This window comes from Pseudomonas sp. VS40 (assembly GCF_018587885.1).
GTDB classification, from domain to species: domain Bacteria; phylum Pseudomonadota; class Gammaproteobacteria; order Pseudomonadales; family Pseudomonadaceae; genus Aquipseudomonas; species Aquipseudomonas pergaminensis.
In genome coordinates this window covers 1-55,542 of the sequence record NZ_JAGYWD010000003.1, presented here as the reverse complement: position 1 = coordinate 55,542, position 55,542 = coordinate 1, and the positions used below count along the sequence as shown (strand labels likewise).

Below are 55,542 nucleotides of genomic sequence, written 5' to 3'. Positions count from 1 at the left end.
TGGATCGGGCTGTTTTTCTTCGTCTATGTGCTGTGAGAAGCCTTACCACGGTGCGTGAGACACCAGCTGGCCGCTGAAAAAGCCCCAGGCGATCAGCGCCACGGTGATCACGGCCAGTACGACACGCACGGTCAAGGCAGTGACGAGGCGATTGGAGTTGCCCTCGTCCTTGACCAGAAAGAACAAGCCACTGAACAGGCTCACAACGGTCGCGATCAGCATCAGGGCAATAGCGGCTTTGAGCATGGTCTGGCTCCAACGGGATGGGCGGGCAATGAAAACAAGTATAGCCAGCGCCATAAAATGCTTTCGGCCAGGAATCGCACCGACATTGGTGGTGTTGGTGCTGCTGCCGTTGATGGTCGGCCTGGGGTTCTGGCAGTTGTCTCGCGGCCATGAAAAACAGCTGCTGGTGGACAGCTACGCCGAGCGGCGCGGGGCAGATCCGATCAGCAGCGCGCAACTTAGCGACATGGCGGACCCGGCCTTCCGCCGCGTTCGTCTGCGCGGCCAGTTCGACGCCGAACACAGTGTATTCCTCGACAACCGCATGCGCGACGGCAAGGCCGGCGTAGAGCTGCTGCAACCCTTCCACGACCAAGCCAGTGGCCTGTGGCTGTTGCTCAATCGCGGTTGGTTGCCCTGGCCGGACCGGCGCACGCCACCCGTTTTCAGCACGCCTGAGCAACCCTTGAACCTGGATGCCTGGGTGTATGTCGCCCCCGGCGAAACCTTCCAATTGCACGCCGACCCGGCGGGTGCGCAATGGCCGCGCTTGCTGACAGCGCTGCACCCTGCCGCGTTGTGGGCAGAGCTGGGGCGCGGCGGCTTTGCCTACGAGCTGCGGGCCGAAGCCGGCCCTGGCACCTATGAAACCACTTGGCCGATCGTGGCCATGGGGCCGGAAAAACACTTGGCGTATGCCGTGCAGTGGTTCGCCATGTCGCTGGCCCTGCTGGCGCTTTATCTCTACCTCGGATGGCACAACAAAAAGGAGAAGCCCCATGGGAGCGGCCATGAATCCACTCAACATGTCTGAGGTGCCTGACCGGCGCAAAGGCCGTTGGCAACTGATTCTGATCCTGATGATGGTGATCGGCCCGATGGCGCTGGCCACCTTCATGTACAAGCTGCAGTTCTGGGTGCCGGAAAGCCGCAGTTACCACGGTGAGATGATCGGCAACGGCCAGACCCGCGCCGACATTGGCGTGCAGGCCGATGAGCAACGTTGGCAACTGCTGGTGACCGCGCCCGCCGCCTGTGCTGCCGATTGCCAGCAACTGGTGTACCTCGCGCGGCAATTGCAGATCGGCCTGGGGCGCGATGCCTCCCGCGCCAGCCATGCCTTGGCCAGTGCGCAGCCGCTGGGCAGCGACTATGACGCCAAGCTCAAGGTCGAATACCCGCAACTGCAACGCTTCCCGCTGGACCTGTCGACCTTCAGCAAAAACGCCGGAGCACCGGGCGATGCACAGCTTTGGATCGTCGACCCCCACGGCAACCTGGTGCTGCGCTACGACGCCAAGGTCAAGGGCAAGGACTTGCTCAACGACCTGCGCCACCTGCTGAAACTGTCCAACATCGGATAAGGGCATCGTCATGGCCAAACCTGGATTTCGCCTCGCGTTGTTTGCCACCTTGCTGGCGTTGATCGTCGTGCTGCTTGGCGCCTATACGCGCCTGACCCACGCCGGCCTCGGCTGCCCGGACTGGCCCGGCTGCTACGGCTTTATCAGTGTGCCCAAGACTGAAGCCCAGTTGGCCCATGCCGAACTGCACTTCCCCGATACGCCGGTGGAGGCGGATAAAGGTTGGGCGGAAATGACGCATCGCTACTTCGCCGGCACCTTGGGCTTGCTGATCGTGCTGCTGGCCGCGCGTTCGTGGAGCCATCGGCGCGATCCTGGCCAGCCGGTGAAGTTGCCGCTGTTCGTGCTGGCGGTAGTGTTCGCCCAGGCGGCGTTTGGCATGTGGACGGTAACGCTGAAGCTGTGGCCGCAGGTGGTCACGGGACATTTATTGGGCGGATTTGCGACCTTGAGCCTGCTGTTCCTGCTGACACTGCGGCTATCCGGCGTATTACCCGCGTTGATCGTGCCCAAGCGCCTGCAGTATTGGGCGACGGCGGGACTGGTGCTGGTGATCGGGCAGATTGCGTTGGGTGGCTGGGTCAGTTCGAACTATGCGGCGGTGGCCTGTATCGATTTGCCGACCTGCCATGGCGAGTGGTGGCCGGCAGCGGATTTCGCCAATGGTTTTCATCTCACCCAGCACATCGGGCCCAACTACCTGGGCGGGCAACTGGACAGCGAGGCACGCACCGCCATCCACCTGACCCACCGCATCGGCGCCGTCATCGTCAGCGTGGTGTTGCTCGGCCTGGCCTGGCAATTGCGCGTGGTGGGCATGACGCGTTTGGCGGGCTTATTGCTGGTCGCCCTGGCCGCGCAAATCTGCCTGGGCCTGAGCAATGTGGCTTTCGGGCTGCCGCTGGCGGTGGCTGTAGGCCATAACGCCGGGGGCGCCGCGTTGTTGCTCAGTCTGGTGTTGGTCAATTACCACGCGCGCACCAGCCTGGTCCGGGTGCGCAATCAACTGCCGTTCGGCTGGCGGTTTATCCCGCGCAAACAGGTATCGGGCCTCATTACCCTTAAAGGAGAGATGCCATGGCGACCTTGATCGGCGCACACCACCGCCAGGCGATCTGGCGTGACTACCTGGAGCTGACCAAGCCGAAGGTGGTGGTGCTGATGCTCATCACCTCGCTGGTTGGCATGTTCCTGGCGACTCGCGCCGGCGTGCCGTGGACAGTGCTGGTGTTTGGCAACCTGGGGATTGCCCTGTGTGCGGGCGGCGCGGCGGCGGTCAACCATGTGGTGGATCGGCGCATCGACGCGGTGATGGCGCGCACCCACAAGCGGCCATTGGCCGAGGGGCGGGTGTCGCCGCTGGCGGCGTTGGCGTTTGCACTGTTTCTGGCTGTTGCAGGATTGGCGCTGTTGCTGGCGTTCACCAACCCGCTGGCGGCGTGGCTGACGCTGGCTTCGCTGCTCGGTTATGCAGTGATCTACACCGGCTTTCTCAAGCGTGCGACGCCACAGAATATCGTTATCGGAGGCCTGGCCGGCGCGGCGCCGCCACTGTTGGGTTGGGTCGCCGTCACCGGGCATGTCAGCGCCGAACCCCTGCTGCTGGTGCTGATCATCTTCGCCTGGACGCCGCCGCACTTCTGGGCCCTGGCCATCCATCGCAAGGAGGAATACGCCAAGGCCGATATTCCGATGCTGCCGGTCACCCATGGCGAGCACTACACCAAGGTGCATATCCTGCTCTACACCTTCGCCCTGCTGGCAGTGAGCCTGATGCCCTATGTGATCCATATGAGCGGCGTGCTGTACCTTGCCTGTGCACTGGTATTGGGCGGGCGCTTTCTGCAATGGGCCTGGGTGTTGTACCGTGGCGGTCGGCCGCACGCGGCGATCAACACCTTCAAGTACTCTATCTGGTACTTGCTGCTGCTGTTTATCGCCCTGCTCGTAGACCACTACTTACTGTTGAACCTATGACTCGAACTCAAAAAACTGTCTTCATCCTGGTGGCCCTGGTGGCATTGATCATGGGCCTGACCGTCAACAAAGTGCTCTCGGGCAAGGGCCAGGGCGACCCCACTGCCTTGATCGACGCCGGCATCATCCTGCTGCCGCAAAGCCGCCAGCTGCCGCCAGTGAGCATGACCAACCAGGAAGGCCAGCCGGTGGTGGTCAATGAGTTGAAAGGCAAGTGGAGCCTGCTGTTTTTCGGCTACACCTTCTGCCCGGACATCTGCCCGACTACCCTCGCCCAACTGCGCCAGATCAAGAGCGAGCTGCCCAAGGACGCGGTGGATAAGCTGCAGGTGATCCTGGTCAGCGTCGACCCGAACCGCGATACGCCGACCCAGCTCAAGCAGTACCTGGGCTACTTCGACCCGCAGTTCCAGGGCCTGACCGGCGCGAACGTGGAGGATGTGCAGAAGGTTTCGAATGCCGTCAGCATTCCGTTCATACCGGCCGACACCAGCAAACCGAACTACACCGTTGACCACAGCGGTAACCTAGCGCTGATCGGTCCGGACGGGACGCAGCGTGGGTTTATTCGTGCGCCGTTGAATAACCAGAAGCTCGTAGCGCAACTGCCGGTGCTGTTGCAGCGTAAATAAGCCGGACGCCAGCCCGGCCAGCACCACAAAACAAATGTGGGAGCTGGCTTGCCTGCGAAAGCGGTGTGCCAGTCAACATCTCCGTCGACTGATACACCGCATTCGCGAGCAAGCCCGCTCCCACATTTTTTGATCTCCAGTTTTGGGAGATCGAGTCAGGTCAGAACGCCGGCTTGATCGCGCCTTTGTACTTCTCTTCGATGAATTTTTTCACTTCAGGCGTGTGCAGGGCGGCAACCAGCTTCTTCACGGCGTCCGAGTCCTTGTTGTCTTCGCGGGTCACCAGAATGTTCACGTAAGGCGAGTCGCTGCCTTCGATGACCAGTGCGTCCTTGGACGGGTCCAGCTTGGCTTCCAGCGCATAGTTGGTGTTGATCAGCGCCAGGTCGACTTGGGTCAGCACGCGCGGCAGGGTGGCGGCTTCCAGTTCACGGAACTTCAGGTTTTTGCTGTTACCGGTGATGTCCTTGATGGTCGACAGGATGTTGGTCGGGTCCTTCAGGGTGATCAGGCCGTTCTTGGCCAGCAGCAACAACGCGCGGCCGCCGTTGGTGGCGTCGTTCGGGATCACGACATTAGCGCCGCTTGGCAGCTCGTCCAGCTTCTTGTACTTGCTGGAGTAGGCGCCCAGGGGTTCCAGGTGCACAGCGCCGACGCTCACCAGGTGAGTGCCCTTGGCCTTGTTGAATTCATCCAGGTACGGCTGGTGCTGGAAGAAGTTGGCGTCCAGGCGCTTTTCAGCGACTTGAACGTTTGGCTGCACGTAATCGGTGAAGACTTTGACCTGCAGGTCTACACCTTCTTTGGCGAGGGCAGGTTTCACGAATTCGAGGATTTCCGCGTGGGGGACCGGCGAAGCGGCGACCGTAATGGTCTCGGCGTGGGCGGAAAACGCGGCAACGGCGGCGAAAGCAACCAGTAGTTTTTTCATCCAACAAGCTCCTTGTTCGGGCATCGGCCGGCGGGGGCCGGCCATGGCCGTTATTTTCGAGAAAAGTGCACCACCAGCTTGTCGCCGACGGTTTGCAGAATTTGCACCAGGACCAGCAGCATCACCACGGTCACGACCATCACATCGGTCTGGAAGCGCTGGTAACCGAAGCGGATGGCCAGGTCACCCAGGCCACCGGCACCCACCACACCCGCCATCGCCGTGTAGGACACCAGTGTAATCGCCGTCACTGTAATCGCCGCGAAAATGCCGGGGCGGGCTTCGGGCAGCAAGGCATTGATAATGATCTGGCGCGTGCTGGCGCCCATGGACTGGGTGGCTTCGATGATGCCACGGTCCACTTCACGCAGGGCGGTTTCCACCAGGCGCGCGAAGAACGGCGTCGCGCCCACGACCAACGGCGGAATTGCACCCGCCACACCCAGCGAGGTACCCGTGAGCAGCACGGTGAACGGGATCATCACGATCAGCAGGATGATGAACGGCAGCGAACGCAGGATATTCACGATCAGCGACAGCAGTGCGTACAGGCCCTTCTGTTCGAACAGTTGGCGCGGGCTGGTCAGGAACAGCAGCACGCCCAGCGGCAGGCCCAGTACGACGGTGAAGAACAGCGAACCGAACAGCATGGTCATGGTGTCGCCGGTGGCCAGCCAGATTTCGGACCAGTCGATATTAGCGAAGAAACTCAACAGGGCTTCCATTAGCGCAGGACCTCCATGTGAACGTCAGCGGCAGTGAAGCGCGCAAAGGCGGCGTCCATGTCACCGCCGGTGACGGCGAGGGTCAGTTGCCCGTAGGGGATATCTTTGATGCGGTCGATACGACCGGCGAGGATGCTGTAGTCCACACCGGTTTCGCGGGCGACGGTGCCCAGCAGTGGCGCGTAGGTCGCTTCACCCTGGAACGTCAGGCGCACGATGCGGCCGGGTACATGGGCGAAGTCATCGCGCTGCTCGCCTTCGTCGACCTGCTCGGCTTCTTGCACGAAGCGCTTGGTGGTCGGGTGCTTGGGGTGCAGGAACACGTCGGCCACCGAGCCTTGCTCGACGATCACGCCGGCGTCCATCACGGCCACCTGGTCGCACACGCGGCGGATCACGTCCATTTCATGGGTGATCAGCACGATGGTCAGCTTCAGCTCGCGGTTGATTTCGGCCAGCAGTTGCAGCACCGAAGCGGTGGTCTGCGGGTCGAGGGCGCTGGTGGCTTCGTCGCACAGCAGGATCTTTGGCTTGGTCGCCAGGGCGCGGGCAATCCCGACGCGTTGCTTCTGGCCACCGGACAACTGCGCCGGGTACTTCTTGGCGTGGTCCGACAGGCCGACACGGGCGAGCAGTTCAGCCACGCGCAGGTCGATTTCCTTGCGCGACAGTTCGCCGGCCAGGGTCAGCGGCAACGCGACGTTGTCGGCGACGGTCTTGGACGCCAGCAGGTTGAAGTGCTGGAAGATCATTCCGACCTGCTGGCGGAAACGGCGCAGGCCGTTGGCGTCCAGGGCGGTGACTTCTTCGCCATCCACCGTGATCTTGCCGCCACTCGGTTCCTCGAGGCGGTTGATCAGGCGCAGCAGGGTGCTTTTACCCGCACCGGAGTGGCCGATCAGGCCAAACACCTGGCCGTTTTCGACACTCAAGCTGGTGGAGTGCAGCGCGGGAATATCCTTACCGGCGACGCGGTAGGTTTTATGGACGTTTTGAAACTCGATCACGTAGCGAACCTTGTGGGGCGCATGGAAAAGGGATCAGCGGTTAGCCGGGCGCGCATTTTAGCCTGTCCGTATAGTGTTTCTTAGCATTTATTTCGCATTCAACCAGCGATTTGGCAATAACGCGATCAAAGGTCATAAAAAAGGAACGGCCCAAAACCCCATCAGTCACTACTTAAGCAACTCGATTTCCCAGGTGCCGTGCCTGGGGTTTTGCTCAAACGAGCCGGGGATCGCTCTGGCCACTTTGAATAAGGAGTTTTGTCTGATGAGTACCAAGAAGCCAGCCACCCCGCCGAAGAGTGAACTCGCGGGCACCGATACCCTGGACCGTGGCAACACCAACGCCAAGCTACAGGCCCTGGAGACATTCCGTTCCGATGCGACCGGCCAGGCCCTGCGTACCAACCAAGGCGTGAAGATTTCCGACAACCAGAACACCTTGAAAGTCGGTTCCCGTGGCCCATCGCTGCTGGAAGACTTCATCATGCGTGAAAAAATCACGCACTTTGACCATGAGCGCATCCCAGAGCGCATCGTGCATGCCCGTGGCACCGGCGCCCATGGTTATTTCCAGACGTATGAAAACCATTCGGCGCTGACCAAGGCTGGGTTCCTGCGTGACCCAGGGCATAAAACCCCGGTATTCACGCGCTTTTCCACCGTGCAGGGCCCGCGTGGCTCAGGGGATACGGTGCGTGATGTGCGCGGTTTTGCGGTTAAGTTTTTCACCGAAGAAGGCAACTTCGACCTGGTGGGCAACAACATGCCGGTGTTTTTCATTCAGGACGCGATCAAGTTTCCTGACTTCGTGCACGCCGTAAAGCCTGAACCACACAATGAAATTCCTACCGGCGGATCGGCGCACGATACGTTCTGGGACTTCGTTTCGCTGCAGCCTGAATCCGCTCACATGGTGATCTGGGCAATGTCTGACCGCGCCATTCCAAAAAGCCTGCGCAGCATGCAGGGCTTTGGCGTGCACACCTTCCGCCTGGTGAATGCCGAGGGCAAATCCAACTTCGTCAAATTCCACTGGCGCCCTACGGCGGGTACTTGCTCGCTGGTGTGGGACGAGGCGCAGAAGCTGGCCGGTAAAGATACCGACTACCACCGTCGCGATCTCTGGGAAGCCATTGAGATGGGCGACTACCCCGAGTGGGAATTGGGTGTGCAGGTTATCCCCGAGGATAAGGAGCATGCGTTCGACTTCGACATTCTCGACCCCACCAAGCTGATTCCGGAAGAGCTGGTGCCGATCACCCCGCTGGGCAAGATGGTGCTGAACCGCAACCCGGATAACTTCTTTGCAGAAGTCGAGCAGGTCGCGTTTTGCCCGGGCCATATCGTGCCGGGTATCGACTTCTCCAATGACCCGCTGCTGCAAGGTCGGTTGTTTTCCTACACCGATACACAGATCAGCCGACTGGGCGGCCCGAACTTTCACCAGTTGCCGATCAACCAGCCCGTGACGCCGCTGCACAACAACCAGCGTGATGCCATGCACCGCAGCACCATCGATAAAGGTCGTGCGTCCTACGAGCCGAATTCGATTGATGGCGGCTGGCCTAAAGAAACTCCGCCGGCGGCACAGGATGGTGGCTTCGAGACGTATCCGGAGCGCATCGATGCCCACAAGATCCGTGAGCGCAGCGAGTCGTTCGGCGATCACTTCTCCCAGGCGCGCCTGTTCTTCCGCAGCATGAGCAAGCACGAGCAAGAGCACATCATCGCGGCGTATAGCTTTGAGTTGGGCAAGGTAGAGCGTGAGTTCATTCGCGCGCGCCAAGTCAACGAGATCCTGGCGAATATCGACCTGGAACTGGCCAAGCGCGTGGCCCAGAACCTGGGGCTGCCAGCACCGACCCAAGGCACCGTGCCGGAGCGTCAAACCAAGCCGGAGCGCTCGCCAGCGTTGAGCCAGGCGAACCTGCTGCCGGGCGATATCAAGACCCGCAAGGTGGCGATCCTGGCAGCCAATGGCGTGGACGGCGTGGCGATTGCCGCGCTGAAAAAGGCACTCGAGGCAGAAGGTGCGCACGCCAAGCTGCTGGGGCCAACTTCGGCGCCGGTGAAGACGGCCGATGGCAAGAGCCTGCCAGTGGATGCGTCGATGGAAGGTATGCCGTCCATTGCGTTTGATGCGGTGTTCGTCCCTGGCGGGAAGGACTCGGTGAAAGCCCTGAGCGGTGATGGGGTGGCGTTGCACTTCCTGTTGGAGGCGTACAAGCACCTCAAGGCGATTACAGTCGCCAGTGACGCGAAGCCGTTGTTGGACCTGCTGAAACTTGAGGTGGATGCGGGGCTGATCGTGGGATCGGATGCCAAGGCGTTCAAGGCGTTTTTTGCCGCGATCGGCCAGCATCGGGTCTGGGATCGCGAGCCTAAGGCCAAGGCGATTCCGGCTTAAGCTATTGGTTGTCGGTTAGATCGCTATCGCCGGCAAGCCGGCTCCTACAGGTTGATGGGTAGGAGCCGGCTTGCCGGCGATGCTTTTTTAGTCCGCCTTGCGCGGAATCAGCACGACCTGTGCCGGAATGTTCTTCAGAATCTGCCGGTGAATCTTCAGGTCATATCCCGAATCGATACGCTTCACCCGTTTGGTCAGTAACGTGGCCAGCCACGGGTAATCCTCTGTGCGCGGCGCCTGGATGCTCACGTCGCACTGGTAATTCACCACGTCGGTGGCAATTGCGTCCAGCTGGTGGCGCAGTTCTTCGATGTTGGTGAGGTTCAGCGCCACTGTGGTGCTGGGCGCTGCCGGGTCGATGACTTTGGCTGCGGGCTTGGCTTCGGCGGCTTTCAGGGCGGCCTCGGCTTTATCCAGCTCGGCTTTGCGGGCATGCGTGATGGCGCTGTTTACGCCGCCGGTGAGTGCGGGCGCCTTGGGCATCAGGGCGCGGGCACGGCTCAGGGCGGTGGCGGCGGCGTTTACGTCACCTTTTTGCAACACGATCTGGCTGCGCTGCAGATAGGCTTCGGCCAATTGACGCTGGTAGGTCTCGAGCGCCGGGTCGTTGGGCGATTGAGCCTGTAGCGCGGCCAGTTGGTCTTCGGCGGTAGCCAACTCGCTGCTGGCCAGGTTTTGCTCCAGCTGCGCGATGGCCGCAGCGCGTGCGTCCGGGGCCTCGGGGGCGGCGGGCGGTGTGCTTTGACAGGCGCCCAGCAGCAGGGAAAATGCGGCAAGGAGCAGATAACGGGAGGTGAACAGCTTCATTCCTGCGACTCTCTATTTGCGCAAAAAGCGAGCAAGTCTACACCCCTCGACGGGGCAGGACAAAACTCAGCAGAAACAGGGCGGCGGCCGTGACCACAATCGATGGGCCGGCCGGGGTGTCCTTGAACCAGGACAACGCCAAGCCCCCGCACACTGCAAGCATCCCCAACAGGCTTGCGCCGATCGCCATTTGCTCCGGTGAGCGGGCATGGCGCTGGGCAGCGGCTGCAGGAATGATCAACAGCGACGTGATCAACAATACGCCCACTATCTTCATCGCGACAGCAATCACCACGGCGATCAGCAACATCAGGGCCATGCGCAGGCTCGGCACGGGCAAGCCTTCGACCGTGGCCAGCTCTTCGTGCACGGTAATCGCCAGCAATGGGCGCCACAGCGCGACCAGCAACACCAATACGGCCGCGCTGCCGCCGAGAATCCATGCAAGGTCGGTGGGGCTAATCGCCAGCAGATCGCCGAACAGGTAGGCCATCAGGTCGATGCGCACTTCATGCATGAAGCTCAGCACCACCAGGCCCAGGGACAGGGTGCTCGGCGCCAGGATACCCAGCAAGGTGTCGGAGGCCAGTGGCTGGCGCTGTTGCAGGGTCACCAGCAGCACCGCCAGCAACAGGCAGCCCACGGTCACGGCGATGGTCGGGCTGACATCCAGCAAGAAGCCCATGGCCACGCCCAGCAGCGCAGCGTGCGACAGCGTGTCGCCGAAATAAGCCATGCGTCGCCAGACCACGAACGAGCCTAGTGGGCCCGCCACCAACGCCAAAGCCAAGCCTGCCAGCAGGGCGTAGAGCAGAAAATCAGCCATGCTTGCAGCTATCTCCATGAACGTGGGTGTGAGGCGCGGTGGGATCGTCGACCACGGCGCCATGCAAATCGTGGGCGTGGTCGTGATGGTGGTGGTAGATCGCCAGGCTCTGGGCGTTCTTGCCGAATAGCTCGACGAACGCCGGGTCGCCGCTGACCTGCTCCGGGTGGCCGGAGCAGCACACGTGACGGTTGAGGCACACCACTTGGTCGGTGGTGCTCATCACCAGGTGCAAATCGTGGGACACCATCAACACGCCGCAACCATGGCGGTCGCGCAGGCGGGTGATCAGGCTGTACAGCTCGGCCTGGCCGGCGACGTCGACGCCTTGCACGGGTTCATCCAGCACCAGCAGTTCCGGCTCGCGCAACAGGGCGCGGGCCAGTAGCACGCGCTGCATTTCGCCGCCGGAGATGCTTTGCACCGGGCTGTCGATCACCTGTTCGGCGCCGACTTCCTTGAGCGCAGCCTGGGCGCGGGCGCGGTCCACGCCCGGCACCAGGCGCAGGAAGCGCAACACAGAGAGAGGCAATGTCGGGTCGACGTGCAGCTTCTGCGGCATATAGCCGACGCGCAGCTTGGGTTTGCGCCATACGCTGCCGGTATCGGGCTTGAGCAGGCCGAGTACGGCGCGAACCAGCGTGGTCTTGCCGGCGCCATTGGGGCCGATCAAGGTGACGATCTGCCCAGGCTCCACGCTCAGCGCGATGTTATCCAGCACGTTTTGCCCGGCGAACGTGACCCCGACCTGCTCCAGGCGGATTAACGCGTTGCTCATCAAGCCCCCTGGCAGCCCGAGCACAGGCCGACCACTTCGACCGTTTGCCCTTCGACCCGGAAGCCGACATCGGCAGAGCTTTTGATGATGGCGTCGCTGATGCTTTTTTGTTCAAGCTCGATGGCGGCGTGGCACTCGCGGCAGATCAGGAACTGGCCCTGGTGCGCGTGTTCCGGGTGGCTGCAGCCGACGAAGGCGTTCAACGAGGCGATGCGGTGCACCAGGCCGTTTTCCAGCAGGAAGTCGAGTGCGCGGTACACGGTCGGCGGTGCTGCGCGACGGCCGTCTTGCTCACTGAGCACGCCGAGGATGTCGTAGGCGCCCAGCGGCTTGTGGCTCTGCCACACCAGTTCCAGCACGCGGCGACGCAAGGCGGTCAGGCGCAACCCCTTCTGTGTGCACAGGGTGTCGGCCTCCGACAGCGCGGTATGCACGCAGTGAGAGTGGTCGTGGGGACGGCTGGCAAGCGGTGTTTTAGGCATGAGCGGCGACAGATATTTGATAGAGACGTTATTATGTTACCCGTTCCTACGCCATTGAGTGGTCATCGTGTCCCGACTTTTTCCCGTTTTTGTCGTATTTGTCACCAGTTTGTTCATTACTGGCGCCGCTCAGGCCGAGGTCAAGGTGCTGACCAGCATCAAGCCATTGCAGTTGATTGCCGCTGCTGTGCAGGACGGTGTGGCGGTTCCCGAGGTGTTGTTGCCCCCCGGTGCGTCGCCCCATAACTATGCGTTGCGACCATCCGACGTACGGCGCGTGCAGTCGGTGGACCTGCTGTACTGGATCGGCCCGGATATGGAGAGTTTCCTGCCGCGCGTGTTGAAAGGTCGTACGGCCGCGACAGTGGCAGTGCAGGATCTGCCAGGCATGAAGCTGCGTCGTTTTGCCGAAGATAGCCACTCACACGCCGATGAAGCCGACGAACACGACCACGATCACCGCCCGGGCAGCCTGGATGCGCACTTGTGGTTGTCGACGGTGAATGCTCGGGTGATTGCTGCGCGCATGGCGGCTGACCTGGCTGCCGCCGATCCGGCCAATGCCGCGCGGTACCAGAGCAACGCTAAGGCCTTCGAAGAGCGCCTTGATGCGCTGGACGCTCGCCTGAAAGCCCGCTTGGCGCCGATCGATGGCAAGCCTTACTTCGTGTTCCACGAAGCTTTCGATTACTTCGAAGACGCTTACGGCCTCAAGCACACTGGTGTGTTCAGCGTTGCCGCCGAGGTACAACCCGGCGCCCAGCACGTGGCTGCGATGCGTACGCGTTTGCAGGAAGTCGGCAAGACGTGTGTGTTCAGTGAGCCGCCGTTGCGCCCGCGCCTGGCTGAAACGCTGGTCGCCGGCTTGCCGGTAAAGCTGGCGGAGTTGGATGCGTTGGGCGGTTACACGCCGGCTACCGCTCAGGGTTATGAGCAGGTGTTGGAGAAGCTTGGTAACGACCTGGCCGGGTGCCTGGAGTCGTTGTAACAGATGGCGCCTATCTAATGTGGGAGCTGGCTTGCCTGCGATTGCGGTGGGCCTGCGACGACATTGCTGGCTGACCTGACGCTATCGCAGGCAAGCCAGCTCCCACAATGACCGAGTTGGGCTTTAGAGGGCGAACGGCAGCTGGATCGTGACCTGCTGGCGTTGTGCCAAGCGATGCTCGAACTCCGCCGGGTCATGGATCAACACATCCTGGCCGGCAAACGATTCGGCCGCGATCAGGCGTGACAGCCAGAACCGCACACAGGCTACGCGCAACATCGTCGGCCACAGTTCTGCCTCTTTCGCCGTAAACGGACGCAGCCCTGCGTACGCACCCAGCAATGCCCGAGCGCGTTGCCCATCAATCATGCCATCAGCGTCCGAGCACCAGTCATTCAGGGCGATCGCCACGTCGTACAGCATCGGGCCGGAACAGGCGTTGTAGAAGTCGATCAGACCAGTGAGGTGCGTGCCTTCAAACATCGCGTTATCGCGGAACAGGTCAGCGTGCACGTTGGCGCGCGGCAGGGCGAGGATCTGGGCCTTATGCGCTTCGATCTCTGCCAGGGCGTCTTGCAACAGGCGCTGCTGAGCTTCGTTCAAGTGCGAAATAAGCTGCGCGCCTTCGCTGAGCATCCAGTCCAGCCCGCGATCGGTCTTGCGTTCCAGCACCTTTTCGCCTTGCGTCGCCAGGTGCAGGTGGCCAAGCAGGTCGCCTACTTGGGCACAGTGCTGGGCGTTGGCGTCCTTGATGTGCTTGCCGGCCAGGCGCGGTTGCAGCAGCGCTGGTTTGCCTTTCAGTTCGCGCAGGGCCACGCCGTCTGTTGTACGCAGGGCGTAAGGCACGGGCAGGTCGGCGTCGTGGAGCACATCGAGCAGTTCGATGAAAAACGGCATCTCCGCGACTGGGCCGCGCTCAACCAGGGTCAGGACGAACTCGCCCTGCTCCAGGCTGATAAAGAAATTGGTGTTTTCGCTACCGGCGGCAATCCCCTGGAAGTCGATCAGGCGGCCGAGCCCGTAAGGGGCGAGAAAGGTTTCCAGCTCGGGCCGAGCCAGGGGGGTGAACACAGACATGGTTAAAACTGCCAGTACGGGCGCCGCGGTGCGCGGCGCCAATTGAAGTTAAGAAATCATTTCCATTCGAAGATCTTCCATGACGGGATCAGCATATCCGGCTGGTCAGAGCGGATGAAGTTTGCATCGGTTCCGTCCGCGCGCACCAGGAAATACGGGGGCGCCCCCTTCGGGGTAACCTTGATTGCGTACAGGAAACCGTTCTGGCGGTACTCCTGGATGGTCTTGTCGCCTTCCGTGCGAATGGTCACTTCCGGATCGCCTCCGGGGGCGTCGTCTGCCGCCATGGCAGCCATCGGAGCGAGTGCAATCAAGCCAGTCAGCAGCAGGCGATTGAATGTACGCATGATAACCTTGTCCCTTTGTCGTCATTGGTCCGGCTATTCTAGCGCCTGACCCGCCGAAAAGGTTGATTCTGCTCATGAGCCAAGCACCCCTCGTCCTGGTGGACGGTTCTTCTTATCTGTACCGCGCGTTCCATGCGCTGCCACCGCTGACCACCTCCAAAGGCCTGCCCACCGGCGCGGTCAAGGGCGTGTTGAACATGCTCAAAAGCCTGCGCAAGCAATACCCGGACAGTCCGTTCGCGGTGGTGTTCGATGCCAAGGGTGGGACCTTTCGCGATGACATGTACGCCGAATACAAGGCCAATCGCCCAAGCATGCCCGATGACATGCGCCTGCAGATCGAACCCCTGCACCAGAGCGTGATCGCCCTGGGCTTCCCGCTGTTGTGCGTCGAAGGCGTCGAGGCCGATGACGTGATCGGCACCCTGGCCCGCAGCAGTGCGGCCGCTGACCGCCCGGTGGTTATTTCCACCGGGGACAAGGACATGGCACAGCTGGTCGACGGGCACATTACCTTGGTCAACACCATGACCGGTAGCGCGATGGACATCGAGGGCGTGAAGGAGAAATTCGGTGTCGCTCCCGAGCAGATCATCGACTACCTGGCATTGATGGGCGATTCGTCCGACAACATCCCAGGCGTCCCGGGCATCGGTCCGAAGACCGCTTCAGGTTTGCTGGTTGGCGTGAACGGTGGCCTCAAAGAGCTGTATGAGCAATTGGATATCGTGCCGACCCTGCCTATCCGGGGTGCGAAGACGCTGCCGGCCAAGCTGGAAGAGCATCGTGAGATGGCATTCCTGTCCTATCAATTGGCGACGATCAAGGTCGATGTGCCGCTGGACGTGGGCCTGGATGACCTGCACCTGATCGAACCGGACCGTGAAAAACTGCTGGAGCTGTACACGCTGCTGGAGTTCAAGAGCTGGTTTGATGAGATCCAGCGCGATGCCAAGCGAGTGGAGCTCAAGGCAGCTCCTGCGGTTGAAGACGTTGTTGAAGTGGTGGCACCCGCCGAGGCGACTTACACCACCATCCTCGACCAGGCGACGTTCGACATCTGGCTGAAGAAACTCAACGACGCGAAGCTGTTCGCCTTCGACACCGAAACCACCGGGATCGACGCCCAGCGCGCGCAGCTGGTAGGTGTTTCCTTCGCGGTGCAGCCCCATGAAGCCGCGTACATTCCGCTGACCCACTCCTACATCGGCGTGCCGGAGCAGTTGGACCGCGATACCGTGCTGCTGGCCCTGAAGCCACTGCTGGAAGACCCGACCAAGCTCAAAGTCGGCCAGCACGCCAAGTTCGACATGAACATCCTGGCCAACTGCGCCATCGGCGGCGACCCGGCTCATGGCATTACCGTGCGCGGCATCGCCTTTGACACCATGCTTGAATCCTACGTGTTGAACGCCACCGCAACGCGGCATGACATGGACAGCCTAGCCAAGAAGTACTTGGACTACGACACCGTTGCCTTCCAGGACATCGCTGGCAAGGGAGCCAAGCAGCTCACCTTCGATCAGATTGCCCTGGAGCAGGCTGGCCCTTATGCGGCGGAAGACGCCGATGTGACCTTGCGCCTGCACCAGGCGCTGTTTGCGCAACTGGCGGCCATCCCGAGCCTGGCAGGTGTACTCACGGATATCGAGATGCCGCTGGTGCCGGTGTTGGCGCGTATCGAGCGCCAGGGCGCGCTGGTCGACAAGGACTTGCTGGGCGTCCAGAGCATCGAGCTGGGCAACAAGATGGTCGAGCTCGAGCGCCAGGCGTTTGAGATCGCCGGCGAAGAGTTCAACCTGGGTTCGCCCAAGCAACTTGGCGCAATCCTGTACGAAAAACTCGGCCTGCCAGTGCTTAAAAAAACCGGCAAGGGCCAGGCTTCGACCGCCGAAGAAGTTCTGGCCAAGCTGGCCGAAGATGATTACCCGCTGCCCAAGGTGCTGATGCAGTACCGCAGCATGAGCAAGCTCAAAAGCACTTACACCGACCGGCTGCCGGAACAGATCAACCCGCGCACCGGGCGTATCCACACCTCGTATCACCAGGCGGTGGCGGCGACCGGGCGGTTGTCTTCCAGTGATCCGAACCTGCAGAACATCCCGGTACGTACCGCCGAAGGGCGGCGGATTCGCCAGGCGTTCATTGCGCCAAAGGGCTACAAATTGCTGGCGGCGGACTATTCGCAGATTGAGCTGCGGATCATGGCCCACCTGTCGAAAGACGAGGGGTTGATGAATGCCTTCCGTCACAACCTCGACGTACACACGGCCACGGCGGCCGAGGTGTTCAAGGTTGAATTGGGCGAGGTCACCTCCGACCAGCGTCGCAGCGCCAAGGCGATCAACTTCGGTTTGATCTATGGCATGGGCGCGCAGAAGCTGGGCAAGGACATTGGCGTCGATACCAAGACGGCCAAGGCGTACATTGATGTGTATTTCGCCCGTTATCCCGGTGTTCGCGAGTACATGGAACGCACCCGGGCCCAGGCGTCCGACCAAGGCTACGTCGAGACTTTCTTCGGTCGTCGCCTCTACTTGCCGGATATCCACTCCAACAAGCCACAGGAACGCGCGGCCGCTGAGCGCACTGCGATCAACGCGCCGATGCAGGGCACGGCGGCAGATATCATCAAGAAAGCCATGGTGTTGGTGGATAACTGGCTGACCGACTCAGGCCTGGATGCCAAGGTGATCCTGCAGGTACACGATGAATTGGTGCTGGAAGTGCGTGAAGACCTCGTCGCGCAAGTCAGCGAGAAAATTCGCGAGCACATGAGTGCGGCTGCCCAGTTGGACGTACCGCTGCTGGTGGAAGTGGGTGTAGGCGATAACTGGGACGAAGCACACTGATGACGGGGCTCCTGCCACCACCTTGCGTGGTGGCAGAGTGCTTTAGTCCAGAAGTCTTCGTCGGTTATTTCCAATAGTTTTTTGAACCTGCCGGAACTTAACCTGTGAACTGCTACTCAGAGTTACTGAATGGGTGGTGAAGCCCTTCAATGCTCCTATGTTGTGTTAAGTGTTGGCAGATATCTGGACCCCGCCCTAGCGGTCCGGAACTTGAACCCCGAACTTCCCCTCCCCATACGAAGTCCGGGGTTTTTTTTGCCTGCAGAAAAGTTACTCCGCGATTTCTGCGCCCTTGTCTGCCAGCTCCATCCAGCCGGCCAATACGGTGTAAGCCTCTTCCAAGCCCAGGCGTTTAGGCGCCGAGAACAGCTGAATGGTGATCGTATCGCCCCAGCCCTTACGGATTTCCGACTGCACTTTGAGCAGAGTGTTCTTGGCGGCGCCGTAGGTCAGCTTGTCGGCCTTGGTCAGCAGGATATGCATCGGCATGCCGCTGGCGACAGCCCAATCGAGCATCAACAGGTCGAAGTCGGTCATCGGATGGCGGATGTCCATCATCAGAATCAAACCCTTCAAACTCTCTCGGCCGCCCAGGTAAGCCTCCAGGTGACGCTGCCAGTGCAGCTTCAGCGGGATGGGTACTTTTGCGTAACCGTAGCCCGGCAGGTCGACCAGACGCCGATCATCGTCTAGCTTGAAGAAATTGAGGAGTTGCGTACGGCCCGGGGTTTTCGAGGTGCGTGCCAGGCTGGCGTGAGTCAGGGTGTTCAACGCGCTGGACTTGCCGGCGTTGGAGCGACCGGCAAAGGCGACTTCAAAGCCTTCGTCATCGGGGCATTGGTCAACTTTGGCGGCGCTGAGCATGAACGTGGACTGTTGGCACAGGCCGAGGATGGGATTCTTGAGTTGCATGAGTTTTCCGATGTGGGCGGTGCCGAGAAAGGGTGCGGCAAGCGGTGTCGTTTCCGTTTCAGTAGCGCCAGTATATAATGCCGCAGATTTTGTGTGTGCTTTGTCCCAGCGAAGGATGAAGTTCACGGGAGCGATAGACCTTTATTGCGCATTAGAACGCAAAACGCTCTCAAACCCTGAAATGGTCGACGTATGACCAAGTGGTTGCTCGCTATCGGTGTCCTGCTCCCGCTTTACGGCGCTCAGGCTACACAGGATCCGGAAGCGGTGTACAACCGAGTTTGCGTGGCTTGCCTGCCGGCCAGTTGCCCAACGCCCCCGTACGGGGTGACGAGGCAGCCTGGGCGCCAAGACTGGCGCAAGGCATGGACACGCTGGTGCAACACGTGACCCAGGGTTTCAAGGCAATGCCGACGCGTGGTTTGTGCATGGACTGCAGTACTGAGGATTACCAGGCCGTCATTGAGTTGATGGTGAGTAAACCCGGTAGATAACTCTTAAACCCCTTAGCCGTAGTTGGATTAGCTGATGAACAAACTGATCGTGAGTCTGCTGTTGACCTTGGGCATCACAGGCGTTGCCGTCGCTGCAGAGGGCCCCCTGAAAGGTGATGCCACTGCCGGTCAAGCGAAAGCCGCCGTATGTGGTGCCTGCCATGGACCGGATGGTAACAGCCCGGCGCCGAACTTCCCCAAACTGGCCGGCCAGGGTGAACGTTACCTGACCAAGCAACTGCACGACATCAAGGATGGCAAGCGCACGGTCCTGGAAATGACCGGCTTGCTGACCAACCTCAGCGATCAGGACTTGGCAGACCTCGCGGCGTATTTTGCCAGCCAGAAAGGCAGTGTGGGAGCTGCTGATCCGAAACTGGTGGCCCGTGGTGAGAAACTATTCCGCGGCGGCGACCTGGAAAAAGGCCTGCCAGCCTGCACCGGCTGCCATTCGCCCAATGGCGCGGGCATCGCCGCCGCCGGCTTCCCGCATCTGAGTGGCCAGCATGCGACCTACATCGCCAAACAGTTGACCGATTTCCGCAAGGAAGAGGCGGGACGCGCCAACGATGGCGACGCGGCGATCATGCGCACCATCGCCCGCAAGCTGAGTGATGAAGACATTGCGGCGGTCTCCAGCTACATCCAGGGCCTGCACTGAGGTGCAGGCAACGTTAACACTCGATTAATCCCGTGATGCAAGCATAAAAAGGGTGGCCCAGGCCGCCCTTTTTTGTGGCCGGTGCCGTTACACTAACGAACTCATGCCCGCGTAGACCTGTCACAACAAAGGTCGCGTGAGGCGACTTTATTTGTCCAGGAGTAAAGCATGCGTAATCTGATCCTCAGCGCCGCTCTCGTCACTGCCAGCCTCTTCGGCATGACCGCACAAGCCGCCGACGTGCCGCTTGAAGCCGGTAAAACCTACGTTGAATTGGCTAACCCGGTTCCGGTCTCGGAGCCAGGCAAGATCGAAGTGGTGGAGCTGTTCTGGTATGGCTGCCCGCATTGCTACGCTTTTGAGCCGACCATCAACCCATGGGTCGAGAAACTGCCTAAAGACGTGAACTTCAAACGTATCCCCGCCATGTTCGGCGGCCCATGGGATGCTCACGGCCAACTGTTCCTGACCCTGGAAGCCATGGGTGTGGAGCATAAGGTTCACAACGCGGTATTCGACGCGATCCAGAAACAAGGCAAGCGCCTCACCAAACCAGACGAAATGGCTGACTTCGTGGCCACCCAAGGTGTCGACAAGGACAAGTTCCTGGCGACCTTCAACTCCTTCGCCATCCAGGGCCAGATCAAGCAGGCCAAGGAGCTGGCGCAGAAGTACGGCGTGCAAGGTGTACCGACCATGATCGTCAACGGCAAATACCGTTTCGACCTGGGCACCTCCGGTGGTCCTGAGCAAACCCTCAATGTTGCCGACCAGCTGATCGCCAAAGAGCGCGCAGCCAAGTAAGGGGCCCGTCATGCGCCGCTGGGGTACCGAACGTGTGGTTGGCTTGCATGATCCGCAGGTCAACGAACATCACCTGGAAACCACGGGCCTGCCGGCAGACAGCCGCCTGCGCCTGCTGAGCTTCAATATCCAGGTGGGCATCAGTACCGAGAAGTACCGGCACTACCTCACCCGTGGCTGGCAGCACTTGCTGCCCCACAACGGGCGTGCCGGCAACTTGCAAAAAATCGGCAACCTGTTGAACGACTTCGATCTGGTTGCCCTGCAGGAAGCCGACGGCGGCAGCATGCGCTCCGGTTACATCAACCAGGTGGAGCACCTGGCCCAGCTCGGGGCTTTCCCCTACTGGTACCAGCAGCTCAATCGCAACCTCGGGCGCCTGGCACAGCACAGCAATGGCGTGCTCAGCCGCTTGAAGCCCTCCGCTATTGAAGATCACCCGCTGCCGGGCCCCAAGGGCCGGGGGGCGATCCTTGTACGCTTTGGCGAAGGCCCAGAGGCCTTGGTTGTGGTGATGATGCACCTGGCGTTGGGGGCTCGCACCCGCACCATGCAGTTGGCCTACATCCGCGAGCTCATTGGCAATTACAAACACCAGGTGCTGATGGGGGACATGAACACCCACGCCAGCGACCTGCTGCAGAATTCTCCGTTGCGCGACCTCGGGCTCCTGGCTCCGCAAGCCGAAGCCACGTTCCCCAGTTGGCGCCCGCAACGCTGTCTTGACCATATCCTGCTCAGCCCTACCCTCACACTCGAGAGCGTGCAGGTGCTGGCGCAGCCCATCTCCGATCACCTGCCGGTCGCGGTAGAGATTCGTCTGCCGGGTTCGCTCACGGCTGATGCATTACCCGCGTTGAGCCCCGGCCCTCGCGGACCCCTTGCATGAGCGACGACGCCCAGCGCTGGAAAGAGAAATACCTCAAAAGCATCGAGCAACAAGATAAGCTCGAACGCCGTTGGGCTGCCCGCCTCGACCTGCTGCGCCGTGGGCTGGTGCGCAGCACGCTGGCTGCTGAGGGCACCGACCGCGCGGTGGACCAGTGCATGAAGGAAATGCGCGACGTTGTCCGTACCGATGATATGGATGCCGCTCTTGCCGCCTTGCTGCCGCGCCTGGAAAAAGCCGTGCTGGATTCGGAGCAGCGCCGCGAAACCCGGGTCGACCAGATCAGTACTGCGTTGACCTCCCTGGTCAGCCAACTGCAAAAACTGCCATTACCTCGTGAAGTGGCCCGGCCGCTGAAGACGTTCGCCAAGCAGCTGGACGGCCGTGTCAGCCAGGCACGTGAGATCCCCTTGCTGCTCAGCGAATTGAGCAGCCTGCAGGGCCAGGCGCTGAACAATCTGGAGCCGGACGGTGAAGTCGCGCGGCCTGGGCCTGGGCTTCTGCAGCGACTGTTCGGTTCCAAAGAGGTCGAGAACGAGGCCGTGGCAAGCGATCCAGCACCCGGCCCGGCACCCCGACCCGCAGCGGCCAAGCCTGTTGCCGAATCTGAATCGCCCGAGCCTGAGCAGTCGGAGGAACTGACGCAAGCCTTGCGCGCCTTTGAGCCACAGCCTCAAGCAATGCTCGCCCCTGCAGTAGAGCCGGCCGCACCTGCCAAGGTTGTCGAAGCCGTCAGCGAAACGTTTGTCTACGAGGCCCCGGTTCAAACTGCTCCCGTTGAACTGCCCGCAGCGCGTGTAGAGCCCGAACCCCAGGCCGAAGCAGTTGCACCGGAAAGCGCCCTCGCCGCCTTCATCGAAACGCCTGACGTTCAGGTCGACACCCCGGACGAGACCGTCATCGGCAGCCTGTCGCTGCCGCCGGTGCTGGAGGCCGAGGAGCCCGATCCTAACGAGTTGCAAGCGGACGGCACGTATTCCTTACCGGATTCGCCGGAGCCGTCCTACAGCTCCGTGGCCAAACACATTGAAGACACCCTGCTCGGGCTTCTGGAGGAATTGTCGCTGCCCGAGCGCCACCGGCCCCAGGCCGAAGCCATGCGCGAGCGCCTGGCCCACGGCTTGAACTGGTACGAACTGCTACCGATCCTCGACGACTTGGCTGTGTTAATGCTGGCAATTACCGACAGCGGTCAGCATGAGTTCGAGGCTTACCTCAAGCAGCTCAACGAGCGCCTCGAAGCGTTCCAAGGGCATTTGCAGGTTGCCAGCGACGGCCATGCCGATAGCCGCTCCGCCGCCCGGGAGCTGGATACACAGATCCGCGAACAGGTCGATGGCCTGCAAAGCAGCGTGCAGGAGGCCGCCGACCTGGACAGCCTCAAGCACGTATTGGAAAGCCACCTCGAAGGCCTGCTCGGCACCATGGATGAGCACCAGCAGCAGCGTGACCTGCGCGAGCAGGAAACCGCGGCGCGCCTGAGAGGCTTGGCTGAGCGGGTCGCCAACATGGAGCAGGAAGCCCAGGGCTATCGCGAGCACCTGGAGGTACAACGCCAGAAAGCCTTGATCGATCCGCTCACCGGCCTGCCCAACCGCGCCGCGTGGAGTGAGCGTCTGGATCAGGAGGTCAACGACTGGCATCAACGTGGCAACAGCCTGTCGCTCGCGATGCTGGACTTGGACCACTTCAAGCGCATCAACGACGGCTACGGCCACCTGGCTGGCGACAAAGTACTGAAAATCATCGCTAGCGTGCTGCGTAAACGCCTGCGCCCTAGCGACTTTATCGCGCGTTTCGGCGGTGAGGAGTTTGTCCTGCTGATGCCGGACTCATCCCTGGCGGACGCCCTGGCTGCGGGCGAGGTGTTACGTGCAGCGATTGAAGCCTGCCCGTTTCACTTCAAGGGTGAGCCGGTGACGATCACCGTGTCCATGGGCGTGGCGCAGTTCCAGCCGGGAGAGCGCAGCGACCTGGCACTCAAGCGCGCTGATGCAGCCTTGTATCGGGCCAAGGCCGCCGGGCGGAACCAAGTGCAGGCCGCCTAAAAGATGTTCCATTTTGTAATTTGACGGTTGGGTCACAAACGGTACGTTACACTGTTGCATTATCGTCTTTAGCGTAACGTCTTCCGCCATGAAATCCTTGTACATCGCCTTTGTGTTTCTTCTTCTCGCGGGCTGCGCCAGCGGCCCTCGCCTGGACACCACCCACCCCTCGGTGAACTACGACAACCGCGTGCAGTTCATTGTCGTGCATTACACCTCCACCAACCTTGAACGCTCCCTGGCATTGCTCACCCACGGCCAGGTCAGCAGCCATTACCTGATCGGCGACGATGCGTCGGGCACCCTCTACAAGCTGGTGGATGAGAGCAAGCGCGCCTGGCATGCCGGCGAAAGCGAGTGGATGGGCCGCACCTGGCTCAACTCCAGCTCCATTGGTATCGAGATCGTGAACCCTGGCTACAAAGACACGCCGACAGGCCGCCTGTGGTATCCGTACTCCGAGGCGCAGGTGCAGTCCCTGGTGGTGTTGCTCAAGGACATCATCAAACGCAACGGCATCGACCCCAAGAACATCATTGGCCACAGTGACATTGCGCCGCTGCGTAAGCTCGACCCGGGCCCTCTGTTCCCCTGGAAGCGCCTGGCAGATGAGGGCCTGGGTGTCTGGCCGGATGCCCAGGCCGTGGCGCGTTTCCAGGTGCAGTACGCCACGGAGCTGCCGAGTATCACCTGGTTCCAGGAAGAATTGGCTCATCTGGGCTATCAGACACCCCAGACCGGCGAGCTGGATGTGGCCACGCGTCATGTGATCGCGGCGTTCCAGATGCATTTCCGGCCGTCGCTGTTTGATGGCACGCCGGATGCGGAAAGTGCCGCGATCCTGCGCGCGTTGAACCGCCGCTAGAGCGGCAACGCCATATAGAACTGAGTGCCCTGCCCCGGCCGCGAATACACGCCCATGCGGCCGCCGTGCAGTTGCACGATTTCCTTGCACAGCGCCAGGCCCAGGCCGGCGCCGCCTTTCTTGCGGCCCACCTGGACGAAGGGTTCGAAGATCCGGCCCTGCTGCCCATAGGCGATGCCTTCGCCGTTATCCTCGACGCTGATGATCACCCGCTCGCCATGGCGTCGCGCCTGCAGGCGAATCTGCCCGCCTGCAGTGGTGTGGCGCAGAGCGTTGCCCAGCAGGTTGTCCAACACGCGCTCAAGCTGTGCCTGGTCCGCGTACAACCGAGGCAGGTCGGATTGGGCTTCTACCAGCAGTTCGATGTCTTGCGCCTTGGCCGGCTCGGCGAAACGCACACGGGCGTGTTCCAGCAGGTCGGTCACATCGCACGGCCCTAGGGTGAGTTTCTGCAGGCCGTTCTGGTAGCGGGAGAAGTTGAGCAGGTCGTTGATCAGCTGCATCAAGCGCTGCATTTCTTCGTTGACCGTGTCCAGCAGGTCCGCTTCACGGGACTCTGCCGGAAACTTCGCGCGTTCTCGGAACAGTCCGAACGCCATGTGCATGCCGGTCACCGGCGTGCGCAGCTCATGGGAGGCGCGCAGGACGAACTCGCTGCGCACCCGTTCGAAGGCGCGTTGTTCGGTGACGTCATGCAGCACCATCACCGCGCCGAGGATGTGTCCTTGGGTATGGCTGACAGGCGTCAGGCTGTAGGTCAGCAGGCGCAACTCGCCCTCGACCTCCACTTCCAGATCGTCCGGCGCCCGTTCCAGGTTGCCGCCGCGCAATACCAGTTGCAGCTGCTCGTCCAGTTCCGGGCGCACCAGTGCTTCGCCAAGACCTTGGCCCAGGCGCGCCTCGTCCCAGCCCAACTGGCGCTGGGCCACCGGGTTGAGGTGTTCCAGGCGGCCTTCGCGGTCAATCATCAGGAGGCCATCGTCGATGCTGTCGAGCACCGCCTGCAGACGCTGTTGACCGGCCAGCAGCTCATCGACGTTGGTCGCCTGATGCTGGCGCAACGCCTCGGCCATGATGCCGAAACGTCGGGTCAACTGGTTCATTTCCGCCGCAGACGAGATCGGCAGCGTCACTTCGAAATCACCTTGCCCGATCTTGTCCGCGGCCTTGGCCAGCGCTTCGATAGGCCCGCCAAAGCGTCGGGCAATGCCATGTGCCGTCACAAACCCGATGATCAGGACCGCAAGCCCCACCAACCCCAGCAACCCGGCGATCAGCAGCGCGCGCTCACGAGATTTGTGCTCGCTGTTGCTGATATTTTCCAGCGCCTGTTTGTGTTCGTTGATGAGGCCATTGCGCAGCGTATTGAAGGTGTCGGTAAGTTTTTCCTTAGTGCCGGGAGGGGGCGTCGGTTGCTGGGACTCGTCGAAGGCTTCCAGCAATTGCTGATACTGGCCGCGGGCCTCGCTGAAGCCCGTCCCGTGCCGGTCGCGCTGTTCATGGGCGATGCCCTGATCCAGCAGGTCGAAATAGTGCTGCTTGGAGGCTTGAAGTGCCTCGGGGTCGGGGCGCTCCTCCAGCATCATGATCAACTGATCACCCAGGCTTTGGCGCAGCTTGAGGCCCAGGTCCAGGGTGATGAAGTTGCTGCGAATCAGGGACTCCTGGGTCTTGGCCATTTGCATGACGCTCACCAGGCCCAGGATCAAGCCCAACAGGGCAACGGTGATCAGCGCTGAGATGCTCAGGAATAACCGAGTGCGCAGCTTCATCGCTAACTTCATAGGGTACAGCTCACAGGTTGTACTGTTTGCGTTTGCGGTACAGGGTCGACGCGTCGATACCCAGGGTGCGAGCCGCCTGGTCCAAGGTGTCGCTGGTGGCGAGCACGGCGCCGATGTGGGCTTTCTCCAGCTCGTCCAGGCTCAATGCCGCACCGATACGCGGGGCATTGTTGGTTGGCTGTTCGGCCATCCCCAGGTGGCTGATTTCCACCTTCTCCTGTGGGCAGATGATACTGGCACGCTCCACGACGTTACGCAGTTCACGGATATTCCCCGGCCAGCGGTAGTTGAGCAGTGCTTCGCGCGCTTCATCGCTGAAACCCCGTGCCGGTCGGGCATATTCCTTGACGAAACGTGCCAGGAACCGATCGGCCAGGGTCAGAATGTCTTCACTGCGCTCGCGCAGTGGCGGCAGATGCAAGGTGATCACGTTGAGGCGGTACAGCAGATCCTCCCGGAAGCGGCCGTCACGCACCATGTCTTCCAGGTTCAGGTTAGTGGCGGCGAGGATGCGTACATCGGCACGGCGGGTAACCGGGTCGCCCACACGCTCGTATTCCTTGTCCTGGATAAAACGCAGCAATTTTGGTTGCAACGTGAGTGGAAAATCGCCGATTTCATCGAGAAACAACGTGCCGCCATCCGCTTGGTTGACGCGACCCAACGTGCTCTCGCTGGCACCGGTAAAGGCACCACGGCTATGGCCGAACAATTCGCTTTCCATCAGCTCTGCCGTCAGCGACGGGCAGTTGATGGTCACGCAGGATTTCTTCGAGCGTTTACTCCAACCGTGAATGGCGCGGGCCAGCTCACCTTTACCGGTACCGGATTCACCCAGGATCAGAATGTTGGCGTCGGTGCCGGCCACTTGGCGCGCGGTCTCCAGCACTACCATCATCGAAGGGCTGTGAGAGTCGAGGCCGTCTTTCGGCTGGCGTACTTCGCCTTCGAGGGCTTCCAGGCGCGCGGAGAGTTGGCGCACTTCCAGTTGCTTGGCAGTGGCGAGCCGCAATTGATCGGGGCTGCAGGGCTTTACCAGATAGTCGGCGGCACCGGCCTGGATTGCATCCACTGCGGTATCGACTGCCGAATGCGCGGTGACAATCACCACGCGCATCCACGGCGCTTGGATGCGCATCTGGGCCAGCACGTCCAGGCCATTGTCTTCGCCCAGGCGCAGGTCGAGGAAGCACAGGTCGAACACCTGGCGCTGCATCAGGGTATCGGCCTGGGCAGCGCTGTTGGCGGTGGCTACGGTGTAGCCTTCATCTTCCAGGCAATAACGGAAGGTGCGGAGGATCGCGGATTCGTCATCCACTAAAAGAATGCGGCCTTGAAGTTCCTTGGCTGATTCCATCTGTCCCGCGCTCCTTAAACTATGAATGATGGTGTTTAGTCCCGGAATAATCGGGCAAGTTGCATGGTTTATTCTGATCGATAAATAGCATCGTCGTGCAGGTATCTGCACCGCTTCCTACAAAGCCCCGCCTGATGGCGTTTTCATGCCGTCTTGCCACTTCGGCAACGCACTCTGCGTGTTCTATCCCTTGATCCGACCGCTGGCCATCGTGCATTTCGCACGGCCCGCGAGGGGGCATCGTGCAGGATGCTGGGCGTGTGTCGGATTAATAATATTTAACTTATTGATTTTATTGAGTTTTATTTTGTAAAAAAGCTGGCATGCGCTCTGCAATAGCTCTCCCAACGAATAATCAAAATGCGGGAGAACAACAGCATGACTCGCCAAAGCCTCAGCCAATTGCGTGTGTCGCCACTGCGCTTGCAACAAGGTCTGTTTGCCAGCCTGGCCTTGATGGTCACGCTGATTGGCGGCCAACAGTTGCAACATTGGCAGCAGAGTCAGCAGCAGATTCCCCAGTTCGAACGTCCAGCCATGACTCAAACCCATTTCCGTTCCGTTGGCAGCGTAGCTGCCGACGTAACAGCCCCGCAATTGCGGATGGTTGACCAGGAATCTTCCCTGAGTGAACTGCCATCCCAGGAGCGTTGGGTGTTCTAGGCACCATAAGGCCGCTCCTGTTGAGTGGCCGCACGGCACTACCGCTGTTACCTCTTAAAGAAGCATAAGGAGAATCACCATGTTGAGTTGGGCAATCACATTTCTGATCATCGCCATTGTGGCTGCAGTCCTGGGCTTCGGTGGTATCGCGGGCACCGCCACGGGTATCGCAAAAATTCTGTTTGTGGTCTTCCTGGTGATGTTCATCGCTTCCTTCTTCTTTGGTCGTCGCGGCCGAGGCTGAACATGACCACTTTGTCCTTCAAAGCCATTACTGCCGCCCTGCTTCTGGGCGGCAGCGGCTTGGCAATGGCCGCCAATGACGGCCAGTCCCGAGCCAACGAATTGCTCAGCGCGGACCCGCAATACCGCGAGACCTGGCGAGGCGTGGTGAAGAAAGAAGAGCGTCTGCCGGAATGGGTCATGAACCTGTCAGGCACCGCCGAGCAAATGAATGCCGTGGAAGAAGATGGCGACAAGTACTTGGTCGGGCCGCTCTGCGAAACCGCAGACACCTGCTTGAACAAGCGCCTGATTGTTGCCTTCAGCCTCGACAAGGAAGACGCCTACGCCATGTTGGTGGAAGTCCCGGCCGGTCTGCCGGCGGACAAGTCCCCGACGCGGCACGCCGATTACCGTTTTATCGGTAAGCCGGATGAGGGCATGCAGAAGCTGCTGATGGAGCAGCTGAAGAAAGATCCTAATTGGTACTAGGTTCCGTCTGACGACATTGTCGTCTACGGGGCCAGCGTCCATAGAAAGAAGCCCCTCGCTTCTTTCTGTCTGCGCCACCCGAAAAGGGCGGCGCATGACCAAGGGGCCGGGTTGCTCTGATCAATTGCGATCGGCGTGACCTACGGGTACAGGGAGTGCCTGCGCAAGGGCCGGGTCAGGCGAAAAGCTGCGACGCAGGTTCACAAGCCGATGGCTTGCTGAACCTGCGGCGGGCTTATCAGGCTCGCTCAGCTTCCTATGCTCTCCATAGCCGCAAATTTCCTTCCTGCTGTTTCCCAACCATTACTTCGTGTGTCGGGCTGACCATCTATCGATAAAATTTGGCCTGGTCCATAGGACATTTCCGACGCTAAACGACGGTATTCCCAGGCATTTCTGCCAAGGCTCCAAAGACGTCCTGATTCTCTGAGCGAGCCGGGTTTGGCAGGTTCACGGCATGTTTGCCGGACAAAATGTCACATTTGAACTGACCGTTCGGACAGTTATTATTAAAAAAAGCCATGCCGATTCGGCATAGGGTAGGCGTTTACGGCATTAGACGTCGCTCCCTTGCATGGGAATAGTTGCGCCTTTTTTCGCCTGCCAGTAAGCCATTTCGGCCACGCTGCGGTGACCTTCCATGGAGGCAGATGCACACACTTTTTCGCTTTCGAGCGTTGCGGCTGGCGCATTTGCCTTAAGTTCACTTGAAGTAAGGGTAATGACATGAAGAAGGCAAAGCTAAGCCTCGCCTGGCAGATCCTCATCGGTTTGGTGCTGGGGATCGCAATCGGTGCAGTGCTCAACCATTTCAGTGCTGAAAAAGCCTGGTGGATCAGCAATGTGTTGCAGCCAGCGGGCGATATCTTTATCCGCCTGATCAAGATGATCGTGATCCCGATTGTGATCTCCTCGCTGATCGTCGGCATTGCCGGTGTCGGTGACGCGAAGAAACTCGGGCGTATCGGCGTCAAAACCATCCTTTACTTCGAAATCGTCACTACGATCGCCATCGTGGTCGGCCTGTTGCTCGCCAACCTGTTCCACCCGGGCGCTGGCATCGACATGAGTACCCTGGGTACCGTCGACATCTCCAAGTACACCGCCACTGCCGCCGAAGTGCAGCATGAGCATGCGTTCATCGAGACCATCCTCAACCTGATCCCATCGAACATCTTCGCCGCCGTCGCCCGTGGCGAAATGCTGCCGATCATCTTCTTCTCCGTGCTATTCGGCCTCGGCTTGTCGAGCCTCAAGCCTGAGCTGCGCGAGCCGCTGGTGACCATGTTCCAGGGCGTGTCCGAGAGCATGTTCAAAGTCACGCACATGATCATGAAATACGCCCCGATCGGCGTATTTGCACTGATCGCCGTGACCGTCGCCAACTTCGGCTTCGCCTCCTTGCTGCCGTTGGCCAAGCTGGTGATTCTGGTTTACGTCGCCATCCTGTTCTTCGCCTTTGTGATCCTCGGCCTGATCGCCCGCCTGTTCGGCTTCTCGGTAATCAAGCTGATGCGCATCTTCAAGGATGAGCTGGTGCTGGCCTACTCCACCGCCAGCTCCGAAACCGTGCTGCCGCGCGTGATCGAGAAGATGGAAGCCTACGGCGCGCCGAAGGCGATCTGCAGCTTCGTGGTGCCAACCGGTTACTCGTTCAACCTCGACGGTTCGACCCTGTACCAGAGCATTGCCGCGATCTTCATTGCGCAGCTGTACGGCATCGACCTGTCGATCGGCCAGCAACTGATGCTGGTGCTGACGTTGATGGTCACCTCCAAAGGCATTGCCGGCGTACCGGGCGTGTCCTTTGTGGTGCTGCTGGCCACCCTGGGCAGCGTGGGTATTCCGCTGGAAGGCCTGGCGTTTATCGCCGGTGTCGATCGCATCATGGACATGGCGCGTACCGCCCTGAACGTGATCGGCAACGCCCTGGCCGTGCTGGTGATCTCCCGTTGGGAAGGCATGTACGACGACGCCAAGGGCGAGCGTTACTGGAACTCGCTGCCGCACTGGCGCAGCAAGGAAGCCTCGCCGGCCGCCCAGGCCACCCGCAGCTGATAGCCTGACGGCTCGAAGACAAACCCCGGAAAATTCCGGGGTTTGTCGTTTCTGCCAGCCCCGCTATCATTCGCTGCATTCTTCAAGGGGTTTAACTGATGCTCAATGGCCTGTGGCTTGGCTTCTTTGTCGTGGCAATGGTGTCGGCACTGGCGCAATGGCTGGTCGGCGGTAACGCCGGAATATTCGCGGCAATGGTCGAAAGCATTTTCGCCATGGCCAAATTGTCGGTGGAGGTCATGGTGCTGCTTTTCGGCACCCTGACGCTGTGGCTGGGCTTTTTGCGCATTGCTGAAAAAGCCGGGATCGTCGATTGGCTGGCCAAGGCCCTCGGCCCACTGTTTCGCCGCCTGATGCCGGAAGTCCCTGCCGGCCACCCGGCCATCGGTTTGATCACCCTGAACTTCGCCGCCAACGGCCTGGGCCTGGATAACGCCGCCACGCCCATCGGTTTGAAAGCGATGAAGGCGCTGCAAGAACTCAACCCTATCCCCAACACGGCGAGTAACGCGCAGATCCTGTTCCTGGTGCTCAACGCGTCTTCGCTGACGCTGTTGCCGGTGACGATCTTCATGTACCGCGCCCAGCAAGGCGCGGCGGACCCGACGCTGGTGTTCCTGCCGATCCTGCTGGCGACCAGCGCCTCGACCCTGGTCGGCCTGCTCTCGGTGGCGATCATGCAGCGTCTGCGGCTGTGGGACCCGGTGGTGCTGGCCTACCTGATTCCGGGCGCACTGGTGCTTGGCGGCTTCATGGCTCTGCTGGCGACCTTTTCCGCCACGGCACTGGCCGGGCTGTCGTCGATCCTCGGCAACCTCACGCTGTTCGGCCTGATCATGTTGTTCCTTGTGATCGGTGCACTGCGCAAGGTCAAGGTGTACGAGGCGTTTGTCGAAGGCGCCAAGGAAGGCTTCGACGTGGCCAAGAACCTGCTGCCATATCTGGTGGCAATGTTGTGTGCCGTAGGTGTGTTACGTGCCTCGGGTGCGCTGGACTTTGGTCTCGAAGGCATTCGTCATGTGGTCGCCTGGACGGGCATGGACACGCGCTTCGTCGATGCCTTGCCGACCGCGATGGTCAAGCCCTTCTCTGGCAGTGCCGCGCGGGCGATGTTGATCGAGACCATGCAGACCCAGGGTGTGGACAGCTTCCCGGCACTGGTCGCGGCGACGATCCAGGGCAGTACCGAGACCACCTTCTATGTGTTGGCGGTGTATTTCGGTTCGGTGGGGATCCAGCGGGCCAGGCATGCGGTGGGGTGTGCGTTGCTGGCGGAGTTGGCCGGTGTCGTTGCTGCTATTGCGGTGTGCTACTGGTTCTTTGGGTAAGGCTTGAATCGCTATCGCCGGCAAGCCAGCTCCCACATTTGACTGTGTTCACAAATCAAAATGTGGGAGCGGGCTTGCCCGCGAAGACGCCCTCAGCGTTTCGCAGCACCATTGCCTTGCTGCACAACCCAATCCACCACCTGCTTGTTCAGTTGATCCCCTGCCTGCCCAAACCCGGCAACCACCGCTGGCACCTTGGTGTCGCTCACCGGCTGCCGCACCTCAAACCGTCGGCTGGCAACAATTCGCTGGTCACTGCCGCGCACCAGGCGCGCATCCAGGCGAATCACCACCTCTACCGCACTGCCGTGGTATTCACTCTGGAACGCCTGCAATTGCCCGCCCAATTCAAAGTCAGACTGCAAGTTGGTGTCGTCGGTGCTCAGCAGCGTCACCCGGCCATCGCGCTGGAAACCATCCATGAAGCGGTTGCGCAGCAGCACGGGCGACGGGTCGCTCCAGCGCGAGTTGGCATAGCTGCTGATCAGGTCGCCATTGGGCACCACGGCAATACGCGGGCTGTCGAGAAACTCGCTGGTCTGCGGCTTGTTCACACGCAGTGACCAACTCACCGGCGCAGCCTGGCTAGTGGCCTGGGCCGAGGCCAGGCGATACACGTCCGAAGGGTCGGCCTTGGGCAGGATCGAGCACGCGCTCACCAGCGCCAATGCGACAGGGGCGATCATTTGGTACGCACGCTTCATGGCGTGAACTCCTTGTTCTTGTCGCTGCCCAGCAGGTAACCGCTGGGGTTGGCTTCCAGGCGGCGGGAGATGGCGCGCAGCGAGCCCAGGGTTTCGCGCAGTTCGCGCACGGCCGGCGCCAGTTCGTTGAGGCCTTGCATGCCGCTGTTCACCGAGTCCTTGTTGTCTGTCAGCAAGGTGTTGATGGTCGCGGTGCTTTGTTCAAGGGACTTCATCGCCTGTTCGGCACTGCCGAAGGCCTGCTTGCCCTGCTCGTTGAGCAGGCCGTTGGCGTTGCGCATCAGCACGGTGGTCTGCTCCAGGGCGGCGCTCGCTTGCTTGCTCACCTGCATCAGTTGCTGCATCACCACCTTGATATCACCGCGTTGGTCGGCGATGGCGCCGGTGGTTTGTTGCAGGTTGTCCAGGGTGTTGCTCAGGCGCTCGACGTTCTCGCGGGAGAACATGTGGTTGGCGTTGTGCAGCAGCAGGTTGATGCTGGTCATCAGGTCGTTGCTGTTGTTCAGCAGCCGGGCGATGGGCGATGGCGAGGCGATGATTTCCGGCAGGTTGCCGTCCTTGCCCTTGAGTTCGGGACTTTGCGGTGTGCCGCCACTGAGCTGGATGATCGAGGTGCCGGTGATGCCGGTCAGGGCCAGTTTGGCCTGGGTGTCCTCCTTGATCGGCGTCTGCCCGGCGAGGCGGATGCGCGCCAGCACGCGGCGCGGATCGTTGGGGTCCAGGCGCAGGCTGATCACGTCGCCCACCTTGATCCCGCTGTACTGCACCGAACTGCCCTGCGACAGGCCGCTGACCGCCTCGTTGAAGATCACTTCGTAATCCTGGAAGGCGGTGTCGACGCTGGATTTGGCCAGCCACAGGCCAAACAGCATCGCGCCGACCACCACGATCACGCTGAACAGACCGATCATCACATGATGGGCTCGGGTTTCCATGTCATACCTCGTTGAGCGGTTGAGCGGCATCCAATGCCGCGCGGCCCCGGGGGCCGTGGAAATATTCGTGAATCCAGGCGTCGTTGGTTTCAGAGACAATGTCGATGGCGTCGGCCACCAGCACTTTCTTCTGCGCCAGCACCGCCACGCGGTCGGTGATGGTGTAAAGCGTGTCCAGGTCGTGGGTGACCAGAAACACACTCAGGCCCAGCGCGTCACGCAGGGTCAGGATCAGTTGGTCGAACTGTGCCGCGCCGATCGGGTCGAGGCCGGCTGTGGGCTCGTCGAGGAACAGGATGTCCGGGTCCAGGGCCAAAGCGCGGGCCAGGGCAGCGCGCTTGATCATGCCGCCGGACAGTGACGCCGGGTACTTGTCGGCCGCCGATAGCGGCAGCCCGGCCAGCGCCAGTTTGACCGCTGCCAGGTGCTCCGCGTCGGCGCGGCTGAGGCCCGCATGTTCGATCAGCGGCAGGGCCACATTCTCGGTGACCGTCAGCGAGGAAAACAGCGCGCCCTTCTGGAACAGCACGCCGAAACGCCGTTCGACCAGCGAGCGTTCATGTTCCGGCAGGCTCGGCAGGTTTTTGCCGAACACCCGCACTTCGCCTTCGCTGGGCCGGCGCAGGCCGACGATGCTGCGCAACAGCACCGACTTGCCGCTGCCGGAGCCGCCGACCACGGCGAGGATCTCGCCCTTGTACAAGTCCAGGTCGAGGTTCTCGTGCACGCTCTGGCTGCCAAAGCGATTGCACAGGCCACGCACCTCAATGACCGCCTCAGTGGGCGCACGGTGTAGACGACTCACCAGCCCATCTCCATAAAGAACAGCGCAGCGACCGCATCCAGCACGATCACCACAAAGATCGATTGCACCACGCTGGAGGTGGTGTGGGCGCCCACCGACTCGGCACTGCCGCTGACCTTGAAGCCTTCCAGGCAGCCAATGGCCGCAATCAGGAACGCGAAGATCGGCGCTTTCACCATGCCCACCAGGAAGTGCTGCACGCCAATGTCCGATTGCAGCAGCGAGAGGAACATCGCCGGCGAAATATCCAGCGCCACCGCGCAGACCACGCCGCCGCCGACAATCCCCGACAGCATCGCCAGGAAGGTCAGCATCGGCAGCGCCACCAGCAGCGCCAGCACGCGCGGCAATACCAGCAATTCCATCGGGTCCAGGCCCAGAGTGCGGATCGCGTCGATTTCTTCGTTGGCCTTCATCGAGCCGATTTGGGCGGTAAAGGCACTGGCGGTGCGACCGGCGATCAGGATTGCCGTCAGCAACACGCCGAATTCCCGCAGGAAAGAAAACGCCACCAGGTCGACGGTGAAAATAGTTGCGCCAAAACTCTTGAGCACGGTGGCGCCGAGGAATGCCACCACGGCACCCACCAGAAAGGTCAGCAGGGCCACGATGGGCGCGGCGTCGAGGCCGACCTGTTCCAGGTGCGCGACCATGGGCGTGATGCGCCAGCGCTTGGGGCGCAAAATGCCACGGGCGAAGGTTTCGAGAATCAGGCCAATAAAGCCCAGCAGTTTCTTGCTGTCCTGCCAGACGGTGTCCACCGCTCGGCCAATGCGCGCCAACACCTGAATGCCGGCGGCTTCTTCCGGTGCTTTGTCCGGTACGCAAAAGTCATTCAGGGAGCGGTAGACGGTCTTGAGCAGTGCGCGGTCGGCGGCAGACAAGCTGCAGTCAGTCTGCTCGGCAGATTGCTCGATGCGGGTCGGCCCCAGCAGCTCCACCAGCAGCGAGGCGCCCGCAGTATCGAGGGCGCCGAGGCCGTTGAGGTCGATGCGCGCGCCGGCGTCGTATTGGCCGTCGAGCTTGTCCGACAGCTTCTTCAGGCCGGCATAGTGCGCAAGCGTCCAGTCCCCCGTAATCCTCAGCTGTGGCGGGGTGGTGGACGTATCGAGGTGGGCTGCGCCGGCCGTCGTACTGGTGGTCATAAGCTCCGAGCTTGTTTGGCTATCCACAATTCCTACGTAATAGCACGAACCTACCTACTTTGGGTTGTCCGTTTGTGCTGCGTCCGTCACTTTGAAGCGCAGCACACCGATCACCTGCCCGTCTTCGGTCAACACCCTGACCTGCCAGCGGCCCACAGCGTCGCCGGGGAAGTTCTGCTTGTGAGTCCAGGCGCGATAGCCCTCTTTGCGCCCGCCGTGAATATCGAGGGCGATGCGGTCGACCTCTTTGCCGTTGAATTGCCACACATGGTAGATCCGCTCATCCAGCCCGCGCGGTGCGTTGATGGCGGTGTAGGCGTACAGCCCGCCGCTGCGCAGTTGGGCGGCGGTGACTTCCTTGAGGTCGTCGCCCGGAGTGCGGTCTTGCAGTTGGGTGCTGATCGCCACTTCGGTCATCCACAGGGTGGCCGGCGGCACCCAGCTGCGCAGGAACCAGCCGGCGCAGCCAATCGCGGCCGTAACCCCCAGCAGCATCGCCCAGCCCTTGAGGCTGCGCAGCGGCAGGCTCACGGCCAGGCTTGGGATCGACAACGCCATGGCCACGCCGAGGGCCAGCTTGTAACTCTCGGCGGTGGTCAGGTGCAGGATGATCGGCAGCGCGGTGAGCAGTGCCGCGAACAGGGTCAGCGTGTGCAGCGCCAGGAACAGCGAACGCTTGGGCGCCAGCCACTTGTAATACAGCGGGTCGGTGATCGACACCAGCGCTGCCGCGCCGAGCAGCCCGGTGAACACCGATTGGCCGCTGTTCCAGGCGGTGGTGACAAAGAAGAACGGCAGTACAAAGAACAGACTTTCCTGATGGATCATCTGGGTCGCGTAGCGCAGCAGCGGTTCGGGGATTTCGCGCTTGAAGACCTTGGTGAACAGCTGGGTAAAGCTGTTCTCCAGCATCAACCACAGCCAGCTCACCAGCATGATCACCGCGATCCAACTGGCCATGCCCTGCTGGCGGTCCACCAGGATGAAGCTGCCCACACCCGAGATGAAGCCGCCGAGTGCAATCACCCCTGGGTAACGCTTCATCAGTTCGAGGATGCGGGTGATCAAGCGGGTCAGGTTTTGCATTCGGCGGTTCGCAGTCTTTGTAGGAGAAAATCCCAGACAGAATAACGTCTTAGCCTGGCGTCCGGTGCCTCATTACGCGATCCGTTTGCGATAACCCCGCACGCCAATCAACACAATGGCGATCAGGCCGAGCAGGCCGGCGCCCATCCAACTCAGCGCGTCGTAGCTGAGCAACGGTTTTTCGATGCGCCAGTAGCCTGGCTGTTGGAACACTTGGCGCATGGCCTGGTTGGTCTGGTCCAGGCTGACGGCCTTGATGCGTTTGACCGGGTCGCTGAAATGGCCGTTGTTGTAGTCTCCCGAAGCACTCCAGTAGTAGTCGGCCAGCGCGCTGTTGCCCTGCACGGCCCAGGCCTGACGGGCGATGGCGGCCTGCTGCAAGCGGGTGAACACCGCCGGGTCGAGGCCGTCCTTGAGCAGTTGTGCCTTGAGGTCCTGGAGGACCTGTTCGGCTTCGGGGAGGCTTTCGCGCTCAAGGTCGGCATTCAGGCTGAGAAAGCCGACGCCGCCGAGCACTTCGCGCTCGCTCCAGGGGCCGTAGGACAAACCGTGCTTGAGGCGCAGTTGGCGGTACAGCGCCCAGTCGAGGTAATCCTTGAGCAGGTCGTAGGTTTCGTCATGCCCGTCGTCCAGCACCGGCTCGGGGAACAACCAGTGCAACTTGGCGCTGTCGCCAACCCAGCCGTGGATGAGTTCGCGATGGGCGGCGGCGGCATGCTGGATTTCCGGCAGCGCCAGGTGTTCGCTGGGCTCGATCGGTTCGAGCTGGCCGTAGGTACGTTCCAGATAGGCAGGCAGCAGTTTGTCGAGGTCGCCGACGATGATCAGGGTCATGTTGTTGGGCGCGTACCAGTGTTTGCGCAGGTTTTCCAACTGTTCGCGGGTCAGGTGGTCGACCTCGGCACGTTCGGCGCATTTGAGGCCCAACTCGACGGCCAGTTGATTGCTGGCGGTGTGGCCCAGGTCCTGGCGGTCCAGCAGGCGTTGCAGGTGTGAGTAGTGGCCGCCGTCTTCGCGTTCGACCACGCGCTTGGCGGCATTGATATTAGCGTCGGTCAGTTCGGTGCGGGTGATGATCGCCAGCAGCAGGTCGAGCACCTTGCGCTGGTTCTGCGCGGGCGCCTCGATCACGAAGGTGGTGTCCGCGTTGCTGGTGTAGGCGTTCCACTCACCGCCCAGGGCTTGCATGCGGTCTTCCAGCTCACCTTCGCCGCCACCGTCGATGCCGCTGAACAGCAAGTGTTCAAGCAGGTGTGGCAACTCCTTGTCTTCGCAATGGAAGTCATCCAGGCCCACGCCCACCACCAGGCGTATCGCCACGTGCCCGCGCTCGGTGCCCGGTTTAAGCAGCAATTGCATGCCATTGGGCAAGGTATAACCCTCGACTTGCAGGCGGTCAAAGGCGAAGACGTGGGCAGAACCCATGAGCAGGCAAGCGAACAACAGGCGACGCATAACAAGCTTCCTGGCGAGTGAGGTCAGTTTTAACTGACTTCACGGGCCATCGTACGTTCAGGGCGAATGTGTGATGTCGGCAATATCTTCGGCCGAGAGCGCGCCGGTGTCGGACGTTTCCAACACCACATAGGCACTGCTGCAAAACAACGAATTCAAGCGCTTCATGTCGGCGATCAGCTCCAGGTGCAGGGAGCTGGTCTCCAGGCTCTGCACGATTTTACGCTGCAGCCGGCTGACGTGGGCGTGTGCCAGGCGGCGTTCCTGGGCGCGGAAGCGGCGCTTCTCGCGCAGCAATTGGCGCGCGCTTTCCGGGTCGGCGCTGAGGAACACCGACAGCCCAAGGCGCAGGTTGGCGATCAATTGGCTGTGCAGGCCCGTAAGTTCTTCCAGACCGACTTCCGAGAACTGGCGACGCTGGGAGGTTTTCTGCTGCTGGACTTTGCGCAGCATGCGTTCGATCAGGTCGCCAGCCAGCTTGAGGTTGATCGACAGCTCGATGATTTCGGCCCAGCGCCGGCTGTCTTGCTCGCTGAGGTCTTCGCGCGGCATTTGCGCCAGGTAGAGTTTGATCGCGCTGTAGAGCGACTCGACGTCGTCGCTGAGGCTGCGCATTTCCTGGGTGATGGCCGTCTGTTTGCCGCGCAGTACTTCCTGCATCGCGGTGAGCATGTTGTCGATCAGGTCGCCCAGGCGCAGGGTTTCCCGCGCGGCGTTGGCCAGTGCCAGGCTCGGCGTGGTGAGCGCGGCCACGTCCAGGTGGCGGGGTTTGGCCTTGCCGTTGGATTCTTCGCGCTCGGGCAGCAGCCAGGCGCACAGCCGCGCCATCGGCCCAATGGTGGGCAGCAGGATCAGGCACCGGGTGACGTTGTAAAGCAGGTGGAAAGTGATGACCATGCCTTGGGCGCTGTAGTCCAGCCCGTCCATCCACAGCACCAGCGGGTCGAGTACCGGGATGATCAGCAGCAGGCCGATCAACTTGTACAGCAAGCTGCCCAGCGCGACCTGGCGACCGGCGGCGTTCTGCATGCTGGTGCTGAGGAAGGCCAGCACGCCGCTGCCGATATTGGCACCGATCACCAGGCCGATGGCCACGTGCAAGCCGATCACGCCGGCGCCGGCCAGGGTGGCGGTGAGTAGGACGGCGGCCAAACTGGAGTAGGAAATCATCGCGAACAAGGCGCCGACCAGGGCGTCGAGCAGGATGTCGCCGGTCAATGAAGCGAACAGAACCTTGACGCCCTGGGCGTGGGTGATGGGCCCCGCGGCTTCGACGATGAGTTGCAGTGCGAGGATGATCAGCCCAAGGCCGATCCCGACCCGGCCCAACTGCCCTGCCCGCGTCTGTTTGCGCGACAGGAAGAAAATCACCCCGAGAAAGATCAGCAGCGGCGACAGCCACGACAGGTCAAACGTCAGTACCCGCGCCATCAGCGCAGTACCCACGTCTGCACCGAGCATGGTTGCCAGGGCGGGCATCAGCCCCATCAGGCCCTGGCCGACAAAGGACGTCACCAGCATCGCCGTGGCGTTGCTGCTCTGCACCATGGCGGTCACCAGGATACCGGCGATAAACGCCAGCCAGCGCTTGGACATGTTCTGCCCGATGACTTGGCGCAAGTTCGAGCCGTAGACCCGCAGGATGCCGGTACGGACGATGTGCGTGCCCCAGATAAGCAGGGTCACGGCGGAAAGCAGATTGAGCAAGGTCAGCATGCTCGGCCCCCCGTGTGGGTGCGCTCCAACAGGAGCAAAGGAAAGTTGCCGCGTGCCGTTCTACGTCTTGTAGTTAAGCTGTAGTTGGCGAATGGGCTCTGCGCCAGCATCGCATAGCTAAAGTGGGGATTGAAACAAAACTGTCATGAAATCAGCTTTTTGCGGATAAAAAAAAGGGGCTTATAAAAGCCCCTTTATGTCTGGCTCGGGTTTATTGACCCGGAATGTCTTTGCGCAGTTTCACAGGATCCTGCTGTTTTTTCTTTTTCGCGATGGCGGTGCGCATCTTGATGTTCACCGCTTCCACTGCCAGCGAGAACGCCATGGCGAAGTAGACGTAGCCTTTTGGCACGTGCACATCGAAGGATTCGGCGATCAGCACGGTACCCACTACCAGCAGGAACGACAGTGCCAGCATCTTCAGCGACGGGTGCTTGTCGATGAATTCGCTGATGGTGCCCGCCGCCAGCATCATCACCAGTACGGCCACGACAATCGCTGCGACCATCACCGGTACGTGCGAGACCATGCCCACCGCGGTGATCACCGAGTCCAGGGAGAACACGATGTCGATGATCGCGATCTGGATGATGGTGTAGATGAACTTGCCACCGGCGCCCTTCGGCTCGTCGTGGGTTTCGTCTTCACCTTCCAGCGCGTGGTACATCTCCTGGGAGCTTTTCCACAGCAGGAACAGGCCACCGAAGAACAGGATCAGGTCGCGACCGGAAATACCCTGGCCGAAGACCACGAACAGGTCGGCGGTCAGTTGCATCACCCAGGTGATCGACAGCAGCAACAGGATGCGCGTGACCATGGCCAAGGCCAGGCCGAAGATCCGGGTGCGCGCCTGCATATGCTTGGGCATGCGGCTGACCAGGATCGAAATCATGATGATGTTATCGATGCCCAGGACGATCTCGAGGGCCGTCAGGGTGAAGAAGGCAATCCAGATTTCCGGATTGGTCAGCCATTCCATGTGTATTCCTTTGAGCAAATGTTAAACCGCGCAAGCTGCAGCGCCGCGCGGTGAGTGAGTCGGTACGATTATAGAGTGCTGAACAGCGGAAAAATCCCCATCAGCAATGCGGCGAACATTATGCACAGGCACACCAGCACTGCCCACTTAAGGGTGAAGCGCTGGTGATCACCAAATTCGATACCGGCCAGTGCCACCAACAGGTAGGTCGACGGTACCAGTGGGCTGAGCAAGTGCACAGGCTGGCCAACGATAGAGGCGCGGGCCATTTCCACGGCGGTGATGCCGTAGTGGCTGGCGGCTTCGGCGAGGACGGGCAGCACGCCGTAGTAGAACGCGTCGTTGGACATGAAGAAAGTGAACGGCATGCTCACCAGTGCGGTGATCACGGCCAGGTACGGGCCCATGGCCTCCGGGATCACTGCCAGCAGGCTCTTGGACATGGCGTCGACCATGCCGGTACCGGACAGGATGCCGGTGAAGATACCCGCAGCGAAGATCAACCCGACGACCGCCAAGACGCTGCCGGCGTGGGCGGCGACGCGGTCTTTCTGCTGTTGCAGGCACGGGTAGTTGACGATCATCGCGATACTGAACGCCACCATGAACAGCACCGGCAGCGGCAACAGACCGGCGATCAGTGTGCACATCAGCGCCAGGGTCAGCGCGCCGTTGAACCAGATCAGCTTCGGACGACGAGCGTCAGGGTATTGCGACACGCTGATCTCGCTGTGGTCGATTTCATCGCCTTGCAGGTGCAGTTCACCCAGGCGCGCACGTTCGCGTTTGCCGTACATGTAGGCAATCACCAGGATCGCCACCACGCCGGCGGCCATCGCCGGGATCATCGGTACGAAAATATCCGAGGGGTCGACATGCAGCGCACTGGCGGCACGGGCAGTCGGGCCACCCCAGGGGGTCATGTTCATCACGCCACCGGCGAGGATGATCAGGCCCGCCATGATCCGCGGGCTCATGCCGATGCGCTTGTACAACGGCAGCATGGCGGCCACGCAGATCATGTAGGTGGTGGCGCCGTCACCGTCGAGGGACACGACCAGGGCCAGTACGGCGGTACCGACGGAAACCTTCAGTGGGTCGCCCTTGACCATCTTGAGGATCTTGCGCACGGCCGGGTCGAACAGGCCGGAATCAATCATCAGGGCAAAGTAGAGAATGGCGAACATCAACATCACGCCGGTCGGCGCGAGTTTGGTGATGCCTTCGAGCATCATCGGGCCGATCTTCGGTGCAAAACCGCCGAACAGCGCGAACAGGATCGGCACGATGATCAGAGCGATCAGCGCAGAAAGGCGCTTGGTCATGATCAGGAACATGAACGTGATGACCATGGCAAAGCCAAGGAAAGTCAGCATAGGAATACTCCAGGCGTAGCGCGGCTAGGGAATGGCGGACCGGGTTGGGGTCAGCGCAAAACGAACGGCACGAGGCGTACGGGTGGAGTTGGGGCGAACAGGCGGGTAGGAGCGGACATCGGGAATCACCATTGTTGTTGTTAACAGCCGGTCTATTGCCGGCAGTGGTGGCGATCCTAGACGGGTAAGCTTTCAGCCAGCTTTCGCTGCGCAAACAGCTGATGGAGGGTAGATACACAGTCTTCAGATTTGCACAGACCCCATGTGGGAGCTGGCTTGCCTGCGATTGCGTCGGCACATTCACCGTCACAGTTGTCTGGCCCACCGCAATTGCTGGCAAGCCAGCTCCCACATTTGAATGGTGTTTGCCGTGAAGCCTTCAGGGGAGCTCCAGGCCGCCAGCCGCTTTATGCAACGTCCGCAAATGCTCGCCCACCAGCTTCAGGTTGGCTTCACAGGCGGCAATTTCGGCGGAACGGGACGGCTCCAGCAGCGCCCTCACCTCTTTGTCCAGTTCGCCGGTAAGCGATTGCAGTTGCTTCTGGCGCTCGGCGCTTTCCGATTCCAGGCGTGTGGCCTCCGAAGGTTGCGGCAGGCCATAGCCGCCACTGCCCAGCAGTTCCGCCGGGCGGCTGAGGAAGCCGCTGTTGGCGAGGATTTGTTGCAGCGTGGCGTTGGCTTTCTCCATGCCACCGTTTTTCAGCTCGCGGGCGCCGAGGTAGCGTTGTTTGACTTCGTCCTGGGCCAGCATCAACTGTTTGCGAAAGCTTGCCTGCTCCAGCAGCAACAATGCGGCACTGGTGCGCAGGTCGGCCTGGCCGAACCACTGGCGGCGTTCCTCGGCACTCAGAGACAACCAGTCTTCGACCTGGGTCTGTTTGATCGGCAGGTGCTTGCGCAGCACATCGAACATCGCCTGGTAGCGTTCGCGGAAGGAGTCGAAGTGATACCCCAGGCGCAGCGCCCTGCGTTTGTCATCCAGCACGCTGGTATCGGCCAAGCCGCGGGCGCTCAGGACTTCAAGCAAACCGTTGGGGGTGATGTTGTCCAGGCCGGTCAGTTGCGGGTTGGCGCTGCCGCTGCGTAGCAGTTTCAGGCTCTCCACCGCGCAGTTGTTGGAGATGAAGAAATAGTTGCCGTCATAGCTCCAATGCATCTCGGCGGCATGTTCGACGGTGTCGTTGATTTCCTGGCGGGTCAGTTTCAGCGGTACAGAGGCCAGCCCACGCAGTTCGGTCTTGGTGTATTCGTCGATCACTTGCGCCAGCGGCAATACAAACAAGCGCGATGGGTACTTGCCGACCAGGCCATCCCAGCTCGACAGCTGTACGTCACCGACAAACGCGCGGTAGGACAAGACCAGATGCTGGTCCAGGTCCAGCCGGCAATCCGGCCCACGCGGGCGGCCCGGCGCACAGATCACCAGTCGCAACATGCTGTGGCCCCAGCGGCTGACCAGGTTCTGGTTGGCTTCGGCCAGCAGGTAGTCGATTTCGTAGACGCGTTCAGGGTCCACATGACCCAGCGGCGTCTTGGCGAAATCATTACCGGCGTTCAGGAAGGCGTAGGTGCTGGCGCAGGTGTCCTGCTCCGGCGGGGCCCAGCCAAAGTGTGCCTGGTAATAGCGGAACAATGCCGGGCGTCGGCAGGCGTAGCTTGGGTCTAACAGGAAGTACTCCATATTGACCGCCACGAACTCCAGCGGGCTGGTGGTTTCGTAGATGTCCGGGCTGCGCGCAACTTGATGGTTGTGCTGCTCACGCTCGCCGCGACGGCCGACGTACTGCGGCCAGCCGGCAAGGTCCAGCAGGCGTGGGTCATCGCTGAGGGTAAAGCGTCGGCCATTCTGGCCGCGGCATTGATCAGGCAGGCCGATTAGGCCGGTGAGGTTGTTCTGCCGGCTGCAACGATTGATCAGCGCGCGGTCTTCCTTGGACCACAGGCGCGCACGGTCATAGATGTGGGTCAGTTCATGCAGCACCGTGGCGAGCATTTCGCGGCGCACGGTGCCATGGGGGCGATTGGTTTTCTGGGTGGCGGCGCTGCCGTCGGTCAGGCTGGCCAGCAGATTGCGGTTGAGGTCCAGCTCGGACACCAGGGAGGCTTGCCCGTAGGCGTTCTCGGGCATCTTGTCGGTCCAGCCGACATCGATGCGCCGGTCCAATTGTTCGATGAAGCGCGGCGGTAAAGAGTGCATGGCTTCGTCGAGCAACGCCTGGCTGGCCTGCTGTTCAGCCGGACTCAGACCCTCGGTCTTGAGCCGTAGTTGCAGGCTGGCCTGGGCTGCGCTGGCACACAGCAGCACAGTCCCGGCCAGGAGCCAGGCGGCAATGCGCCTCACAGTGCGAGGATGGCTTCGGCGAGGGTCTGGTCACTGGCGTCGCGGGCTTCCGGCAGACGTGTACGCAGGGTGTCGAAGGCCGCTTCCAAGTGCGCGCCACGGATTTCACCGTTGGTTGCGACGAAACTGGCGGCGTCGTCGTGGGCTTCGCGTACCACTTTGGAGTCGCGGATCGAGGTGGTGGTGTCCGAGGTGAAATCAATGGTGCGGCCAGAGGCGCGAACAATGATGTTACTGGTGGCCACCAGGGTATGCGCCTGGGCAACGTCGGCCAATAACAGCAGGCCAAGGGTGGCGGCGATCAGCGGGCTACGCATGGGATAACTCCAATACAAATAAGGAATACAAAGATGATTATTGGACGAGAATTGCTTGCGCCAGTTCAAGGTCGCTGGCGTTAAGTTTTGGCTGGCTGCGGCGCAGATAATCCAGCGCTGACTCCAGCCGTGCCCCCCGCCATTGGCCGTCAGTGGCGATAAACGCGGCAGCGTCATCCTGGGCGGCCATTATCACTTTTCTGTCGAAGGGCGCGGAGGTCACTTTGCTGGTGGCGTACGCGCTCACGACGGTGCTCTGGGTGGTGAGGTCAAAGGCAGAAGCCAATGGTGACCAGCCGCAGGAAAACAATACAGGGACTACTAGAAGGCGGTATGAAAAAGCCATGGGACTCGACAACTGAAAACGAGCGCCAAGGCTAGCGTAATGCCCGGGCGAGAGCCAGCGCCCAGGCATCACGGCTATCTTCAGATGGCCAGGATGGCCTGGGCCAGTTGCGCGTCAGTCGCAGTGTTCAGTTGCGGCGCTTGCTGGCGGATCTGTGCCAGGGCGCTTTCCAGTTTCACACCACGGATGGCGCCTTCACTGGCGACAAAACTGGCTGCGTCGTCACGCGCGGCGCGCACAACCTTGTTGTCGCGCAGGGACGAGGTGGCATCGGAGCTGGCGTCGGAGGTGGCTTTCAGCGCGCCGACGATAGAGTCGGTGGTGACGATGAAACTGGTCGCATTGGCGTTGGCTGCCAGGACCAACAGGGCGGCAGCACTCAGCAGGCGAAGTCGGGACATGGGGTGACTCCTGTAGATGAACGGATAAGGTGGCGCAGGGCAGCCATTGGGGATCAGACGCCTGTACCAGGCGCCTCGCCACGTGGTGACTGGATATTAAGCTGCCGTTTATCCGTTCGGGAAGCGCCATGACTGCCTAGTCACGCCAGAACGGTTTGGATATTTCAGCCATGCGATCGCCATGACTGATGCCCAGGTCGGACAGTTCCCGCGTATCAAGCTTCGACAATTGGCGTCGTTCATAGGCCTGGCGCAGCCATTTGGCCAGCGTGGCGGCAGTGCGTTGCAGAAGCCGCTTATATAAGACAGAAGGTGTGTCCATGGAGAGTCCCTTTCATGAGGTCTTGGAACGCCATGTTGGGTTAGGCAGTGGAACCGATACAGATACACCAGAGTTAAATTGTACTGCTCAACTGTAGTATTTTTTAAACTGTACCGGTCTCCAGAAAGCGCTTCTGTTTTCGCACTGAGGACTTGAATCCCAGAAACAACAAAGCCCGCCTCCGGTTACCCGGGGCGGGCTGTGTTTTGACAAATCAGGTTGCTGGCAGTGGACCCGTCAGGTCAGGGCCAGCGAGCGCTAAATCAGCGCCAGAACGGCTTGCTCAGCTCTTCGTAGCGTTGAGCTTCGCTAATGCCTGCATCAGCCAGCAGACGCGAATCCAGGCGAGCCAGTTGGTGGCGGCTGGAGATGCGGCGCTGCCACAACATCAGGTTGGCGATAACGCGCAGAGGCAGGGAGGCCTGGGTGTTTACAGCTTTTTCTTCGAAAAACAGTTCGGAACTGAGTGTACGTTCCATGATGACATCCTTCCGCTTGTGGCGGGATTAGGTAGTGGTTTAACTGATGCCAATGATCCTCTTCCGGCGCAAGACTCTCTAGATACAGTTCACCTGTATTGTGAGGGGCCAGTTAACTGTTTATAGGCGCTGTACTGTACAGAAATGGGGCAACTGTACCTGTCTGCACTCAAATAGTGCGAAATGGGTGTTTTTGGTCTGGCTAGTAGGATATTTCAGTAGGAAATGACCGGTACAGCAGTACAGTTTTTTCAATAAGTACGGCCGGCGCAGCCGAGCTGATGAAACTGTATTTGCATCAGCCCGAATCTGTACCAATCACGCCTTGAGCATGTGCCCGGTTTCTTCCAGGTTGATGTGCCAGCTCAGTGCCTCGCGCAGGATGTGCGGGGTGTGCCCACCGATTGCGCAGGCGGCATTGAAGTAACTGTTCAGCGCATCGCGGTAAGCCGGATGCACACAGTTGTCGATGATCACTCGGGCCCGTTCCCGTGGCGCCAGGCCACGTAGGTCGGCGAGTCCGACTTCGGTCACCAGGATGTCGACATCATGCTCGGTATGGTCCACATGGCTGACCATGGGCACGACGCTGGAAATAGCCCCGCCCTTGGCAATCGACTTGGTGACGAAGATCGCCAGGTGCGCATTGCGCGCAAAGTCCCCGGAGCCGCCAATGCCATTCATCATCCGCGTGCCGCAGACGTGGGTGGAGTTGACGTTGCCGTAGATGTCGAACTCCAGCGCGGTGTTGATACCGATAATGCCCAGGCGACGTACCACTTCAGGGTGGTTGGAGATCTCCTGCGGGCGCAGCACCAGCTTGTCCTTATAGTGTTCCAGGTTGCCGAACACGTCGGCATTGCGTCGCTCTGACAAGGTGATCGAGCTGCCCGAAGCAAAGCTGAGCTTGCCTGCGTCGATCAGGTCGAAGGTTGAATCCTGCAACACTTCCGAATACATGGTCAGGTCTTCGAACGGTGACTCGATCAACCCGCACATCACAGCGTTGGCAATATTGCCGATCCCGGCCTGCAGCGGGCCGAGCTTGTTGGTCATGCGGCCTGCGTCGACTTCCTGCTTTAGGAAGTTGATGAGGTGGTTGGCGATGCCCTGTGTGTCGCTGTCGGGCGGCGTCACGGTCGAGGCGGAGTCGGCCTGGTTGGTGATGACAATGGCGACGATTTTTTCCGGCGGGATCGGAATGGCGGTGCTACCGATACGGTCGTCGACTTTCACCAGAGGGATGGGCGTGCGCGTCGGCCGGTAGGTCGGGATATAGATGTCGTGCAACCCTTCCAGATTTGGATTGTGTGCCAGGTTGATCTCGACGATCACCTGCTTGGCGAAAATCGCGAAGCTGGCGGAGTTGCCTACGGACGTGGTGGGAACGATGTGGCCTTGTTCAGTGATCGCGACCGCTTCAATCACCGCGATGTCCGGCAGCTTGAGCTGGTTGTTGCGCAGTTGCTCGACGGTTTCCGACAGGTGTTGGTCGATAAACATTACCTCGCCGGCGTTGATCGCCTTGCGCAGCGTGCTGTCGACTTGAAACGGCATGCGCCGTGACAGCACGCCGGCTTCGGTCAATTGCTTGTCCAGGTCATTGCCCAGGCTGGCGCCGGTCATCAGGGTGATTTTCAGCGGGGAAGTCTTGGCGCGTTCGGCCAGGGCGTGGGGGACGGCCTTGGCTTCACCGGCACGGGTGAAGCCGCTCATGCCAACGGTCATGCCGTCTTCGATCAGTGCGGCGGCGTCTGCCGCGCTCATGACCTTGTTCAACAACGAAGGCAAGCGGATGCGATCACGGTACATGGATTCTTATCTCAGGCTACGGAAGCAAGGTGCGCAGTTTAGTGATTTCAAAAAATTTCGGCCCGCTACCATGGTCGAATGCCAGGCAGCGATTTAGAGCCTTTGGTCGGGTTTCATGCGGTAATAAAAAACCCCAGCCTACTGGAGGCCGGGGTTTCGAGTATTGCGCTGAAGCAGGGTTACTCGACGGCTTTGACCATGTCTTCGATGACCTTCTTGGCATCACCGAAGACCATCATGGTCTTGTCCAGGTAGAACAACTCGTTATCCAGACCGGCATAGCCGCTGGCCATCGAGCGTTTGTTGACGATGATGGTTTTGGCCTTGAACGCCTCGAGGATCGGCATGCCGGCAATCGGCGAGTTCGGGTCGTTCTTCGCGGCCGGGTTGACCACGTCGTTCGCGCCCAGTACCAGCACCACGTCGGCTTGGCCGAACTCGGAGTTGATGTCCTCCATCTCGAACACCTGGTCATAAGGCACTTCGGCCTCGGCGAGCAGTACGTTCATGTGCCCAGGCATACGGCCTGCTACCGGGTGGATCGCGTATTTCACCGTGACGCCATGATGGGTCAGCTTTTCCGTCAGTTCCTTGAGCGCATGTTGCGCCCGCGCCACCGCCAGGCCGTAGCCCGGGACGATAATCACGGTGTCGGCGTTGGTCAGCAGGAAGGTAGCGTCGTCAGCCGAGCCGGATTTGACCGGGCGTGCTTCTTTAGAACCCGCCGCTGCACCCGCATCCGGCGCGTTGCCGAAGCCGCCGAGCAGTACATTAAAGAAGGAACGGTTCATCGCCTTGCACATGATGTAGGACAGAATCGCGCCGCTGGAGCCCACCAAGGAGCCGGCGATGATCAGCATCGAGTTGTTCAGCGAGAAACCGATACCTGCCGCTGCCCAGCCGGAGTAGCTGTTGAGCATCGACACGACCACTGGCATATCGGCGCCGCCAATCGGGATGATGATCAGCACGCCCAGCACGAAGGCCAAAGCCAGCATCAGGGCGAAGGCAGTCAGGTTGCCGGTAAACATAAACGCCAGGCCGAGGCCGAGGGTCAGCAGGCCGAGCACCAGGTTCAGTTTATGTTGGCCGCCGAACTGTACCGGTGCGCCCTGGAACAGGCGGAACTTGTATTTGCCCGACAGCTTGCCGAACGCAATCACCGAACCAGAGAAGGTAATCGCACCGATGGCCGCACCGAGGAACAGCTCCAGTCGGTTGCCCGCAGGAATCGCGTCGCCCAGGTGTTTGACGATACCCAGCGATTGCGGCTCGACCACCGCGGCAATGGCGATGAACACCGCAGCCAGGCCGATCATGCTGTGCATGAACGCCACCAGCTCCGGCATCTTGGTCATTTCTACACGTTTGGCCATGATCGAACCGGCAGTGCCGCCGATCAGCAGGCCGACAATTACGTAACCGATGCCGGCGGTGGCCAGCTCGGCGCCGAGCTTATAAATGAGGCCCACGGTAGTGAGCACCGCCAGCGCCATGCCGAGCATGCCAAACACGTTGCCGCGTCGCGAAGTGGTGGGATGTGACAGGCCCTTGAGTGCCTGGATAAAGCAGATCGACGCGATCAGGTAGAGCGTCGTGACCAGATTCATGCTCATTACTTCGGCGCCTCTTCTTTTACTTTCGGGGCTTTCTTCTTGAACATCTCAAGCATGCGGCGCGTCACCAGGAAGCCACCGAACACGTTGACCGCTGCAAGTGCTACAGCCAGGGTGCCCATGGTCTTGCCCAACGGGGTCACGGTCAGTGCGGCGGCCAGCATGGCGCCGACGATCACGATTGCCGAGATGGCGTTGGTCACCGCCATCAGCGGCGTGTGCAGCGCGGGCGTGACGTTCCAGACCACGTGGTAACCGACATAAATCGCCAGCACAAAGATGATCAGGTTGTAGATACCGGGGGAGATAAGCTCTTCCATCGTCTGAATCCCTGCTTAGGCGTTTTTGCGGATGACTTGGCCGTCGCGGCACATCAGGCACGCGGCGACGATGTCGTCTTCGAGGTTGATTTCAAACTGCCCTTCCTTGGTGAAGACCAGCTTCAGGAAGTCCAGCAGGTTGCGCGCATACAAAGCTGACGCGTCGGCAGCGACGGCACCGGCCAGGTTGGTTGGGCCGCAGATGATCACGCCGTTTTCCACGACGACTTGGTCGGCGACCGTCAGCGGGCAGTTGCCGCCTTGGGCGGCTGCGAGGTCGATCACTACCGAGCCGGGCTTCATTTGCGCGACGGTGTCGGCGCTGAGCAAGGTCGGTGCTTTACGGCCGGGAATCAGGGCGGTGGTGATGACGATGTCGGCCTGCTTTGCGCGCTCGTGAACCGCCAGGGCCTGGCGCTGCATCCAACTGGTCGGCATTGGACGGGCGTAACCACCGACGCCGACGGCGCACTCGCGTTCTTCATCGGTTTCGTAGGGCACGTCGACGAACTTGGCGCCTAGAGATTCGATCTGCTCTTTTACCGCCGGGCGTACGTCAGAAGCTTCGATCACGGCACCCAAGCGTTTTGCCGTGGCAATCGCCTGCAGGCCTGCAACGCCGGCGCCGAGAATCAACACGCGTGCCGCCTTAACCGTACCGGCCGCCGTCATGAGCATCGGCATGAAGCGCGGGTAGTGATGAGCGGCGAGCAACACGGCTTTATAGCCGGCGATGTTGGCCTGGGACGACAGCACGTCGAGGCTCTGGGCACGCGAGGTGCGTGGAGCCGCTTCGAGCGCAAAGGCGGTGATGCCGCGTTCGGCGAGCTTGGCGATGGTTTCGTTGCTGAACGGATTGAGCATGCCCACCAACACGGTGCCACTTTTGATCAGCGCCAGTTCGCTGTCGCTGGGGGCAACCACCTTGAGAATCAGCTCGGCGCCAAATGCATCGCCGGCACTGCCGATGGTTGCGCCTGCCGTTACATAGGCACTGTCGACGATGCTGGCGTTGATGCCTGCGCCGCTTTGTACAGTGACCTTATGGCCCTGGCCGATCAGCTTCTTGATGGTTTCCGGGGTGGCAGCCACCCGCGTTTCACCGGTCTGGGTTTCGAGAGGAACACCAATGTGCACGTCAAATCTCCTGCATGATCTTTTTGCTTTTGATCTTTTTGTAAAAAGGCCAGTGCACCGCGAGTGGCGCAACTGGGGCGGCCGATCAGCACGATCCCGCTGAAATGACAGCGGGGCGCGGCATTTTGCAGGCGAACTTTACGGCCATCAAGGGATTATGACGGGTGACGAAAAATTAACTACAAGTCACCCTGTGACTGATTGTCGCAACACTCGGTAATAACCGCTTCAAATACATGGGCTTAAAGGGCTGAAGGCGCTTTTGCAATCTTTTGTCATCGTTGGTGTGAATAGTCGGCCATTGGCTTGTATTAGTCGCTAGAAGCCAAGTAGATCATGGCCTTGAGCCTTATTTTCGACTGACAGATACAGTCTGCTTAAATGCGACATATATGTATATCTGTAGGTGTAAATAATTACTGACTACAAAGTCAGCAAATGGCTTTTGTCCTTTAAATACCAGGGCTATAGCGCTTGGACTGGTCGACCAGCCAGTCCCGGAATGCATGCAATGACGCGGATTCGACCTTTTTGTCAGGAATCATCAGGTAATAAGCCTTCGAGCTGCTCAGCGCTTCGGGGCTCGCGACCACCAGTTGGCCCTCCTCCAGCTCACGTTGGATAAGGAACGGGGGTATTAGGGCGATGCCCATGTCATGCATGGCGGCTTGGGACAACATCGAGAATAGCTCGTAACGCGGACCTGTCATGTCGCGGGGGATGTTCAGTTGCTGAGCGTTGAACCATTGGCGCCACGCATAGGGTCGGGTGGTTTGCTGCAGGAGCGGCAGTTCTGCGATGTCCTGGGGGCTGAACTGCGTGCGGTTACCCAGTAGCCGAGGGCTGCACACAGGAACGGGGTTTTCCCCCATCAGTCGATGGGACTCGGTGCCGGACCAGTCGGCATCGCCGAAGTAGATTGCGGCGTCGAATTCGGTGTCGGCAAACAGGAAGGGGCGTGTTCGGTTCGTGAGGTTGACCGTGACTTCAGGATGCTGGCGTTGGAAGTCCTTGAGGCGAGGTATCAGCCACTGAGTGCCGAACGTCGGGACCACGGCCAGCTCGATGGTGTTAGCGCCCTGCTGGCCCATGACGGAGAGCGTGTCGCGCTCTACCGCATCCAATTGCGTGGCGACGCGACGGCTATAGGACAGCCCCGCTTCCGTCAGCTTTACCCCGCGCCGTGAGCGGCGAAACAGCTCGACACTTAAAAATTCCTCAAGGCTGGCGATCTGTCGACAGATGGCACCTTGAGTGATCGAAAGCTCCTGCGCCGCTTTGGTAAAGCTCTCGTGGCGGGCGGCCGCTTCAAAACTGACAAGAGCGGTGGTGCTGGGAATTTTTCTGCGCATATACCGTGTCCTCACTTGCCAAGGCGCATATGCGCCATTTTCTGCTGCTTCGAAGTGAGAAATTAGCACAACCCTATGCAGAAACCTCGTTTGCCCTCTGCGCTTGCCGGGCCTAGGCTGCTTCCACGACTTCTGATTCTTTCGCGAGGACTTATTCATGGCTGGCAAGGCAAGCTTCAACTGGATCGATCCACTGCTGCTGGATCAACAGCTCACCGAAGAAGAGCGCATGGTGCGCGACAGTGCTGAGCAGTTCGCCCAGGACAAGTTGGCGCCGCGTGTGCTCGAAGCCTTCCGCCATGAAAAGACCGACCCTGCCATTTTCCGCGAGATGGGCGAGACCGGTTTGCTCGGTGCGATGATCCCCGAGCAGTACGGTGGCAGCGGCTTGAACTACGTCAGTTATGGATTGATTGCCCGTGAGGTCGAGCGTGTCGACTCCGGCTATCGCTCGATGATGAGTGTGCAGTCGTCACTGGTCATGGTGCCGATCAACGAGTTCGGCACCGAGGCGCAGAAACAGAAGTACCTGCCGAAGCTGGCTTCTGGCGAATGGATCGGTTGCTTTGGTCTGACAGAGCCTAACCATGGTTCCGACCCAGGCGCGATGATTACCCGTGCGCGCAAGGTGGAAGGTGGTTATAGCCTGACAGGCGCAAAAATGTGGATCACCAATAGCCCGATCGCGGATGTGTTTGTGGTGTGGGGCAAGGACGATGCCGGTGATATCCGCGGCTTTGTCCTGGAGAAAGGTTGGAAGGGCCTGAGCGCTCCGGCGATTCATGGCAAGGTCGGGCTGCGCGCTTCCATCACCGGCGAGATCGTCATGGATAACGTGTTTGTGCCGGAAGAGAACATCTTCCCGGACGTGCGTGGTTTGAAGGGGCCGTTCACCTGCCTTAACTCTGCACGCTATGGCATCTCTTGGGGCGCGTTGGGCGCTGCTGAGTTCTGCTGGCATACCGCTCGCCAATACACGCTCGATCGTCATCAGTTCGGGCGTCCGTTGGCGGCTACCCAGTTGATCCAGAAAAAGCTGGCCGATATGCAGACTGAGATCACCTTGGCCTTGCAGGGCTGCCTGCGCCTGGGGCGCATGAAGGACGAAGGCACGGCTGCGGTTGAGATTACTTCGATCATGAAGCGCAACTCGTGTGGCAAGTCCCTGGAAATCGCGCGCATGGCTCGGGACATGCTGGGCGGCAATGGTATTTCCGACGAATTCGGGGTGGCGCGTCATCTGGTCAACCTGGAGGTGGTCAATACCTATGAAGGTACTCATGACGTGCATGCCTTGATTCTGGGGCGTGCGCAAACCGGTCTTCAGGCGTTCTATTAATAGGAGCACGGCATGGGCGCGCTTTCGCATCTGCGGGTACTGGATTTATCGCGAGTACTGGCGGGCCCTTGGTCCGGGCAGATCCTTGCGGATCTTGGGGCTGAGGTAATCAAGGTCGAACGGCCGGGCAGTGGCGACGACACGCGCGCCTGGGGGCCGCCCTTCCTTAAGGATGCTTATGGCGAGAACACTAGCGAGGCAGCGTATTACCTGTCGGCCAATCGCAATAAGGAGTCGGTGACAATCGACTTCACGCGGCCTGAGGGGCAGGCGCTGGTACGTGAGCTGGCGGCCAAGTCGGACATTTTGATCGAGAATTTCAAGGTGGGCGGCCTGGCAGCGTATGGTTTGGATTATGAGTCGCTCAAGGAGATCAATCCGGAGCTGATCTACTGCTCGATCACGGGCTTCGGTCAGACAGGGCCTTATGCGGCGCGTGCGGGCTATGACTTCATGATTCAGGGGTTGGGCGGGCTGATGAGTCTGACCGGCCGGCCCGAGGGGGAGGATGGCGCTGGGCCGGTGAAGGTGGGCGTGGCGCTGACTGACATCCTTACGGGGCTTTACTCGACCGTGGCAATACTGGCGGCACTGGCCCATCGGGACCATGACGGTGGTGGGCAGCACATCGATATGGCGTTGCTGGATGTGCAGGTGGCATGCCTGGCCAATCAGGCGATGAATTACCTGACAACGGGCGTGCCGCCAAAGCGCTTGGGTAATGCGCATCCGAATATCGTGCCTTACCAGGACTTTCCCACGGCCGACGGTGATTTCATCCTGACGGTGGGTAATGACGGGCAGTTTCGCAAGTTTGCTGAAGTGGCTGGGCAGCCACAGTGGGCGGATGATCCGCGCTTCTCTACTAATAAGGTGCGGGTGGCCAATCGGGCGGAGCTGATCCCGTTGATTCGTCAGGCGACGGTATTCAAGACGACGGCTGAGTGGGTGTCACAGTTGGAGCGGGTTGGAGTGCCGTGTGGGCCTATCAACGATTTGGCGCAGGTGTTTGCCGATCCCCAAGTAAAGGCGCGTGGGCTGGCGATGGCGTTACCTCATGCCTTGGCAGGGATGGTGCCTCAGGTTGCCAGTCCGATACGGCTGTCCAAAACGCCTGTGGAGTACCGTAGTGCGCCTCCCCTGCTGGGGGAGCACACGGCCAAGGTGCTTCAAGAGGTGTTGGGATTGGGTGTGGCGAATGTGGTCGCATTGAAGGCTGCGGGCGTTATCTGAATCCCTTCTTCTATATAGAGGGCATAACCGGCTCTCTATTGATGGTTTTTTAATCAACTCTAACTAATTGATAGAAAAGTAAAATTAAGGGTTGACGGCAGATCCTGGAAGTCTATAATTCGCCCCACTTCCGGCGCAGTCGAAACGGAAAACTCCTTGGTAAACAAAGGGTTACGCAGAATTCGACAGCGACTTGTTTCAGATCATCGAAGCCCAGAAGGAGTTGGTAGAGCAGTGTTGTTGGCTCTATTAACGTTTCGATCTTCTCGGTCGAAAGCGGAGAAAAAGAGGTGTTGACAGCAGCGTGTAACGCTGTAGAATTCG

General features: G+C 60.5%; 55 protein-coding genes and 1 pseudogene (1 of these 56 only partly in view). 22 read left to right on the top strand and 34 right to left on the bottom strand.

Translation table 11 applies throughout. The features are described from left to right. Positions 1 to 36, top strand: the end of a protein-coding gene (locus KHP07_RS09405; RefSeq protein WP_028618636.1) for a cytochrome c oxidase subunit 3. 852 nt of this gene lie to the left of the window's left edge; the window shows 36 of its 888 coding nt (coding positions 853-888); the start codon falls outside the window, past its left edge; the stop codon is at positions 34 to 36. Between the two features lie 6 nt (positions 37 to 42). Here the strand turns inward: KHP07_RS09405 and KHP07_RS09400 are convergent, their stop codons facing one another. After that, positions 43 to 246, bottom strand: a complete 204-nt coding sequence (locus tag KHP07_RS09400) for a twin transmembrane helix small protein (protein WP_016978774.1) — start codon at positions 244 to 246, stop codon at positions 43 to 45. A gap of 28 nt (positions 247 to 274) precedes the next feature. Here KHP07_RS09400 and KHP07_RS09395 point away from each other — a divergent pair, with 28 nt between their 5' ends. From KHP07_RS09395 to KHP07_RS09375, 5 genes are read left to right on the top strand one after another with little or no spacing between them, the layout of a single operon-like run. Continuing rightward, a complete protein-coding gene (locus KHP07_RS09395) occupies positions 275 to 1,039 on the top strand; it encodes an SURF1 family protein (protein WP_214497098.1) in 765 nt (254 codons plus the stop codon). Then, a complete protein-coding gene (locus KHP07_RS09390; RefSeq protein ID WP_078050842.1) occupies positions 1,005 to 1,589 on the top strand; it encodes a PA_0111/PP_0108 family redox-active disulfide protein in 585 nt (194 codons plus the stop codon). The genes KHP07_RS09395 and KHP07_RS09390 overlap by 35 nt, the downstream gene beginning before the upstream one ends. A 10-nt stretch (positions 1,590 to 1,599) precedes the next feature. Further along, positions 1,600 to 2,679, top strand: coding sequence for a COX15/CtaA family protein (locus KHP07_RS09385; protein ID WP_214497097.1), 1,080 nt, complete (start codon positions 1,600 to 1,602; stop codon positions 2,677 to 2,679). After that, positions 2,667 to 3,566 (top strand): heme o synthase, encoded by a 900-nt coding sequence (gene cyoE, locus KHP07_RS09380; RefSeq protein WP_214497096.1) that lies wholly within the window; start codon positions 2,667 to 2,669, stop codon positions 3,564 to 3,566. Before KHP07_RS09385 ends, cyoE begins: the two co-directional genes overlap by 13 nt. Beyond that, entirely contained in the window at positions 3,563 to 4,198 is a 636-nt protein-coding gene (locus KHP07_RS09375; RefSeq protein WP_099493314.1) for an SCO family protein, read from the top strand. Before cyoE ends, KHP07_RS09375 begins: the two co-directional genes overlap by 4 nt. A 160-nt stretch (positions 4,199 to 4,358) precedes the next feature. Here KHP07_RS09375 and KHP07_RS09370 read toward each other — a convergent pair whose 3' ends face one another. Genes KHP07_RS09370 through KHP07_RS09360 form a run of 3 tightly spaced genes read right to left on the bottom strand, consistent with a single transcriptional unit; the run spans position 4,359 to position 6,861 of the window. Continuing rightward, the gene (locus tag KHP07_RS09370) at positions 4,359 to 5,129 is read right to left on the bottom strand and encodes a MetQ/NlpA family ABC transporter substrate-binding protein (protein WP_028618642.1); all 771 of its coding nucleotides are present in this window, start codon (positions 5,127 to 5,129) and stop codon (positions 4,359 to 4,361) included. Positions 5,130 to 5,179: 50 nt separating this feature from the next. Next, the gene (locus tag KHP07_RS09365) at positions 5,180 to 5,854 is read right to left on the bottom strand and encodes a methionine ABC transporter permease (RefSeq protein ID WP_078046245.1); all 675 of its coding nucleotides are present in this window, start codon (positions 5,852 to 5,854) and stop codon (positions 5,180 to 5,182) included. Next, positions 5,854 to 6,861: a methionine ABC transporter ATP-binding protein gene (locus tag KHP07_RS09360; protein ID WP_100491810.1), complete on the bottom strand. Its 1,008-nt coding sequence runs from the start codon at positions 6,859 to 6,861 to the stop codon at positions 5,854 to 5,856. The genes KHP07_RS09365 and KHP07_RS09360 overlap by 1 nt, the downstream gene beginning before the upstream one ends. A 73-nt stretch (positions 6,862 to 6,934) precedes the next feature. Here KHP07_RS09360 and katE point away from each other — a divergent pair, with 73 nt between their 5' ends. Continuing rightward, positions 6,935 to 9,268, top strand: coding sequence for a catalase HPII (gene katE / locus KHP07_RS09355; RefSeq protein ID WP_352152397.1), 2,334 nt, complete (start codon positions 6,935 to 6,937; stop codon positions 9,266 to 9,268). A gap of 87 nt (positions 9,269 to 9,355) precedes the next feature. On the opposite strand, the gene KHP07_RS09350 is transcribed toward katE, so the two are convergent. Genes KHP07_RS09350 through KHP07_RS09335 form a run of 4 tightly spaced genes read right to left on the bottom strand, consistent with a single transcriptional unit; the run spans position 9,356 to position 12,161 of the window. Further along, the gene (locus tag KHP07_RS09350; protein WP_078046247.1) at positions 9,356 to 10,075 is read right to left on the bottom strand and encodes a PA5502 family lipoprotein; all 720 of its coding nucleotides are present in this window, start codon (positions 10,073 to 10,075) and stop codon (positions 9,356 to 9,358) included. Positions 10,076 to 10,112: 37 nt separating this feature from the next. Next, positions 10,113 to 10,901 carry a zinc ABC transporter permease subunit ZnuB gene (gene znuB / locus KHP07_RS09345; RefSeq protein ID WP_012721518.1) on the bottom strand — a complete coding sequence of 263 codons (789 nt, stop codon included), beginning with the start codon at positions 10,899 to 10,901 and terminating at the stop codon, positions 10,113 to 10,115. Beyond that, positions 10,894 to 11,679: a zinc ABC transporter ATP-binding protein ZnuC gene (gene znuC, locus KHP07_RS09340; protein WP_078046248.1), complete on the bottom strand. Its 786-nt coding sequence runs from the start codon at positions 11,677 to 11,679 to the stop codon at positions 10,894 to 10,896. The genes znuB and znuC overlap by 8 nt, the downstream gene beginning before the upstream one ends. Next, entirely contained in the window at positions 11,679 to 12,161 is a 483-nt protein-coding gene (locus KHP07_RS09335) for a Fur family transcriptional regulator (RefSeq protein WP_012721520.1), read from the bottom strand. Before KHP07_RS09335 ends, znuC begins: the two co-directional genes overlap by 1 nt. A 58-nt stretch (positions 12,162 to 12,219) precedes the next feature. Between KHP07_RS09335 and KHP07_RS09330 the strand changes: the two genes are divergently transcribed. Next, positions 12,220 to 13,149 (top strand): zinc ABC transporter substrate-binding protein, encoded by a 930-nt coding sequence (locus KHP07_RS09330; RefSeq protein WP_214497095.1) that lies wholly within the window; start codon positions 12,220 to 12,222, stop codon positions 13,147 to 13,149. Between the two features lie 123 nt (positions 13,150 to 13,272). Here the strand turns inward: KHP07_RS09330 and KHP07_RS09325 are convergent, their stop codons facing one another. Next, positions 13,273 to 14,226: a homoserine kinase gene (locus KHP07_RS09325; protein WP_214497094.1), complete on the bottom strand. Its 954-nt coding sequence runs from the start codon at positions 14,224 to 14,226 to the stop codon at positions 13,273 to 13,275. A 56-nt stretch (positions 14,227 to 14,282) separates the two neighbouring features. Further along, positions 14,283 to 14,573 (bottom strand): DUF2782 domain-containing protein, encoded by a 291-nt coding sequence (locus KHP07_RS09320; RefSeq protein WP_012721523.1) that lies wholly within the window; start codon positions 14,571 to 14,573, stop codon positions 14,283 to 14,285. Positions 14,574 to 14,647: 74 nt separating this feature from the next. Between KHP07_RS09320 and polA the strand changes: the two genes are divergently transcribed. Next, positions 14,648 to 17,425, top strand: a complete 2,778-nt coding sequence (polA, locus tag KHP07_RS09315; protein ID WP_214497093.1) for a DNA polymerase I — start codon at positions 14,648 to 14,650, stop codon at positions 17,423 to 17,425. Between the two features lie 270 nt (positions 17,426 to 17,695). Here polA and yihA read toward each other — a convergent pair whose 3' ends face one another. Beyond that, positions 17,696 to 18,337: a ribosome biogenesis GTP-binding protein YihA/YsxC gene (gene yihA, locus KHP07_RS09310; protein WP_078046252.1), complete on the bottom strand. Its 642-nt coding sequence runs from the start codon at positions 18,335 to 18,337 to the stop codon at positions 17,696 to 17,698. A gap of 192 nt (positions 18,338 to 18,529) precedes the next feature. On the opposite strand from yihA, the pseudogene KHP07_RS09305 reads away from it, so the two are divergent. The 6 genes and pseudogenes from KHP07_RS09305 (at position 18,530) to KHP07_RS09280 (ending at position 24,098) form a co-directional block, all read left to right on the top strand. Continuing rightward, a pseudogene (locus KHP07_RS09305) lies at positions 18,530 to 18,831 on the top strand (c-type cytochrome). 34 nt (positions 18,832 to 18,865) lie between these two features. After that, positions 18,866 to 19,492, top strand: coding sequence for a c-type cytochrome (locus KHP07_RS09300; protein ID WP_034110627.1), 627 nt, complete (start codon positions 18,866 to 18,868; stop codon positions 19,490 to 19,492). 168 nt (positions 19,493 to 19,660) lie between these two features. Then, entirely contained in the window at positions 19,661 to 20,296 is a 636-nt protein-coding gene (dsbA, locus tag KHP07_RS09295) for a thiol:disulfide interchange protein DsbA (protein ID WP_033899253.1), read from the top strand. Between the two features lie 10 nt (positions 20,297 to 20,306). Next, positions 20,307 to 21,185 (top strand): endonuclease/exonuclease/phosphatase family protein, encoded by an 879-nt coding sequence (locus KHP07_RS09290; RefSeq protein WP_078046254.1) that lies wholly within the window; start codon positions 20,307 to 20,309, stop codon positions 21,183 to 21,185. Continuing rightward, on the top strand, positions 21,182 to 23,233 hold the full coding sequence (locus KHP07_RS09285) for a GGDEF domain-containing protein (protein ID WP_214497092.1): 2,052 nt from the start codon (positions 21,182 to 21,184) through the stop codon (positions 23,231 to 23,233). The genes KHP07_RS09290 and KHP07_RS09285 overlap by 4 nt, the downstream gene beginning before the upstream one ends. 88 nt (positions 23,234 to 23,321) lie before the next feature. Then, entirely contained in the window at positions 23,322 to 24,098 is a 777-nt protein-coding gene (locus tag KHP07_RS09280) for an N-acetylmuramoyl-L-alanine amidase (RefSeq protein WP_078046256.1), read from the top strand. Here the strand turns inward: KHP07_RS09280 and KHP07_RS09275 are convergent. Together KHP07_RS09275 and algB are read right to left on the bottom strand one after the other, a co-directional pair. Beyond that, the gene (locus KHP07_RS09275; RefSeq protein ID WP_214497091.1) at positions 24,095 to 25,882 is read right to left on the bottom strand and encodes a KinB sensor domain-containing domain; all 1,788 of its coding nucleotides are present in this window, start codon (positions 25,880 to 25,882) and stop codon (positions 24,095 to 24,097) included. The genes KHP07_RS09280 and KHP07_RS09275 overlap by 4 nt on opposite strands. Before the next feature lie 10 nt (positions 25,883 to 25,892). Further along, entirely contained in the window at positions 25,893 to 27,239 is a 1,347-nt protein-coding gene (gene algB / locus KHP07_RS09270; RefSeq protein WP_025854310.1) for a sigma-54-dependent response regulator transcription factor AlgB, read from the bottom strand. Between the two features lie 378 nt (positions 27,240 to 27,617). On the opposite strand from algB, the gene KHP07_RS09265 reads away from it, so the two are divergent. From KHP07_RS09265 to KHP07_RS09245, 5 genes are all read left to right on the top strand, one after another. Then, positions 27,618 to 27,902, top strand: coding sequence for a hypothetical protein (locus KHP07_RS09265; RefSeq protein WP_078050844.1), 285 nt, complete (start codon positions 27,618 to 27,620; stop codon positions 27,900 to 27,902). 79 nt (positions 27,903 to 27,981) lie between these two features. Next, complete coding sequence (locus KHP07_RS09260) at positions 27,982 to 28,146, top strand: DUF1328 domain-containing protein (RefSeq protein WP_003170804.1); 165 nt, start codon at positions 27,982 to 27,984, stop codon at positions 28,144 to 28,146. A 2-nt stretch (positions 28,147 to 28,148) separates the two neighbouring features. Next, positions 28,149 to 28,616 (top strand): inhibitor of vertebrate lysozyme family protein, encoded by a 468-nt coding sequence (locus tag KHP07_RS09255; protein WP_214497090.1) that lies wholly within the window; start codon positions 28,149 to 28,151, stop codon positions 28,614 to 28,616. Positions 28,617 to 29,342: 726 nt separating this feature from the next. Further along, positions 29,343 to 30,674, top strand: a complete 1,332-nt coding sequence (gltP, locus tag KHP07_RS09250) for a glutamate/aspartate:proton symporter GltP (protein ID WP_078046259.1) — start codon at positions 29,343 to 29,345, stop codon at positions 30,672 to 30,674. Between the two features lie 98 nt (positions 30,675 to 30,772). Next, a complete protein-coding gene (locus tag KHP07_RS09245) occupies positions 30,773 to 32,002 on the top strand; it encodes a spore maturation protein (protein ID WP_214497089.1) in 1,230 nt (409 codons plus the stop codon). 92 nt (positions 32,003 to 32,094) lie between these two features. On the opposite strand, the gene KHP07_RS09240 is transcribed toward KHP07_RS09245, so the two are convergent. The 20 genes from KHP07_RS09240 to KHP07_RS09145 all read right to left on the bottom strand — a co-directional run bounded on the left by KHP07_RS09240 (position 32,095) and on the right by KHP07_RS09145 (position 52,646). Next, positions 32,095 to 32,706 carry an ABC-type transport auxiliary lipoprotein family protein gene (locus KHP07_RS09240; protein WP_214497088.1) on the bottom strand — a complete coding sequence of 204 codons (612 nt, stop codon included), beginning with the start codon at positions 32,704 to 32,706 and terminating at the stop codon, positions 32,095 to 32,097. Beyond that, a complete protein-coding gene (locus KHP07_RS09235; RefSeq protein ID WP_078046261.1) occupies positions 32,703 to 33,641 on the bottom strand; it encodes an MlaD family protein in 939 nt (312 codons plus the stop codon). The genes KHP07_RS09240 and KHP07_RS09235 overlap by 4 nt, the downstream gene beginning before the upstream one ends. Before the next feature lies 1 nt (position 33,642). Next, entirely contained in the window at positions 33,643 to 34,446 is an 804-nt protein-coding gene (locus KHP07_RS09230) for an ABC transporter ATP-binding protein (RefSeq protein ID WP_078046262.1), read from the bottom strand. Continuing rightward, entirely contained in the window at positions 34,443 to 35,591 is a 1,149-nt protein-coding gene (locus tag KHP07_RS09225) for an ABC transporter permease (protein WP_078046263.1), read from the bottom strand. Before KHP07_RS09225 ends, KHP07_RS09230 begins: the two co-directional genes overlap by 4 nt. A gap of 54 nt (positions 35,592 to 35,645) precedes the next feature. Beyond that, positions 35,646 to 36,677 carry a DUF5924 family protein gene (locus KHP07_RS09220; RefSeq protein ID WP_078046264.1) on the bottom strand — a complete coding sequence of 344 codons (1,032 nt, stop codon included), beginning with the start codon at positions 36,675 to 36,677 and terminating at the stop codon, positions 35,646 to 35,648. A 72-nt stretch (positions 36,678 to 36,749) separates the two neighbouring features. Further along, positions 36,750 to 38,132: a M16 family metallopeptidase gene (locus KHP07_RS09215; protein ID WP_214497087.1), complete on the bottom strand. Its 1,383-nt coding sequence runs from the start codon at positions 38,130 to 38,132 to the stop codon at positions 36,750 to 36,752. A 57-nt stretch (positions 38,133 to 38,189) separates the two neighbouring features. Further along, complete coding sequence (locus KHP07_RS09210; protein WP_214497086.1) at positions 38,190 to 39,848, bottom strand: Na/Pi cotransporter family protein; 1,659 nt, start codon at positions 39,846 to 39,848, stop codon at positions 38,190 to 38,192. Positions 39,849 to 40,059: 211 nt separating this feature from the next. Further along, positions 40,060 to 40,827: a TerC family protein gene (locus KHP07_RS09205; protein WP_014716354.1), complete on the bottom strand. Its 768-nt coding sequence runs from the start codon at positions 40,825 to 40,827 to the stop codon at positions 40,060 to 40,062. A 68-nt stretch (positions 40,828 to 40,895) separates the two neighbouring features. Beyond that, positions 40,896 to 42,203, bottom strand: coding sequence for a CitMHS family transporter (locus KHP07_RS09200; protein WP_078046268.1), 1,308 nt, complete (start codon positions 42,201 to 42,203; stop codon positions 40,896 to 40,898). Between the two features lie 379 nt (positions 42,204 to 42,582). After that, on the bottom strand, positions 42,583 to 44,544 hold the full coding sequence (locus KHP07_RS09195) for a DUF7844 domain-containing protein (protein ID WP_099493326.1): 1,962 nt from the start codon (positions 44,542 to 44,544) through the stop codon (positions 42,583 to 42,585). Beyond that, complete coding sequence (locus tag KHP07_RS09190) at positions 44,541 to 44,861, bottom strand: DUF2388 domain-containing protein (RefSeq protein ID WP_012721546.1); 321 nt, start codon at positions 44,859 to 44,861, stop codon at positions 44,541 to 44,543. Before KHP07_RS09190 ends, KHP07_RS09195 begins: the two co-directional genes overlap by 4 nt. Positions 44,862 to 44,898: 37 nt before the next feature. Continuing rightward, complete coding sequence (locus KHP07_RS09185; protein ID WP_078050845.1) at positions 44,899 to 45,207, bottom strand: DUF2388 domain-containing protein; 309 nt, start codon at positions 45,205 to 45,207, stop codon at positions 44,899 to 44,901. 80 nt (positions 45,208 to 45,287) lie between these two features. Further along, positions 45,288 to 45,608 (bottom strand): DUF2388 domain-containing protein, encoded by a 321-nt coding sequence (locus tag KHP07_RS09180; protein ID WP_078046270.1) that lies wholly within the window; start codon positions 45,606 to 45,608, stop codon positions 45,288 to 45,290. A gap of 136 nt (positions 45,609 to 45,744) precedes the next feature. Next, positions 45,745 to 45,930, bottom strand: coding sequence for a DUF1127 domain-containing protein (locus tag KHP07_RS09175; protein WP_099493328.1), 186 nt, complete (start codon positions 45,928 to 45,930; stop codon positions 45,745 to 45,747). A 263-nt stretch (positions 45,931 to 46,193) separates the two neighbouring features. Beyond that, the gene (locus KHP07_RS09170; protein ID WP_012721550.1) at positions 46,194 to 46,409 is read right to left on the bottom strand and encodes a DUF1127 domain-containing protein; all 216 of its coding nucleotides are present in this window, start codon (positions 46,407 to 46,409) and stop codon (positions 46,194 to 46,196) included. A 318-nt stretch (positions 46,410 to 46,727) separates the two neighbouring features. Next, complete coding sequence (gene scpC, locus KHP07_RS09165; RefSeq protein WP_034110661.1) at positions 46,728 to 48,221, bottom strand: succinyl-CoA:acetate CoA-transferase ScpC; 1,494 nt, start codon at positions 48,219 to 48,221, stop codon at positions 46,728 to 46,730. Positions 48,222 to 48,400: 179 nt separating this feature from the next. Beyond that, positions 48,401 to 49,837 (bottom strand): NAD(P)(+) transhydrogenase (Re/Si-specific) subunit beta, encoded by a 1,437-nt coding sequence (locus KHP07_RS09160; protein WP_078046272.1) that lies wholly within the window; start codon positions 49,835 to 49,837, stop codon positions 48,401 to 48,403. Further along, entirely contained in the window at positions 49,837 to 50,157 is a 321-nt protein-coding gene (locus KHP07_RS09155; RefSeq protein WP_003187417.1) for an NAD(P) transhydrogenase subunit alpha part 2, read from the bottom strand. Before KHP07_RS09155 ends, KHP07_RS09160 begins: the two co-directional genes overlap by 1 nt. 15 nt (positions 50,158 to 50,172) lie before the next feature. Continuing rightward, a complete protein-coding gene (locus tag KHP07_RS09150; RefSeq protein WP_099493329.1) occupies positions 50,173 to 51,294 on the bottom strand; it encodes a Re/Si-specific NAD(P)(+) transhydrogenase subunit alpha in 1,122 nt (373 codons plus the stop codon). 452 nt (positions 51,295 to 51,746) lie between these two features. Next, complete coding sequence (locus KHP07_RS09145) at positions 51,747 to 52,646, bottom strand: LysR family transcriptional regulator (protein WP_214497085.1); 900 nt, start codon at positions 52,644 to 52,646, stop codon at positions 51,747 to 51,749. 157 nt (positions 52,647 to 52,803) lie between these two features. Here KHP07_RS09145 and KHP07_RS09140 point away from each other — a divergent pair, with 157 nt between their 5' ends. After that, positions 52,804 to 53,985: an acyl-CoA dehydrogenase gene (locus tag KHP07_RS09140; RefSeq protein ID WP_099493330.1), complete on the top strand. Its 1,182-nt coding sequence runs from the start codon at positions 52,804 to 52,806 to the stop codon at positions 53,983 to 53,985. 12 nt (positions 53,986 to 53,997) lie between these two features. Continuing rightward, entirely contained in the window at positions 53,998 to 55,218 is a 1,221-nt protein-coding gene (locus KHP07_RS09135) for a CaiB/BaiF CoA transferase family protein (RefSeq protein ID WP_078046275.1), read from the top strand. Positions 55,219 to 55,330: 112 nt separating this feature from the next. Here the strand turns inward: KHP07_RS09135 and KHP07_RS09130 are convergent. Further along, on the bottom strand, positions 55,331 to 55,542 hold a 212-nt coding region (locus KHP07_RS09130), incomplete at its 5' end, for a hypothetical protein (RefSeq protein ID WP_214497084.1).

Excerpts from the sequence above, each read along its gene's own strand:
- KHP07_RS09400 (WP_016978774.1), bottom strand. The coding sequence starts at position 246 with ATGCTCAAAGCCGCTATTGCCCTGATGCTGATCGCGACCGTTGTGAGC.
- KHP07_RS09395 (WP_214497098.1), top strand. The coding sequence starts at position 275 with ATGAAAACAAGTATAGCCAGCGCCATAAAATGCTTTCGGCCAGGAATC.
- KHP07_RS09390 (WP_078050842.1), top strand. The coding sequence starts at position 1,005 with ATGGGAGCGGCCATGAATCCACTCAACATGTCTGAGGTGCCTGACCGG.
- KHP07_RS09385 (WP_214497097.1), top strand. The coding sequence starts at position 1,600 with ATGGCCAAACCTGGATTTCGCCTCGCGTTGTTTGCCACCTTGCTGGCG.
- cyoE (WP_214497096.1), top strand. The coding sequence starts at position 2,667 with ATGGCGACCTTGATCGGCGCACACCACCGCCAGGCGATCTGGCGTGAC.
- KHP07_RS09375 (WP_099493314.1), top strand. The coding sequence starts at position 3,563 with ATGACTCGAACTCAAAAAACTGTCTTCATCCTGGTGGCCCTGGTGGCA.
- KHP07_RS09370 (WP_028618642.1), bottom strand. The coding sequence starts at position 5,129 with ATGAAAAAACTACTGGTTGCTTTCGCCGCCGTTGCCGCGTTTTCCGCC.
- KHP07_RS09365 (WP_078046245.1), bottom strand. The coding sequence starts at position 5,854 with ATGGAAGCCCTGTTGAGTTTCTTCGCTAATATCGACTGGTCCGAAATC.
- KHP07_RS09350 (WP_078046247.1), bottom strand. The coding sequence starts at position 10,075 with ATGAAGCTGTTCACCTCCCGTTATCTGCTCCTTGCCGCATTTTCCCTG.
- znuB (WP_012721518.1), bottom strand. The coding sequence starts at position 10,901 with ATGGCTGATTTTCTGCTCTACGCCCTGCTGGCAGGCTTGGCTTTGGCG.
- znuC (WP_078046248.1), bottom strand. The coding sequence starts at position 11,679 with ATGAGCAACGCGTTAATCCGCCTGGAGCAGGTCGGGGTCACGTTCGCC.
- KHP07_RS09335 (WP_012721520.1), bottom strand. The coding sequence starts at position 12,161 with ATGCCTAAAACACCGCTTGCCAGCCGTCCCCACGACCACTCTCACTGC.
- KHP07_RS09325 (WP_214497094.1), bottom strand. The coding sequence starts at position 14,226 with ATGTCTGTGTTCACCCCCCTGGCTCGGCCCGAGCTGGAAACCTTTCTC.
- KHP07_RS09320 (WP_012721523.1), bottom strand. The coding sequence starts at position 14,573 with ATGCGTACATTCAATCGCCTGCTGCTGACTGGCTTGATTGCACTCGCT.
- polA (WP_214497093.1), top strand. The coding sequence starts at position 14,648 with ATGAGCCAAGCACCCCTCGTCCTGGTGGACGGTTCTTCTTATCTGTAC.
- yihA (WP_078046252.1), bottom strand. The coding sequence starts at position 18,337 with ATGCAACTCAAGAATCCCATCCTCGGCCTGTGCCAACAGTCCACGTTC.
- KHP07_RS09300 (WP_034110627.1), top strand. The coding sequence starts at position 18,866 with ATGAACAAACTGATCGTGAGTCTGCTGTTGACCTTGGGCATCACAGGC.
- dsbA (WP_033899253.1), top strand. The coding sequence starts at position 19,661 with ATGCGTAATCTGATCCTCAGCGCCGCTCTCGTCACTGCCAGCCTCTTC.
- KHP07_RS09290 (WP_078046254.1), top strand. The coding sequence starts at position 20,307 with ATGCGCCGCTGGGGTACCGAACGTGTGGTTGGCTTGCATGATCCGCAG.
- KHP07_RS09285 (WP_214497092.1), top strand. The coding sequence starts at position 21,182 with ATGAGCGACGACGCCCAGCGCTGGAAAGAGAAATACCTCAAAAGCATC.
- KHP07_RS09280 (WP_078046256.1), top strand. The coding sequence starts at position 23,322 with ATGAAATCCTTGTACATCGCCTTTGTGTTTCTTCTTCTCGCGGGCTGC.
- KHP07_RS09275 (WP_214497091.1), bottom strand. The coding sequence starts at position 25,882 with ATGAAGTTAGCGATGAAGCTGCGCACTCGGTTATTCCTGAGCATCTCA.
- algB (WP_025854310.1), bottom strand. The coding sequence starts at position 27,239 with ATGGAATCAGCCAAGGAACTTCAAGGCCGCATTCTTTTAGTGGATGAC.
- KHP07_RS09265 (WP_078050844.1), top strand. The coding sequence starts at position 27,618 with ATGACTCGCCAAAGCCTCAGCCAATTGCGTGTGTCGCCACTGCGCTTG.
- KHP07_RS09260 (WP_003170804.1), top strand. The coding sequence starts at position 27,982 with ATGTTGAGTTGGGCAATCACATTTCTGATCATCGCCATTGTGGCTGCA.
- KHP07_RS09255 (WP_214497090.1), top strand. The coding sequence starts at position 28,149 with ATGACCACTTTGTCCTTCAAAGCCATTACTGCCGCCCTGCTTCTGGGC.
- gltP (WP_078046259.1), top strand. The coding sequence starts at position 29,343 with ATGAAGAAGGCAAAGCTAAGCCTCGCCTGGCAGATCCTCATCGGTTTG.
- KHP07_RS09245 (WP_214497089.1), top strand. The coding sequence starts at position 30,773 with ATGCTCAATGGCCTGTGGCTTGGCTTCTTTGTCGTGGCAATGGTGTCG.
- KHP07_RS09240 (WP_214497088.1), bottom strand. The coding sequence starts at position 32,706 with ATGAAGCGTGCGTACCAAATGATCGCCCCTGTCGCATTGGCGCTGGTG.
- KHP07_RS09235 (WP_078046261.1), bottom strand. The coding sequence starts at position 33,641 with ATGGAAACCCGAGCCCATCATGTGATGATCGGTCTGTTCAGCGTGATC.
- KHP07_RS09225 (WP_078046263.1), bottom strand. The coding sequence starts at position 35,591 with ATGACCACCAGTACGACGGCCGGCGCAGCCCACCTCGATACGTCCACC.
- KHP07_RS09220 (WP_078046264.1), bottom strand. The coding sequence starts at position 36,677 with ATGCAAAACCTGACCCGCTTGATCACCCGCATCCTCGAACTGATGAAG.
- KHP07_RS09215 (WP_214497087.1), bottom strand. The coding sequence starts at position 38,132 with ATGCGTCGCCTGTTGTTCGCTTGCCTGCTCATGGGTTCTGCCCACGTC.
- KHP07_RS09210 (WP_214497086.1), bottom strand. The coding sequence starts at position 39,848 with ATGCTGACCTTGCTCAATCTGCTTTCCGCCGTGACCCTGCTTATCTGG.
- KHP07_RS09205 (WP_014716354.1), bottom strand. The coding sequence starts at position 40,827 with ATGGAATGGCTGACCAATCCGGAAATCTGGATTGCCTTCTTCACCCTG.
- KHP07_RS09200 (WP_078046268.1), bottom strand. The coding sequence starts at position 42,203 with ATGCTGACTTTCCTTGGCTTTGCCATGGTCATCACGTTCATGTTCCTG.
- KHP07_RS09190 (WP_012721546.1), bottom strand. The coding sequence starts at position 44,861 with ATGCGTAGCCCGCTGATCGCCGCCACCCTTGGCCTGCTGTTATTGGCC.
- KHP07_RS09185 (WP_078050845.1), bottom strand. The coding sequence starts at position 45,207 with ATGGCTTTTTCATACCGCCTTCTAGTAGTCCCTGTATTGTTTTCCTGC.
- KHP07_RS09180 (WP_078046270.1), bottom strand. The coding sequence starts at position 45,608 with ATGTCCCGACTTCGCCTGCTGAGTGCTGCCGCCCTGTTGGTCCTGGCA.
- KHP07_RS09175 (WP_099493328.1), bottom strand. The coding sequence starts at position 45,930 with ATGGACACACCTTCTGTCTTATATAAGCGGCTTCTGCAACGCACTGCC.
- KHP07_RS09170 (WP_012721550.1), bottom strand. The coding sequence starts at position 46,409 with ATGGAACGTACACTCAGTTCCGAACTGTTTTTCGAAGAAAAAGCTGTA.
- scpC (WP_034110661.1), bottom strand. The coding sequence starts at position 48,221 with ATGTACCGTGATCGCATCCGCTTGCCTTCGTTGTTGAACAAGGTCATG.
- KHP07_RS09160 (WP_078046272.1), bottom strand. The coding sequence starts at position 49,837 with ATGAGCATGAATCTGGTCACGACGCTCTACCTGATCGCGTCGATCTGC.
- KHP07_RS09155 (WP_003187417.1), bottom strand. The coding sequence starts at position 50,157 with ATGGAAGAGCTTATCTCCCCCGGTATCTACAACCTGATCATCTTTGTG.
- KHP07_RS09145 (WP_214497085.1), bottom strand. The coding sequence starts at position 52,646 with ATGCGCAGAAAAATTCCCAGCACCACCGCTCTTGTCAGTTTTGAAGCG.
- KHP07_RS09140 (WP_099493330.1), top strand. The coding sequence starts at position 52,804 with ATGGCTGGCAAGGCAAGCTTCAACTGGATCGATCCACTGCTGCTGGAT.
- KHP07_RS09135 (WP_078046275.1), top strand. The coding sequence starts at position 53,998 with ATGGGCGCGCTTTCGCATCTGCGGGTACTGGATTTATCGCGAGTACTG.